This window comes from Tunturiibacter gelidiferens, from assembly GCF_014201335.1.
In the GTDB taxonomy this organism is placed as follows: domain Bacteria; phylum Acidobacteriota; class Terriglobia; order Terriglobales; family Acidobacteriaceae; genus Edaphobacter; species Edaphobacter lichenicola_E.
The window spans coordinates 57150-114820 of sequence record NZ_JACHEB010000014.1 but is presented as its reverse complement, the minus strand read 5'-3'; the positions used below and the strand labels follow the sequence as shown (position 1 = coordinate 114820).

General features: G+C 57.0%; 56 protein-coding genes (2 of these 56 cut by a window edge). 30 read left to right on the top strand and 26 right to left on the bottom strand.

Annotated features, from left to right (window positions below; genetic code table 11):
• The 5 genes from HDF14_RS23490 to cobA all read left to right on the top strand — a co-directional run.
• Positions 1-2024 carry the end of a sodium:solute symporter family transporter gene (locus HDF14_RS23490; protein WP_183981192.1) on the top strand. Its footprint begins 2113 nt before the window's first position, so only the last 2024 of its 4137 coding nucleotides appear in the window; its start codon lies off the left edge, out of view; the stop codon is at positions 2022-2024.
• Between the two features lie 114 nt (positions 2025-2138).
• Complete coding sequence (phoU, locus tag HDF14_RS23485; RefSeq protein ID WP_183981191.1) at positions 2139-2813, top strand: phosphate signaling complex protein PhoU; 675 nt, start codon at positions 2139-2141, stop codon at positions 2811-2813.
• Positions 2814-3107: 294 nt separating this feature from the next.
• On the top strand, positions 3108-4832 hold the full coding sequence (locus HDF14_RS23480) for a nitrite/sulfite reductase (RefSeq protein ID WP_183981190.1): 1725 nt from the start codon (positions 3108-3110) through the stop codon (positions 4830-4832).
• Between the two features lie 9 nt (positions 4833-4841).
• Positions 4842-5483, top strand: coding sequence for a precorrin-2 dehydrogenase/sirohydrochlorin ferrochelatase family protein (locus HDF14_RS23475; RefSeq protein ID WP_183981189.1), 642 nt, complete (start codon positions 4842-4844; stop codon positions 5481-5483).
• Positions 5480-6226: a uroporphyrinogen-III C-methyltransferase gene (cobA, locus tag HDF14_RS23470; RefSeq protein ID WP_183981188.1), complete on the top strand. Its 747-nt coding sequence runs from the start codon at positions 5480-5482 to the stop codon at positions 6224-6226. Before HDF14_RS23475 ends, cobA begins: the two co-directional genes overlap by 4 nt.
• 8 nt (positions 6227-6234) lie before the next feature.
• Here cobA and HDF14_RS26180 read toward each other — a convergent pair whose 3' ends face one another.
• A complete protein-coding gene (locus HDF14_RS26180) occupies positions 6235-7035 on the bottom strand; it encodes a PEP-CTERM sorting domain-containing protein (RefSeq protein WP_260698531.1) in 801 nt (266 codons plus the stop codon).
• 390 nt (positions 7036-7425) lie between these two features.
• Between HDF14_RS26180 and HDF14_RS23460 the strand changes: the two genes are divergently transcribed.
• Positions 7426-7971: a hypothetical protein gene (locus HDF14_RS23460; RefSeq protein WP_183981187.1), complete on the top strand. Its 546-nt coding sequence runs from the start codon at positions 7426-7428 to the stop codon at positions 7969-7971.
• A 96-nt stretch (positions 7972-8067) separates the two neighbouring features.
• Here the strand turns inward: HDF14_RS23460 and HDF14_RS23455 are convergent, their stop codons facing one another.
• From HDF14_RS23455 to HDF14_RS23445, 3 genes are all read right to left on the bottom strand, one after another.
• Entirely contained in the window at positions 8068-8835 is a 768-nt protein-coding gene (locus HDF14_RS23455) for a phenylalanine 4-monooxygenase (RefSeq protein ID WP_183981186.1), read from the bottom strand.
• A gap of 434 nt (positions 8836-9269) precedes the next feature.
• Positions 9270-9803 carry a dihydrofolate reductase family protein gene (locus HDF14_RS23450; protein ID WP_183981185.1) on the bottom strand — a complete coding sequence of 178 codons (534 nt, stop codon included), beginning with the start codon at positions 9801-9803 and terminating at the stop codon, positions 9270-9272.
• Between the two features lie 73 nt (positions 9804-9876).
• Positions 9877-10278 carry a YciI family protein gene (locus tag HDF14_RS23445; RefSeq protein ID WP_183981184.1) on the bottom strand — a complete coding sequence of 134 codons (402 nt, stop codon included), beginning with the start codon at positions 10276-10278 and terminating at the stop codon, positions 9877-9879.
• Between the two features lie 335 nt (positions 10279-10613).
• Here HDF14_RS23445 and HDF14_RS23440 point away from each other — a divergent pair, with 335 nt between their 5' ends.
• A complete protein-coding gene (locus tag HDF14_RS23440) occupies positions 10614-11150 on the top strand; it encodes a DinB family protein (protein WP_221304846.1) in 537 nt (178 codons plus the stop codon).
• A 42-nt stretch (positions 11151-11192) separates the two neighbouring features.
• Here HDF14_RS23440 and HDF14_RS23435 read toward each other — a convergent pair whose 3' ends face one another.
• The 5 genes from HDF14_RS23435 to HDF14_RS23415 all read right to left on the bottom strand — a co-directional run bounded on the left by HDF14_RS23435 (position 11193) and on the right by HDF14_RS23415 (position 15738).
• Positions 11193-11582, bottom strand: a complete 390-nt coding sequence (locus tag HDF14_RS23435; protein ID WP_183981183.1) for a hypothetical protein — start codon at positions 11580-11582, stop codon at positions 11193-11195.
• A gap of 135 nt (positions 11583-11717) precedes the next feature.
• A complete protein-coding gene (locus HDF14_RS23430) occupies positions 11718-12503 on the bottom strand; it encodes a response regulator transcription factor (RefSeq protein WP_183981182.1) in 786 nt (261 codons plus the stop codon).
• A 3-nt stretch (positions 12504-12506) separates the two neighbouring features.
• A complete protein-coding gene (locus HDF14_RS23425; protein WP_313899676.1) occupies positions 12507-12833 on the bottom strand; it encodes a PilZ domain-containing protein in 327 nt (108 codons plus the stop codon).
• 121 nt (positions 12834-12954) lie between these two features.
• Complete coding sequence (locus HDF14_RS23420; protein WP_183981181.1) at positions 12955-14169, bottom strand: hypothetical protein; 1215 nt, start codon at positions 14167-14169, stop codon at positions 12955-12957.
• A 51-nt stretch (positions 14170-14220) separates the two neighbouring features.
• Positions 14221-15738 carry a glycosyltransferase family 39 protein gene (locus HDF14_RS23415; RefSeq protein WP_260698530.1) on the bottom strand — a complete coding sequence of 506 codons (1518 nt, stop codon included), beginning with the start codon at positions 15736-15738 and terminating at the stop codon, positions 14221-14223.
• Between the two features lie 9 nt (positions 15739-15747).
• Here HDF14_RS23415 and HDF14_RS23410 point away from each other — a divergent pair, with 9 nt between their 5' ends.
• The 3 genes from HDF14_RS23410 (at position 15748) to HDF14_RS23400 (ending at position 21713) form a co-directional block, all read left to right on the top strand.
• Entirely contained in the window at positions 15748-19311 is a 3564-nt protein-coding gene (locus tag HDF14_RS23410; RefSeq protein ID WP_183981180.1) for a polysaccharide deacetylase family protein, read from the top strand.
• A gap of 115 nt (positions 19312-19426) precedes the next feature.
• On the top strand, positions 19427-21067 hold the full coding sequence (pruA, locus tag HDF14_RS23405) for an L-glutamate gamma-semialdehyde dehydrogenase (RefSeq protein WP_183981179.1): 1641 nt from the start codon (positions 19427-19429) through the stop codon (positions 21065-21067).
• A gap of 217 nt (positions 21068-21284) precedes the next feature.
• Positions 21285-21713 (top strand): hypothetical protein, encoded by a 429-nt coding sequence (locus HDF14_RS23400; protein WP_183981178.1) that lies wholly within the window; start codon positions 21285-21287, stop codon positions 21711-21713.
• Between the two features lie 57 nt (positions 21714-21770).
• Here the strand turns inward: HDF14_RS23400 and HDF14_RS23395 are convergent, their stop codons facing one another.
• Positions 21771-22427, bottom strand: a complete 657-nt coding sequence (locus tag HDF14_RS23395; protein WP_183981177.1) for a response regulator transcription factor — start codon at positions 22425-22427, stop codon at positions 21771-21773.
• Between the two features lie 238 nt (positions 22428-22665).
• On the opposite strand from HDF14_RS23395, the gene HDF14_RS23390 reads away from it, so the two are divergent.
• From HDF14_RS23390 to bshA, 7 genes are all read left to right on the top strand, one after another.
• Complete coding sequence (locus tag HDF14_RS23390; protein ID WP_183981176.1) at positions 22666-24312, top strand: FAD-dependent oxidoreductase; 1647 nt, start codon at positions 22666-22668, stop codon at positions 24310-24312.
• A 23-nt stretch (positions 24313-24335) separates the two neighbouring features.
• Entirely contained in the window at positions 24336-25799 is a 1464-nt protein-coding gene (locus tag HDF14_RS23385; protein WP_183981175.1) for an ATP-binding protein, read from the top strand.
• 116 nt (positions 25800-25915) lie between these two features.
• Entirely contained in the window at positions 25916-26260 is a 345-nt protein-coding gene (locus HDF14_RS23380; protein ID WP_183981174.1) for a hypothetical protein, read from the top strand.
• A 51-nt stretch (positions 26261-26311) separates the two neighbouring features.
• A complete protein-coding gene (locus HDF14_RS23375; RefSeq protein WP_313899675.1) occupies positions 26312-26734 on the top strand; it encodes a VOC family protein in 423 nt (140 codons plus the stop codon).
• 168 nt (positions 26735-26902) lie between these two features.
• Positions 26903-29131, top strand: a complete 2229-nt coding sequence (locus tag HDF14_RS23370) for a beta-glucosidase family protein (protein ID WP_183981172.1) — start codon at positions 26903-26905, stop codon at positions 29129-29131.
• A 69-nt stretch (positions 29132-29200) separates the two neighbouring features.
• Positions 29201-30070, top strand: a complete 870-nt coding sequence (locus HDF14_RS23365; protein ID WP_183981171.1) for a ChbG/HpnK family deacetylase — start codon at positions 29201-29203, stop codon at positions 30068-30070.
• A 105-nt stretch (positions 30071-30175) separates the two neighbouring features.
• On the top strand, positions 30176-31327 hold the full coding sequence (gene bshA, locus HDF14_RS23360) for an N-acetyl-alpha-D-glucosaminyl L-malate synthase BshA (protein WP_183981170.1): 1152 nt from the start codon (positions 30176-30178) through the stop codon (positions 31325-31327).
• Here the strand turns inward: bshA and HDF14_RS23355 are convergent.
• On the bottom strand, positions 31285-32688 hold the full coding sequence (locus tag HDF14_RS23355) for a sensor histidine kinase (protein WP_183981169.1): 1404 nt from the start codon (positions 32686-32688) through the stop codon (positions 31285-31287). The genes bshA and HDF14_RS23355 overlap by 43 nt on opposite strands.
• A gap of 91 nt (positions 32689-32779) precedes the next feature.
• On the opposite strand from HDF14_RS23355, the gene ribA reads away from it, so the two are divergent.
• On the top strand, positions 32780-33418 hold the full coding sequence (ribA, locus tag HDF14_RS23350; protein ID WP_183981168.1) for a GTP cyclohydrolase II: 639 nt from the start codon (positions 32780-32782) through the stop codon (positions 33416-33418).
• Between the two features lies 1 nt (position 33419).
• On the opposite strand, the gene HDF14_RS23345 is transcribed toward ribA, so the two are convergent.
• The 7 genes from HDF14_RS23345 to HDF14_RS23315 form a co-directional block, all read right to left on the bottom strand.
• On the bottom strand, positions 33420-34646 hold the full coding sequence (locus HDF14_RS23345; RefSeq protein ID WP_183981167.1) for a DUF3179 domain-containing (seleno)protein: 1227 nt from the start codon (positions 34644-34646) through the stop codon (positions 33420-33422).
• A gap of 115 nt (positions 34647-34761) precedes the next feature.
• Positions 34762-35262, bottom strand: coding sequence for a DinB family protein (locus HDF14_RS23340; protein ID WP_183981166.1), 501 nt, complete (start codon positions 35260-35262; stop codon positions 34762-34764).
• On the bottom strand, positions 35262-35738 hold the full coding sequence (locus HDF14_RS23335; RefSeq protein WP_183981165.1) for a DUF1203 domain-containing protein: 477 nt from the start codon (positions 35736-35738) through the stop codon (positions 35262-35264). The genes HDF14_RS23340 and HDF14_RS23335 overlap by 1 nt, the downstream gene beginning before the upstream one ends.
• Before the next feature lie 96 nt (positions 35739-35834).
• Complete coding sequence (locus tag HDF14_RS23330; protein WP_183981164.1) at positions 35835-36755, bottom strand: glycine betaine ABC transporter substrate-binding protein; 921 nt, start codon at positions 36753-36755, stop codon at positions 35835-35837.
• Positions 36755-37387, bottom strand: coding sequence for an ABC transporter permease (locus HDF14_RS23325; protein WP_183981163.1), 633 nt, complete (start codon positions 37385-37387; stop codon positions 36755-36757). Before HDF14_RS23325 ends, HDF14_RS23330 begins: the two co-directional genes overlap by 1 nt.
• Complete coding sequence (locus HDF14_RS23320; protein ID WP_183981162.1) at positions 37384-38133, bottom strand: ATP-binding cassette domain-containing protein; 750 nt, start codon at positions 38131-38133, stop codon at positions 37384-37386. Before HDF14_RS23320 ends, HDF14_RS23325 begins: the two co-directional genes overlap by 4 nt.
• A 37-nt stretch (positions 38134-38170) precedes the next feature.
• Entirely contained in the window at positions 38171-39004 is an 834-nt protein-coding gene (locus HDF14_RS23315; RefSeq protein WP_183981161.1) for an AAA family ATPase, read from the bottom strand.
• Positions 39005-39210: 206 nt separating this feature from the next.
• Here HDF14_RS23315 and HDF14_RS23310 point away from each other — a divergent pair, with 206 nt between their 5' ends.
• The 8 genes from HDF14_RS23310 (at position 39211) to tpiA (ending at position 45133) form a co-directional block, all read left to right on the top strand.
• Positions 39211-39444, top strand: a complete 234-nt coding sequence (locus HDF14_RS23310) for a hypothetical protein (protein ID WP_183981160.1) — start codon at positions 39211-39213, stop codon at positions 39442-39444.
• Between the two features lie 191 nt (positions 39445-39635).
• Positions 39636-40646: a type I glyceraldehyde-3-phosphate dehydrogenase gene (gene gap, locus HDF14_RS23305; RefSeq protein ID WP_183981159.1), complete on the top strand. Its 1011-nt coding sequence runs from the start codon at positions 39636-39638 to the stop codon at positions 40644-40646.
• A gap of 128 nt (positions 40647-40774) precedes the next feature.
• On the top strand, positions 40775-41428 hold the full coding sequence (locus HDF14_RS23300) for a pyridoxamine 5'-phosphate oxidase family protein (protein WP_183981158.1): 654 nt from the start codon (positions 40775-40777) through the stop codon (positions 41426-41428).
• 159 nt (positions 41429-41587) lie between these two features.
• On the top strand, positions 41588-41962 hold the full coding sequence (locus HDF14_RS23295; protein ID WP_183981157.1) for a RidA family protein: 375 nt from the start codon (positions 41588-41590) through the stop codon (positions 41960-41962).
• A 39-nt stretch (positions 41963-42001) separates the two neighbouring features.
• Entirely contained in the window at positions 42002-42490 is a 489-nt protein-coding gene (locus HDF14_RS23290; RefSeq protein ID WP_183981156.1) for a hypothetical protein, read from the top strand.
• A 1-nt stretch (position 42491) separates the two neighbouring features.
• Positions 42492-43712 carry a phosphoglycerate kinase gene (locus tag HDF14_RS23285; RefSeq protein WP_183981155.1) on the top strand — a complete coding sequence of 407 codons (1221 nt, stop codon included), beginning with the start codon at positions 42492-42494 and terminating at the stop codon, positions 43710-43712.
• 7 nt (positions 43713-43719) lie between these two features.
• Positions 43720-44319, top strand: coding sequence for a hypothetical protein (locus HDF14_RS23280; RefSeq protein WP_183981154.1), 600 nt, complete (start codon positions 43720-43722; stop codon positions 44317-44319).
• A gap of 58 nt (positions 44320-44377) precedes the next feature.
• Entirely contained in the window at positions 44378-45133 is a 756-nt protein-coding gene (gene tpiA / locus HDF14_RS23275) for a triose-phosphate isomerase (RefSeq protein ID WP_183981153.1), read from the top strand.
• Positions 45134-45197: 64 nt separating this feature from the next.
• On the opposite strand, the gene lepB is transcribed toward tpiA, so the two are convergent.
• Positions 45198-45698, bottom strand: a complete 501-nt coding sequence (gene lepB / locus HDF14_RS23270; RefSeq protein ID WP_260698537.1) for a signal peptidase I — start codon at positions 45696-45698, stop codon at positions 45198-45200.
• Between the two features lie 420 nt (positions 45699-46118).
• On the opposite strand from lepB, the gene murQ reads away from it, so the two are divergent.
• Entirely contained in the window at positions 46119-47087 is a 969-nt protein-coding gene (gene murQ / locus HDF14_RS23265; RefSeq protein WP_183981151.1) for an N-acetylmuramic acid 6-phosphate etherase, read from the top strand.
• A gap of 68 nt (positions 47088-47155) precedes the next feature.
• Here murQ and HDF14_RS23260 read toward each other — a convergent pair whose 3' ends face one another.
• Genes HDF14_RS23260 through HDF14_RS23250 form a run of 3 tightly spaced genes read right to left on the bottom strand, consistent with a single transcriptional unit; the run spans position 47156 to position 49960 of the window.
• Positions 47156-48610 carry a hypothetical protein gene (locus HDF14_RS23260; RefSeq protein WP_183981150.1) on the bottom strand — a complete coding sequence of 485 codons (1455 nt, stop codon included), beginning with the start codon at positions 48608-48610 and terminating at the stop codon, positions 47156-47158.
• A gap of 21 nt (positions 48611-48631) precedes the next feature.
• Positions 48632-49216 carry a class D sortase gene (locus HDF14_RS23255; protein WP_183981149.1) on the bottom strand — a complete coding sequence of 195 codons (585 nt, stop codon included), beginning with the start codon at positions 49214-49216 and terminating at the stop codon, positions 48632-48634.
• 3 nt (positions 49217-49219) lie between these two features.
• Entirely contained in the window at positions 49220-49960 is a 741-nt protein-coding gene (locus HDF14_RS23250; protein ID WP_183981148.1) for a hypothetical protein, read from the bottom strand.
• Between the two features lie 452 nt (positions 49961-50412).
• Between HDF14_RS23250 and murA the strand changes: the two genes are divergently transcribed.
• Positions 50413-51693 carry a UDP-N-acetylglucosamine 1-carboxyvinyltransferase gene (gene murA, locus HDF14_RS23245; RefSeq protein WP_183981147.1) on the top strand — a complete coding sequence of 427 codons (1281 nt, stop codon included), beginning with the start codon at positions 50413-50415 and terminating at the stop codon, positions 51691-51693.
• A 9-nt stretch (positions 51694-51702) separates the two neighbouring features.
• Here murA and HDF14_RS23240 read toward each other — a convergent pair whose 3' ends face one another.
• On the bottom strand, positions 51703-52173 hold the full coding sequence (locus HDF14_RS23240; RefSeq protein ID WP_183981146.1) for a GNAT family N-acetyltransferase: 471 nt from the start codon (positions 52171-52173) through the stop codon (positions 51703-51705).
• 201 nt (positions 52174-52374) lie between these two features.
• Between HDF14_RS23240 and HDF14_RS23235 the strand changes: the two genes are divergently transcribed.
• Positions 52375-53454, top strand: coding sequence for a LacI family DNA-binding transcriptional regulator (locus HDF14_RS23235; protein WP_183981145.1), 1080 nt, complete (start codon positions 52375-52377; stop codon positions 53452-53454).
• Between the two features lie 10 nt (positions 53455-53464).
• Entirely contained in the window at positions 53465-54676 is a 1212-nt protein-coding gene (locus tag HDF14_RS23230; RefSeq protein WP_183981144.1) for an MFS transporter, read from the top strand.
• 372 nt (positions 54677-55048) lie between these two features.
• Here HDF14_RS23230 and HDF14_RS23225 read toward each other — a convergent pair whose 3' ends face one another.
• From HDF14_RS23225 to HDF14_RS23215, 3 genes are all read right to left on the bottom strand, one after another.
• Positions 55049-55687, bottom strand: coding sequence for a PEP-CTERM sorting domain-containing protein (locus HDF14_RS23225; protein ID WP_183981143.1), 639 nt, complete (start codon positions 55685-55687; stop codon positions 55049-55051).
• Positions 55688-56218: 531 nt separating this feature from the next.
• Positions 56219-57370 (bottom strand): aminofutalosine synthase MqnE, encoded by a 1152-nt coding sequence (mqnE, locus tag HDF14_RS23220; RefSeq protein WP_183981142.1) that lies wholly within the window; start codon positions 57368-57370, stop codon positions 56219-56221.
• A gap of 38 nt (positions 57371-57408) precedes the next feature.
• On the bottom strand, positions 57409-57671 hold the final stretch of the coding sequence (locus HDF14_RS23215) for a WD40/YVTN/BNR-like repeat-containing protein (RefSeq protein ID WP_260698529.1). It continues 1765 nt past the right edge of the window; 263 of the gene's 2028 nt are visible here — the last part of the coding sequence; its start codon lies beyond the right edge, outside the window; its stop codon occupies positions 57409-57411.

Here is a 57671-nt window from a genome sequence, read left to right as displayed (position 1 = left end):
AAAGAATCAGCGGACAAGCTTTGAACGAGTATGCGCAGGAAAAGATATTCAATCCATTGGGGATGACGCACACTCGTTATCTGCCGTTTCTGAGCGCGTGCGGGGTCAAGGAGCTTCACGGATCAGCCGTGTCTGTTCCCTCTCCGTTGCCGGTCGCGACGAATGTTTCTTGCAAGTCTGATGGCTCTCCGGGGAGTCGAGGTGGGTGGGTTCCTGGTGTTTGGATTACCAATATCGCGCCAACCGCGTATGACAATGAAGGATCGGCACTCACGAATCCGGACTACGACAGATTGCTTCGTGGAACAGTGCACGACCCGACTACACGAAGAATGGGTGGAGTTGCCGGACACGCGGGGGTGTTTTCTACAGCGGGAGATATTGCGTTGTTTGCTCAGGCGCTGCTCGATCGATTAGCGGGAAGACAAAGCAGTTTTCCGTTGGATCAGGCGACGCTCAAGTTGATGACGGAGCCGGAACAACCCGCTGGCGCGGTTTCAGGGGCGACGATCTTTACTGCAGATGGCAAGACAACGACCGGAGTGGCAGCACGGGGATTCGGGTGGGATATTAACTCGGCGTTTTCGCGGCCGCGCGGTGAGGTCTTTCCAATTGGGAGCTTCGGGCATACGGGATTTACCGGGACTTCCCTATGGATGGATCCAGGGAGCGACAGCTTCGTGGTTATTTTGTCGAATGCAATTCATCCTCGTGGAGCGCCACCTATTTCGGTGTTGCGAGGGCAAGTAGCAACTGCTGCCGCTCGCGCGCTGCGAGTTGGCGCTGAGCACACGACCGCGGTTGTTGACTCTCAGACACTGACGGGAGTGGATGTGCTGGAGGCCACTCACTTCGAAGCCCTAGCGCAGGCTGCAAAGCGTCATGGCAATCATCTGAGGCTGGGGTTGCTGACGAACCAAACCGGACTCGATCGTGAGGGTCGAAGGACTATCGATATTGTGCAACACAGTCTTCCTGAGGTTGAACTGAAGACGTTGTTCTCGCCTGAGCATGGCCTTCTCGGGACAAAAGACATTGTCAAGATCGGTAACGATGTGGACCCTGCGACGAATCTTCCTATCCTGAGTCTTTATGGCGCAAAACCTGAACAGCGCCATCCGAGCATGGAGTCTCTGAAGGATCTCGATGCCGTGGTGATCGACCTGCAAGATGTCGGCGTTCGGTTCTATACGTATGAGGCACTCGTCGGATATTTTCTGGAGGCCGCGGCGCAGGCGCACATCGAGATTATTCTGCTCGATCGGCCGAATCCCAACGGTGGTATAGCTGTGCAGGGACCCGTGTCTGATGCTGGAGCGGAATCTTACAACAACTACATGCCGATGCCCGTTCGCAATGGAATGACGCTTGGAGAACTTGCCCTCTACTTCAACAGCGAACGACGAATTCCCAGCGCAACTTCGAACAACATCCTGGTACCTATCCATGCCCAGCTGACTGTTGTGCCGATGCAAAATTGGTCAAGAGAACAATATTTTGATGAAACGGGGCTGAAGTGGACAAATCCAAGTCCAAGTCTTCGAACTCCGGCGGCCGCTACTCTGTACCCTGCGGTGGGCCTGACTGAAATGACTAACATCTCAGTCGGTCGTGGAACAGACAAGCCGTACGAGCATATTGGAGCACCGTACATTAATGCGTCGGAGCTTGCTGCATACCTAACCGGGCGCAAAATTCTCGGCGTGAGCTTTGTGCCGACGAGTTTTGCCGTTGCGGAGGATTCCAACCACTACCCCTCGCATGGGAAGACGATCCCTGGAGTCGCGTTCACCATAACAGACCGACGCGCATTCAATTCCCCGGAGATGGGGATTGAACTGCTTAGCGCGCTCCACCATCTTTATCCCGAGTTTCAGTTGACCAAAGCCGCATATTTGGTCACGAATGTGGATACGATGCAGGCGCTGACGAATATGGACGATCCACGTAAGATCGCGGCCGGATGGGAGAAGGACCTGAGCGCTTTTGAGCACCGGCGCGAAGCTTACCTGCTCTACAAGTAGCCTGGGCGTGGCCCAAACTGTGTACGTTCCCTCTATTCGAGGAAGCGATATTTATGGTTTCTTCGCTTTATTTCCGTCACAATAGTGGGACGAAGTGTAAAGAAGGATTCGCCGATGCCCCGCATTAACTTTCAATTGCAACTTGCAGCTCTCAAAGACAAGCTTCTCGCCATGGCGGCGCTCTCGCAGCAGGCTCTTTCGTTGTCGTTGGAGGCCTATCTGACTGGGGATATGAGTCTTTGCGACCACGTGAAGGAGATTGAAGCGGCGATTAATACGGCTGAACGTGACGTAGATGAGATGGCTTACGACCTGCTCGCCAAAGAACAACCGATGGCGATCGATCTCCGCTTCATACTGTCAGTGATCAAGATCAACGGCGATCTGGAGCGGATTGGGGACCAAGCCACCAATATCGCTTCGAGAACTCAATACCTGCATGAGTCGCCGAAGATCTCTCTGCCGATCGATATTCCGGATATGGGCGAGAAGGTTGGGGTCATGATTCGACGCGCAATTCAATCGCTGCTGGAGGCCGACGCCAAGCTGGCAGAGTCTGTACTTGCGATGGACGATGAGATCGACGACATGAATCGCGATGTTCAGAACGAGCTGATTGAGGTAATGCAGCAACACCCGGTGGTTAGCGGACAGGCACTGAATGCGATCATCATCTCGCGTAACCTGGAGCGAGCAGCGGACCACGCCACCAATATTGCCGAGGACGTGATCTTCTGGGTTCGCGGCTCCGATGTGCGGCACAAGCTCTCGCTCGCTGAGGCAGACTGAGTTTTCGGGTCGTGGGATGACGTTACGGCGAGCGACCTAAAAGCGATTTTTAGAGCTGACAGGACTTCTCGGCCTTGACGTGCGCTTCTCGTGCAACTAACCTCAGAGTATGGTGAGTACGTCTCCACGAATGTCACTGGCTTGTCGCGCGTGTTGTCACAACTGCGTGCGTCGTTGCCTTTGCTCATGTCGTGGACTTACCCAATAAGTCTCGATTCTCTCAGCAAAGTCAACAGCGCCCACTGACACACAGTGGGCTTTCTTGTTTCTATCGCAGACCAAAGGATACTCATCATGGGCACCCCCATCGCTTCCCCCGTAAAAGAGACCAAAGCACAGAAGTCCGAGCGTTTGAAGCTGGCAAAAAATCCGTGGGAGGCATGGGAGGAAGTTCGGCAATTTGCCCGGGATGGACGTGAGTCCGTACTTCCGGAGTGGGCTGGGCTCTACTTCAAATGGTGGGGCATTTATACGCAAGGGGATGGCGTCGGAGCCACCGGAGGTGTCGGCGGCGAGGGGAAGGCCACCGAATACTTCATGATGCGTATCGGCCTGCCAAACGGCATCCTCAACAGTTCACAGTTGCGCGTCATAGCTGATCTTACAAAGCAGTACGCTCGAAATCTTGCAGACATCACGACGCGGCAAAATATACAGCTGCACTGGCTGACGATTGATGCGTTGCCCAGGGTGGTCGATGCATTGACCGCCGTGGGACTGAGCCCGAAGGGCGCATGTGGGGATGTAGTTCGCAACGTGACAGGCTGCCCACTGGCAGGAATTGATGGGCATGAGCTCATCGATGCTTCTCCGCTGGCCGTAGAGATCGCACACAAGCTGACGGCGAATCCTGATTTTTATAACCTGCCGAGAAAGTTCAAAATCTCTGTTACCGGTTGCCCTTCGTGGTGCACCTATCCAGAGATTAATGATCTTGCACTGACCGCAATCAAGCGGGTTGTCGATGGCAAGGAGGAGATCGGCTATACGTTGCGCGTGGGCGGAGGTCTTTCGACAGAGCCCCACCTTGCGGTACGTATCCCCGCATTCATCCGGCAGGATCAGGCATATGCGGCTGTGCATGCCGCTGCCGAGGTATTTCGCGAGCAGCAGGAGCTTCGTGAAAACCGCGCCAGGGCTCGCATTAAGTATCTCTTTATGCGTCACGGCTGGACGGCGGAGTCCTTTCTCGAAGCGATCGAAGCTAAGCTTGGGTACAGATTGGATCCAAGTCCTGTCAGCGAAGATGTGGTTCCTGACGATATCTATCGCGATCATATTGGCGTCGCGCCGCAGAAACAGCTTGGATTGTCTTCGGTGGGCGCCAGTGTTCTGCGTGGACGCATCTCAGGTGAGCAGCTTCATCAATTGGCCGAACTGGCTGAACAGTATGGCAGCGGTGAGTTGCGCACGACGATCATGCAGAATATTCTCATCGCGAACGTGCCACACGCGAAGACCGCGGATCTGGTTGTGGCGCTCAATGGGATGGGATTGCAGGTGGATGTTTCAGCTTTCTGGCGCGGGGCGATCGCCTGCACCGGAACTGAGTTTTGCAAGCTGGCGATTGCAGAGACGAAGAGCTTTTCGAAGTGGTTGGTCAGTGAAATGGAAGAGCGACTTCCGGCGTTCGATCAGCAGATCAAATTACACGTAACAGGTTGCACCAATAGCTGCGGACAGCATTGGATCGCTGACATCGGCCTCGAGGGCAAGAAGTTAAAAAAAGACGGGAAGACTGTAGACGCCTTCTATTTTTGCGTGGGGGGGGCGGTGGGTAGGTTTGCACGAACGGCCCGTCCGCTGGGCTATCGAGCCGCCGCAGACGATGTACCGGACGCAATTGAGCGGCTGTTGCGGGGTTATCTCGCAGCGCGTCAACCGGAAGAAGACCTGCGTGCCTACTTCGCTCGCATGGATGACGATAGTCTACGCGCTCAGCTTGCAGGTACAGTTGTCGAGCCAGTCGACCGCGATGCTCCGCCGGTTGGCGCTGGCCGTTTTGCGCCGGGAGAGTAACCTAGTTCGATGGATCTCTTTCCTATTTTTCTTAAAATTGCAGCGCGGCCATGTGTTGTCGTTGGAGCCGGGAATTTGGCCGAAGCGAAGATCGATTCGCTGTTGGCTGCTCACGCTAAAGTAACGGTCATTGCACCGAAAGCGCGTCCTCGCGTTGCGGACATGGCCGCTGCAGGTGAGATCGAATGGCTAAAGAGGGAGTATGCTGCGGGCGACTTGACGGCACAGTTCCTGGTGGTTGCAGCGACCGATAATCCTGTGGTGAACCGAGCCATTTTCAAAGAGGCGACCGAGAAAAACATCCTCTGCAATGCGGTTGACGACCCGCCGTTTTGCGATTTTTACTTCCCTTCTGTAGTGCGGCGCGGAGATCTGCAAATCGCCATTTCGACTGCGGGAGCAAGTCCGGCGCTAGCCCAGAGGTTGCGCAAAGAGATCAACGCGCAACTGCCGCTTGACGTTGGTGATTGGCTGACGGACTTAGGCAACCTGAGGCGTGAGGTAACGCAGATTGAGCCGCTCAATGAAGAGCGTAAGTGGCTACTTCATCAACTGGCGCAACGCGAAGTGTGTGGATACGAGTCCTGCCCGTCTCGCCTGCTTGCCCGCGAACATGCTTTAAAGAATCCGCTCCCCGAGAAGAAATCGTGAACGCTGCTGCCCAGCCTGGAACTGTCTACTTAGCAGGTGCAGGTCCCGGCGATCCTAACCTGCTTACGCTCCGAGTACTTCGGTTGCTTGAGACCGCCGATTTGATCCTACCGGACGATCTGGTATCCGCTGAAATTCTCTCGCTCGCCCACGTCGGTGCAGAGATAATTCCAGTGGGGAAGCGCTGTGGGCAGCCGCGTATTACGCAAGCCGAGATCCACGTTCTTATGCTGGAGGCTGCACAGGCGGGTAGGTCCGTGCTTCGGCTGAAGTCCGGCGATCCCCTGATCTTTGGGCGGGCTGGCGAGGAGATTGGGGCCTTGCGGGAAGCGAAAATCCCATTCGAAATCGTCCCAGGGATTACGACGGCGTTTGCTGCGGCAGCAAGACTAAAAACTCCGTTAACAGATCGCAGCGCAGCTTCGAAATTGATTCTCGCGACGGCTCATCATGCGGCGGAGAAGGTGGATCTGAAGCCGAAGTGGACGGGGGCCCTCCCTGAGGAGGCCACGCTGGTGATCTACATGCCAGGCCGTAAATTTCGTACGCTCGCCCAGGACCTAATTTCTTCCGGGATCTCGGGCGAGACGCCCTGTGTTGCGATTAGCAAGGCGACCGCGGCTGATGAGCACGTTTACATTTCGACTCTAGACGAACTCGACGATGAAGCTGTTGGTCCTGCTCCCGTGATCCTGCTGATCGGACATGCCATTCAAGTGCCAGACCAAGGTTCTGGTAGCTAGAAGGCCGGCTAAACTTTGAATCTGCGGCGAATCGCGCCTGCTGCGCCCACCATTCCAGTCAGCACCAGAACATAGCTGGAAGGTTCCGGAACAACCGAGATTGGCGGCGGAGGTCCGCTAGGAGAACCTGGTCCGCTGGGAGAACCCGGACCACTAGGAGAACCTGGTCCGCTAGGAGAACCCGGACCGCTGGGAGAACCTGGACCGCTGGGAGAACCTGGTCCACTGGGAGAACCGGGACCACTGGGAGAACCGGGGGTGCCAGGAGGTGCGGTCACTCCTTTTCCTGGTCCACCGGGGGCCGCACCACCGCCACCACCGTAGCCCGGGTTGTAGACAGATGGGCCGCCTGGAGTCTCGGGTGAGACGTCCCCATAGGAAGGAGGAGGCGGTACGTCGTTTAAGGCGACCATTTCGCCTAGATCGACCGGCTGGAGATCCAGACCATCCTCAAGAGGGAGCGCGGAGTGGAACGGACCTGGGGTTTCCTCTGCCACGAGAGGCTCATCGCCGCCACCATCGGGCAGAACACCGCAAGCCAAGTTGATGTGGTGGAGCGTTTGCGGGCGGGTCATGCGAGGGCCCCTTGCGACAGCGGGCACCAGCTTCGGCTTAGCCGGGGTCATCTTGTGCTGAGCGTACAGCTTGGCGCGGCGCTTCGCTGCAGCTATGCGCTGGACCTGGCGGGAGTGTGCGAGTTCACGGCGGTACGCGACAAACCATCGCTCGCAATCGGTCGACGCGCTGATGCACGATGCCGATGCGCCTACAAAGATCACCAAGAGCAGAAGATACACAAAGCGACGCATAATTCACCTTAGGAGATTTCGTCCTTCTAATAATCACTGGACGAACGTAAACGTTGATGCAATCAGTGGACCAAATCAGATTGCAACTGAACCTGCCAAACATTGCAGTATTCGGGTAAAAACTTTACGCGATTGGGAATATATTACCCTGCATTGGCGAATTGTTTTCCCTTTTCCTCTCATTCTGTTTACCAATGTGGGAATCTCGGCTGGAATCTGGATGATCTCCACCGCAATTCTTTGCAGGCCGACCACCAAATTAGGACTCAGCACAACATTTTCTTCGGTTTTGCGTTCTTATAATCAGGACGCCGGGCCCTCCCAAGGAACGGGTTCTGTAGAGCCACTGACGCCTGACGGCGTACTGGGCTTTGCTCAGGAGATTTGAAAATGCGCTTTCTACGCTATCTCGCTTTATTCGCCATCCTGATCGTTCCGGCGGCACCTTATTCTCATGCCCAGGTGTCGGTGGGCGTCGGCATTGGTGGCCCCGTCTACGGTGGCTACGGCTATGCTGCTCCCGCCTGCTCTTACGGGTACTATGGCTACTACCCTTATGCCTGCGCACCTTACGGCTACTACGGACCGTCTTGGTTTAGCGGCGGTCTCTTTATTGGTGCCGGCCCCTGGTACCGTGGCGGCTACTATGGTTACCGCGGCGGCTGGGGCTATGGATACCGTGGCGGATACGGCTACCGTGGCGGCGTAGGCTATGGCTATCGTGGTGGCTATGGATACCGGGGCGGCTACGCCGGTGGGTATCACGGCGGCTATGGTGGCGGATACCGGGGAGCGTCTGTTGGCGGCGGATACCACGGCGGCGGTGGCGGTGGCGGATACCACGGCGGTGGTGGTGGTGGCGGATTCCACGGTGGTGGCGGCGGCGGTGGATTCCACGGTGGTGGCGGCGGTCACGGCGGTGGCGGACACCGGTAACTGTTCGTCGGTTGACCTATGAAAATGGCTGCTGGCTTTGTGCCAGCAGCTATTTTTCTTTAATACGACATACCAGAAACTCAGACTCCAGCCTTCCTAGGCCAGTCGGCTTTCGGCCTGCTTGGTGGCTTCGTAGATCTGGTCGAATGACTCGACGGCGTAGAGCACGGGTTGCATCTCGCTGGTCTGGAACTCCTGGTCGAGGACCGAGTCGAGGTTGAAGTCTTTCACTTCGCAGCCGCCGGCGAGAACCCGGGTACATTCGCCATGGGAGGAGATGAGGCCGCTGCCGTAGACCTTGATCTCGCCGTTCTGGCGGATAAGGCCGAACTCGACGGTGAACCAGAAGAGGCGGCCCATGCGCTCAAGCGCTACCGGATCGGTGAGGCGGGCGCAGATCTTTCCGTAACTTTCAAGGAAGTCGGCGAAGACGGGGTGGGCGTGCATGGGGACGTGGCCGAAGACATCGTGGAAGATGTCCGGCTCCGGGGTGTACTCCATCGAGTCGCGCGAGCGGAGCCAGGTGGTGGTGGGAAACATGCGGGCGGCGAGCATCTCGAAGAAGGCATCGGCAGGGAGGAAGCCGCTGACGGGGGTGGATTGCCAGCCAGTGCGCGGTTGGAGGAGGGCGCTGACCTCGGAGAGATTGGGAAGCTGATCTTCGCGGAGGCCGATCTGCTGGAAGCCGTCAAGATACTCCTGGCAGGCGTGCTCACGAAGCTGGGGCATGCGGCGGGTGACGAGTTCGCTCCAGATGGCGTGCTGCTCCGGGGTGTAGTCTGCCCAAGTTTGTTCGATCAGATAGGGCGCGGCCACGTTCAATTTGCCCTGTGCCAGATTCAGCGGTGAGGTTGCGATTCCCATGGGTTGTGTACTCGGCTCCTTGTGGTCCTTGTGCCAGCAGAAGGATACATCTTTATCACGACGATTGTGTCAGTTTGGGTACCCGGGGTCCCCCCCAGGGGGGCGGTATTTTGCGCGCAAATTACTTATTTTCAGGAGCTTACAACGTACACATCACTGCAAATTATTCATTTTAAATGGCTTGCGGCTAAAATACTTGTTTTCAATGCGTTGACGGTATTTCTGTTTCGTACTTGCATGAAAAAACCCGGCCTTCGCCGGGTTTTTCTTTATCTCTTGAGTATAGCTGGCGGCGGTGAACTCGTGCGCCGCGTGTATCTGCTCGTTTGTTATGGAGTTAGGCGGCTTTTGGGCTTGACAGACCAAATTATCCGCCTCCGGGCGGATGTCTGTTGGGGCGGGTGCGAAAGTCAGACGTCGGGTGAGTTGCGCGACTAAGCAGGAACGTAGGTTAACCGAATCACATCCTCGCCAATTCGGTCGCTGGAAACAAGGCGGAGTGGCGGGCGGGGGCCGGTGAAGAATGGCGTGCCGCGACCAAGTACGACGGGGTGGAGGTAGAGTCGATACTCATCAATGAGACCAAGGTTGGTTAGGCTTCCTGCTAAGTCTGGTCCGGCAACTTCAATCTCTCCAACTTGCTGTGCCTTCAGCCCACGAATCACCGCCTCGATATCATCCTCGACAATCGTGGCGTTGGGCCCGACCGACTTCAACGTGCGCGACACAACCCACTTCGGCTGGCTCCGCCACACCCCCGCGAACTCGTGTTCCTCCGTGTCCCAGTCCGCATCTTCTTTGTCCCAATAACGCATGACCTCGTACATGCGGCGACCGTACACACTGCCCGTCAGGTCGCGCGCATGCTCCATGAAGTGACGAGAGACCGCCGGGCTTGGCCTACCAATTGCCAGATGGTCGACGTAGCCATCCAAGGACTGGTTCAATGCGTAAACGAGCTTTGCCATGGTGCAAAACCTCCGCCCAGAGTCTTCAGAAATTTTCGTTTCGTGAGCCGACTTTTATGGTGCAAATCCTTCCTCATCGCGCGGCGACCTTTTGCCGTCGCTGCTCGCTCTTGTTCATCATTTCACTCATATCGAAAGTTGGATGTATCTCGAATAACGACCCATACTTCAGACTGGGATGCCGCGACATGAGTTGAATGGCATGATTCATGTCCCGCGCCTCAAGCACGAGAATTCCGCCAAGCTGTTCCTTGGTTTCCGCATAGGGACCGTCAGTCGTCGCGACTTTCCCATCCTTCCAATGCAAGGTCAATGCAGTTTCTTGAGGCTGAAGAGCTTCTCCACCAACAAAGTGCCCATTGGCGCGCAGATAGTCGTCGTACTCAAAACATTCGTCGAACATGGCGTTTCGCTCGTCCTCGGTCATGCTCGCGTGTTTTGCCGGCTCGTAGTATCCCAGACAGATGTATTTCATTGAACCTCTCCTTTGTTGGTCAGCGGCGCAACCTTGCACGCTGGGTCATTCACCTTATAGTCGTCGGGCCCAGGGAAAATCGACAGCGGAGCCGGTTTTTAATTTCAATTTCGCGCAGCCGCCCCGCGAGGAAACAGCGCCTCCGAGTCCACCCGAGCCAAGGCGAGCGCCTTCTCATACTGCAGGCTATCCGGAATCAGTCACCAGGTCTCCTGATGGATATTCGGGTTGGATGCGGTTATCATTTCAGCCGGTCTGAGTTCGGCAAAACCAGGGATCGGCAAATTTAGGATCTGCAAAATTAGGGAGGTCACATGAATAAGAGACTCTGTTGTGTGCTCGTCGCATCGATGGTCACCTGCGTTGCTGTAGTCGCACAGACGCCAGCGACCGCATCGCCTAATCCGATCACAGCCAGCGAAAAAGGGTTTTACGGAGTGGTCAGCGGTGAAGTCATTGCTGGAGCCGAGAAGATGCCGGAAGAAAACTACTCTTTCAAGCCAACGCCGGATGTTCGCAGTTTTGGCCAATTGGTCGGCCACCTGGCCGATGCGCAGTACCTCTTTTGCTCGACGGCTCTCGGCGAACCGGATCCCGTGAAAGCAATCGAAAAAACCAAGACCTCGAAGGCAGACCTTGTGGCAGCGCTGAAGGAAGGCGTGGCTTACTGCAACAAGGCGTTTGCCGGTATGACTGACGCGCAGGGCAGCCAGATGGTGAAGATGATGAACTTCGATGTGGCCAAGCTTTCTGTCCTTTCCATCAACACCGCACACACCGATGAACACTACGGGAACATGGTCACCTATTTACGTTTGAAAGGCATCGTTCCCCCAAGCAGCGAAAAACAGGCTAATCAGGGACAGAAGTAAGATCGCGTGGGTTCACTTGAAGACTTTTGCGAGGCTCCCTTGTTACTTTGTCAGGAGTCGAGGCAGCATGTCGCCATAGCCCCAGATTGCTGTGCCGGCAATGCCGGTTGCATAGCCAAAGTACAACACCAGTTGATAGAAATGGGGCGGTTCCAGGACTAGCTCGATTTCGCGTTGCACTGTTGCGAGGCCTTGTTTCAGCGCAATCGCGAGCTTTCGCTGCAAGAACCCGCCGAGCCTGAAACAAGCGGCCGTGCCCACCAAACACATGACTGACCCTGACCGACTAAACCAGTCGGTTCCTGTCTTCCTCGATAGATAGTAGGAGAATGCCGCGAAGAGCCAAGAGCATGCCAGGATGACACACATCGCCACGCAGATTCGGTCCAGCTCCTTGAATAGCGACTCCGACGTGATTTGTTTCGCGTTCATTTGGTCTCCTTGCTGACCGAACGCCATATATTCAGGCCAGATCCATGGGACACGCAAGAACTCTGCGCCCCGTTTAGGTGATGCGTTTTTTGGGGTTGGGAGTAGAGAGCTAAAGAGCCGGATCGCGAGAGTCAACTACATTTTTGCGCGGAGAGGCTGCGAAGGCTCCGTGTGAGGCGCCATCCCGTTGTCCCCATCGACGAGGTACTTCTTGAGCAGCTCATGGTGGAGACAGTAGAGAGCCAGTTCGAGACGATCGGAGACGCCGAGCTTGTCGTAGACCTTGCGCAGGTAGTTCTTGATGACCTGCTCGGTGGTGCCGATCTGGTAGGCGATCTCTTTGTTGCGCATGCCGCGGGTGATGCAGCTGATGATGGCCAGCTCCTTTTTGGAGAGCTTGGGCTGGACTTTGGGGTCAGTGAGGCTGGTGGCCTGGGAGCGGTAAGCCTCGATGACCCAGCTGATGGACTGGTTGTCGATCCAGGTCTCGCCCTCGGCGATCTTGCGGACGCATTTGACGAGCAGGTCAGGGGAGATGGAGCGAGGCACGACTCCGCGAACGCCGCGACGGTAGAGCTCGACGGTGTTGGCTTCGTCGGTCTCGGTGACCTGGACGATGAGCTTGGCTTCGGGCGCCTGGCGGACGAGCTCGGGCACGGCATCGATGGTGCCGGAGATGAGCTGGCCCTCGAGGAGAACGACGTCGGTGGGGTAGCGTTGCAGGGCGGCGTAGAGGTTCTGGAGCGTTTCCACCTGGGCGACGACGCGGATGTCGTCTTCGAGCGCAAAGACCTTCTTCATTCCGACGCGATAGATCGCTTGCGAATCTGCGAGGATTACGCGAACGCCGGCAGTATGAGTGGAATCCTCTTCCGGGGCCTCTTCGTTGCTACGGATTGGGTCAAAGTTGACTACTGTCATAGATCAAGCCTTTAAAGAATATTCGTCGATCACTGCAGCGGCTTTTTTCGTTCCATTCTGCAGATAGTGGCGTACGACGCGGCCAATGCAGTGTATGGTGACATCGTTCGTTGTGCCCATGACGGCTGCGGGCATCGCTATCGTGAACTCAATTCTGCTGTCTACCCGCGGCAGGTTGTCACTCACAAAGAGGAGCCCATTGGCAGAGATGTTCTCGGTCATCGCTTCCAATTCACCCTGCTCGGTTTGAATCCGAATAGGGAGCCTCATTGGAAAACGTACCGCCGTGCGAACTGGATTCTCCCCATTTGGCATTTGCCACTGAGCCACTCGTCCTCCTCCGTGCCTGAACTGCGGATATGACATAAAACACCCGAAAAACTGCCAATGACTGACACAGTGGAGTTTACCCCAGCTTTCCCTCTGCGACAGTTTTTTTATGAATGCATTGTTATTCCAATGGGCACAGCGCGGCGGAACTGCCTACCCAGAGCTGGTTGCGATTGTGGTCGACCCCCATCATCAAACCACGGCCGAGGCGGACCAGGGCGATGGCCGGCTGGAGCGTTTCGCCGTCGGGCCAGAGGTACATGATGCGGATTTCGGCCTGGGTGGGGCCATGGGGAGTGTCGATGACGGGCTCAAAGGAGACACGCTGCTGGAGGAGGTAGAGGTGGCGGTCGGCGACGGGGATGGCGTCGAGGTCGTCGTCGGTGGGGGCGAAGTGGATTCCCTTCCCTGCGAAGGAGTAGAGCGGCTTGAGAAGGAGCTTTTCGCGGTGTTCGGGAAGACCGGAGAGACTGCGGTTGGCGTACCAGTCGTCGAGGAAGACGGCTTTGGGGACGGAGGGATGGTCCAGGTAAGGGAGGGAGAACTTGCTGATGCGGAAGTACCAGTTGGGGTGGCCGGCCCATTCGACGTCGAGCTCGTCGCGGTAGCCGAAGGGGAGCTGGATGTTTTTGCGCTCCAGTTCGTCGACGATGGCGCGGTTGTAGATGCGGTGGATTGGGATCTCGCGGCCATCGCGGAGGTAGAAGAGGCGGTTGCCGTGTTTTATGAGCCTGGTGATGTCGACGGTCGCGATGCCTAGCTTGTCCTCGTAGATGTTGAAGTCGGGGAGGGTTTTTTGGTGGGCGGGGTCGATTTCGAGGAGGATTACGTTCTCGGGGGCGTGGTTGTTGAGGATGACTTTGGCGAGGAGCTGCCAGTAGGTTTGCTCGTTGAGGCCGCCGAGGTGCCAGGTCAGCCCGGGATCGAGGTTGTAGGCTTCGATGTACTGGGGGGCGAGGGTGTCCTGATAGCCGAAGATGGAGGGGAAGGCCTGGAGTTCGACGAGCTTTGGGCTAAGGGTGCCGTCGGGATTGCGGACGAGGCCGAAATCTACGGTCATGAAGTTGGGCTGGGGGTTTTCGTTGGGCATGCGGTAGTGCGCGGGGACGCACTGCTCGGAGGCCTGCATGTAGGCGGGGTTGTCGAGGAGCTGGTGGGTGAGTGCGGCGCCGGTTTGGGTGAGTGCGCCGATGAGGGATTTGGGGAAGAAGCAGGGTGTTTCGGCAACGCGAAATTCGATGTCGGTGCGGCAGCGGCGGCTGAGACGGGCAAGGAGGTCTTCGTATTTGGCTGGGGTGAAGTGGGCGTTGAACCGATCGCGATAGGGCTGCAGCATGGGAGCTAGTGTAGTCGCTGTTGTGGTTGGCGGACGCGCTGATTGCGTGGGCTATGCGGCGGATTTCCGCTCTGTCGTCCATGGTTGACTGGAACGGAAGAGGACGCTACCCCAAACGAACAGCAGCGGGAAGAGTTCGAGGGTGTAACGGGGTTCCGAGTTGTCGAGTGTGAGCAGGAGTGCGCAACGCAGAACGACAAAGCCAACCATGGCGGCGGCGAGCGTGGCGTGTGGGCTCCATCCGTGTCTTCGCCAGAGCCAGAGGCCGATGCCGCCAAGGATGAAGTAGGCGAGATTGAGCGCGGCGGAAGCGTAGGCGAGGAGAGTCTTGGCACGGTATTCGTGCCAGTTCCACCAGTCGAGGCCGATCTGCATCATCTCGGGACGCGGGCGGAAGAGCATGTTGGCGAGGCGGGCTACGGGGAGAACAATATAGTAGCGCAGGGAGCTGGCCTGAATGCGCTGCTGGGCGAGGACTTCGAAGCGTTGATCGAAGGCCGGGGTGGCGTTGTCCTTCTGGTTGTAGTCGGAGAGGAGACCGGCAGTCTCGGCGTATTGATCGTCGGAGTCGAAGGCTCGGGTGGGGAGATCGCTGATGCGGAGATCGGTGCTGTCGTAGTTCCAGTAGACCTGCTCGGTGTCGGCGAAGTCGATGGCCCAGGTACGGTACCAGTGTTGAAAGCCTTTGGGGATGGACTCGCCGGGGTCCGTGGCGCTGCGGGGAGCTAGGGGCTGAAGTACGTGGAAGGTGCGATAGTTCCTGATGGTCCAGGGCGCGAGCGGGAGGAGGATGCAGATTGCGGCGACGATGACTGGGCGGAGTTTACTTAGGAAAAGAGTGCGCTCAGACTGTTGCCAAGCGATCCAGATCATCGCAGGGATAACGGTTGCGGGAAGGAGGCCTTGCTCTGGTCTCAGTAGAACGGAGTAGGCCATGGCGGCAGCGATCATCCAGAGCCAGCGGTTGTAGCCGGCGCCTGCGGATCGCCAGCGTTCGAGGCTATAGAACGTGAGGGCGATGGTGAAGAGGGTGGGGGTTTCGGTGAGCGGCGCTGCGGCGTAGATCGCGGTGAAAGGACATATGGCGGATAGCCATAGCGCGGCCAGTGCAGCGCGTCGTCCGAAGAGCCTGCCTGAGAGTGCAGAGAGCAATATGCAGGTGAAGAGGTCGATTGCTGACTGCAGATACAGGATGGGGTGGTAGCGGTCGAAGCCGAAGATACGAAAGCAGGCCGCGAGGAACATCGGGTAGCCCGGGAGGCGAATCAGGGTTGGGCGGGGACCGTTTGGGCCGACGCTGAAGCCGTAAACGTCGAATTTCAACCAGTTTCGGGCGATGCCTCCGTAGATAAGTGTGTCGCCTTCGATGCGGCTCGCATGGGCCACATACCAGAGGCGCAGTGCGAGCCCTGCCGCGAGGGGGAGTGCAACCCACAGAGCTGTCCTCAGCTTTCCCTTGGTCATGTCTTTTGCATCATACTGCTGGAGCGCGCAGATATTGGTTGGTCGCGTTGACTCGGGGGTTTCGCCTGCATACGATGAGACATACCGCATGCGCAGAGTCGCCATTACTCCTCAATGAATAGACAGGTCTTCTACGATCCACAACGCAAGCGCTGGAAGCGGCTGCGCAGAATCTTTGACGTGCTCGCCCTTCTGGGATTAGTGCTAGGGACTGTCTTCGTGATTGGCCTGATGCGGATGAAGCCGTTGCCGGAGCTGTTTCTGCGTGCGCAGAAACGAAACTATCGGGCGCTGGCGAACCAGACTACGCCGCTGTTGAAGCCGGGACAGAAGCTGCATCGGTCTGCTCACCGAAAGACCGATGTGAAACCGGGCGATGTTCCCCTGAACTCGGGCGAAGGTCTGCGGGCGGCTTATTACGTGGAAGACGACCCGGCGAGTTACTCCTCGTTGAAACAACATATTTCCCAGGTCGACCTGCTGTTTCCAGAGTGGCTGCATGTGGTTACGACGAATGGCGAGGTGGTCTCTTATACGCAGGACAATCGCGCATATGACGTTGTAGATAAGGCGGGTGTACACCAGGTCGATCGCGAGGGCAAAGTTGAGCGAACGGTATCTGCCAACCATGTGAACCTGGATATCTTTCCGCTCGTGAACAACTATGACCCGCGGAGACAGATTTGGGCGCCGGAGGTTTCAGGATTTCTAAGCAACGACGCGGCACGCGCATCTTTCGTTCAACAGATTCACAACTTCCTGGCAGGAAATCCGACCTATCGCGGGCTGTCACTCGATTTTGAAGAGATTCCGACGAGCGCGCAGCCTGGGTTCAGGGCCTTGATTGCGGCGTTATATGACGACTTTCGTCCCCGCAATCTAAGGCTCTACGTGAACACGCCGGTGGGGGATGACGACTGGGATTTGAAGTTCATGGCAGACCACTCCGATGGTCTGCTATTGATGAACTATGACGAGCACGAGACTGATAGCGCACCGGGACCGATTGCCTCGCAGGACTGGTTTATCGACAACCTGAAGAACGTGTTGAAGACCGTTCCGAAGGAGAAGATTATCTGCGCGTTGGGCAATTATGGCTACGACTGGATCACGGCGTTGCCTCCAGAGGAGCGGGCGGTTAGGAAGGGCACGAAAAAATCGGTTGCGAAGAAGGCTGTTTCGGAAAAAGTAATCGCTGCCCACGATCTTTCGACACAGGATGCGTGGCAGGCCGCGGAGGACTCCGGATCAGAGATCGATCTCGACGACGACTCGATGAACGTTCATTTCGCCTACGACGACGAAGATGCTCGTGTTCGTCATCAAGTGTGGTTCCTTGATGCTGCAACGATTTTGAACCAGATGCGGGCAGCTCGTTCGCTGGGAATACAGACGTACGCGTTGTGGCGGCTCGGGCAGGAAGACAACTCGATGTGGAAGATCTGGGACCATCCGTTGCAGGTGGACCCGGTGAAGGAGTTGGCGCAGGTTGAGCCTGGATACGACGTCGATACAGAGGGTCAGGGGGACATTCTTCGTGTCACGCGCAAGCCGCAAACTGGCGAGCGCGTGGTGACGCTGGATGATGACGACACGGTGCCGCTGGAGTACCGGATGGTGACGCAAGAGTCGATGTCCTCGTATCCGCTCTCGTATACGGTAGAGCAGTACGGCTATCACGATAAGCAGGTGGCGCTAAGCTTCGACGACGGTCCTGATCCGGAGTGGACGCCGAAGATTCTGGACATCCTGAAGAAGTACAACGTGAAGGGTACGTTCTTCATGATTGGCGAAGTCGCCGAGGACTACGTCGGTGTGATGCAGCGGGTCTTTCGCGAGGGTCATGAGATCGGCAATCACACGTGGTCTCATCCGGACATCAGCGAAATCTCGAACCGGCAGGTGGATCTTGAGTTGAACCTGACCGAACGGCTGTTCGGATCGAAGCTCGGGGTGCAGCCGCTTTATTTTCGGCCGCCGTACTCGATCGACCAGGAGCCGGATACGAACGACCAGGCTGCTCCAGTGGAGAGGATTCAGGGCCTGGGTTATGTGATCGTCGGCAACAAGATCGATACCAACGATTGGGACGAACATCCGCGCAAGTCTCCACAGGAGATTACTGAGAGCGTCTTTCAGCAGATTGAGGACATGAAGACGAAGCCGTGGAATCGCGGCTCGGTGATTCTGCTGCACGATGGTGGTGGGGACCGCTCTGCCACTATTGAGGCGCTGCCGGTGCTAATTGAGGCGCTGAAGGCGCGGGGTTATGAGATCGTTCCTGTGTCGGAGCTGGTGGGCAAGACGCGCGCTGAGGTGATGCCGGAGTTGACGCCGCATCAACGGTGGCAGGCGCGGGCTGATTCGCTGACGTTCTTCTTCTACAGCTTCTTCCACTATTTTGTGGTGGGTGTGTTCTTTGTCGGCGATGTTCTGATGAGTGCGCGGCTGATCATTATCGGCGTCTTTGCAATCATCGATCGATTCCGCAAGAGGAAGAACTTTGCGATGCCGGAGTATCAGCCGCGGGTTGCGGTGCTGATTCCTGCTTACAACGAAGAGAAGGTTATCGTGCGGACGATCCGCTCGGTGATGATGTCGACGTATAAAAACATTCGCATCATCGTGATTGATGACGGCTCGAAGGACAACACGTTTGACGTGGCACGCGAGGCGTATCCGGCGGACATTGCGTCGGGCCGGCTGACAGTGATGAGCAAGCCGAACGGGGGCAAGGCGGATGCTCTGAACTATGCACTGGAGCGGATCGACGAAGAGCTGTACGTCGGCATCGATGCGGATGGCGTGATTGCGCATGATGCGATTGCGAGGCTGGTGCCGCACTTTGCTAACCCGAGTATCGGGGCAGTGGCGGGCAATGCGAAGGTCGGCAACCGGGTGAATCTGTGGACTCGGTGGCAGGCGCTTGAGTACATCACTAGCCAGAACTTCGAACGGCGCGCGCTGGATTTATTCGATGTTGTCATGGTGGTTCCTGGCGCGATTGGCGCGTGGCGGACCGCGCCGGTGAAGGCTGGCGGAGGGTATCACTCGAATACCGTTGCCGAGGATGCCGACCTGACCATGAACCTGCTGGAGCAGGGATACTGTGTGATCTACGAGGACCAGGCGCTCGCCTTTACCGAGGCTCCTGTGAATGCGGATGGGTTGATTCGGCAGAGGTTCCGGTGGTCTTTCGGGATTCTGCAGGCGATCTATAAGCACAAGGGCGCGATCAGCAAACACCGAGCGATGGGGTTGTTTGCGCTGCCGAATATTTTGATCTTCCAGATCATTCTGCCGCTGGTGTCGCCGTTGATCGACCTGATGTTCGTGCTTGGGATCTTTCACTACATCATCGATAAACACTTTCATCCGGAGACAGCATCGGCGGATAGTCTTTACAAGTTGCTCGCCTTCTTCGCTGCGTTTTTGATCGTTGATTTTGCGGCATCGGCGCTTGCTTTTGCGCTGGAACGGAAGCATCCGGCGAGCAAAGGCGACGGGTGGCTGCTGTTCCACATCTGGATTCAGCGGTTTACCTATCGGCAGCTGTTTTCGGTTGTGTTGTTCAAGACGGTGAAACGTGCGATCGACGGCAAACCGTTCAACTGGGACAAGCTGGAGCGGACCGCGCAGATGTCGAAGGCGACCGAGAAGCTTACTGAGGGCGCTTAGCTGATTGGTGGGCTCGATCAAACGCAGCGTGCGGTGCATCCAATAGAAGACGCACTGTAATTTCTCTACTTCACGAGCGACGAGGGAGTATGACTCGCGCTAGAATCGACGCGTTATGGCTACTATGAACCTTACCCACTCCGCCCCGGCAACCTTGCCGAAGATACCATTTTCCAATGAGCCGTTTGTTGACTTTTCGACGGCTGAAAACAAGCGAAAGATGCAGGAGGCGCTGGCGCGGGTTGAGAGCGAACTCGGCCGCGAGTACGAAATTGTCATCGGTGGCACGCGGTTTAAGACCGAGGGTAAGATCGTCTCGAAGAACCCGGCACGCCCGGCACAGGTGATTGGGATTCATCAGCGGGCAGCTGCTGCGCATGTTCCAAGCGCGATGAAGGCCGCGCAGACGGCGTTTCTGACGTGGAGCAAGGTGCCTGTGGAAGAGCGTGCCGCGCTGCTGTTTCGTGCAGCGGCGTTGATTCGCGAACGCAGCTTTGAGTTTTGCGCGTGGCTAACGCTCGAGGTGGGCAAAAACTGGGGCGAGGCGGATGCCGATGTGGGCGAGACCATCGACTTCTTGGAGTTTTACGGGCGCGAGGCGCTACGGTTGGCAGAGGCGAAGACGCCGATTCAGTTTCCCGGTGAGCGGAACCAGTTGCGCTACATTCCGCTGGGTGTGGGTGCGGTGATTCCGCCGTGGAACTTCCCTTTTGCGATTATGGCGGGAATGACGGCAGCGTCGATTGTGACCGGAAATACGGTGATTTTGAAGCCGTCTGTCGATGCACCTACGATTGCGGCTAAGTTTTTTGAACTGCTCGAAGAAGTGGGGCTACCGGATGGCGTTGTGAACCTTTGTCCGGGCGAGGGACCAGAGTTTGGGAGCGAGGTTGTCGCGCATCCGCAGACTCGGTTTATTGCGTTTACCGGGTCGAAGGCAGTGGGGCTGGAGATTCATGAGCGTGCCGCAAAGACAATGCCAGGGCAGGTATTTATCAAGCGGACGATCCTTGAGATGGGCGGGAAGGACTCGATCATCGTTGAGGCAGACAGCGATCTGGATGCTGCAGTGGATGGAGTTGTTGCGAGCGCGTTTGGATTCAATGGGCAGAAGTGCTCGGCTTGTTCGCGGGCGATTGTTGCGGCGGATATCTATGATGTCTTCTGCGACCGGCTGCAGGAGCGCGTGGCGAAGATCAAGACGGGTGACCCGGCAGAGAATGTTTATACCGGGCCAGTGATCAGCGAGAAGGCCTACCGGAAGACGCTCGATTACATCGAGATCGGCAGGAAAGAAGGCACCGTGCTGAACGGCGGGCATGCGATTGAGACGCCTGAGGGTGGATACTACATTGCCCCGACCGTGATTGCGGATGTGGCTCCTACGGCTCGGATCGCGCTCGAAGAGATCTTTGGACCGGTGCTGGCAGTGATCAAGTCGAAGAGCTTCGACGATGCGCTGACGATTGCGAATAATACGGAGTATGGGCTTACGGGGGCAATCTACACAGGCTCAAGGGAGAAGCTGGATCGGGCGCGTGAGGAGTTCAATGTGGGCAATTTGTACTTCAACCGGAAGTGCACAGGCGCGATGGTGGGGGCTCATCCGTTCGGTGGTTTCAATATGAGCGGAACCGATTCGAAGGCGGGTGGTCCTGATTATCTGCTCCTGTTCACGCAGGCCAAGAGCATCGCGGAGAAGATTGGACATGCGAGCCCGGCGCAGGAAAAGCAGTCTGAGCAGATGGGTATGTAGAGACGGGGGCCTTCGACCTGTGAGAAGGAAATCCACCCGTGAGACCACATCCGGTTAGACCGCGACTACTCCCGCTGTCCGCACTGTGGCGCGGTGTACGGAACCGAGTTTGGTCTGTGCCTTGGTCATGGCGGGTCCCGATGATATCGCCCGCCATGTGGTTGCAGTGAGTGTGCCGCACAAACCTGTGGATTATAGTTCTCTATGGAGAGATCGCATGAAAGCAGCAAGCATAGTAGCACTGGCCCTCGTTCTCGTCGTGTCCCCGATTCATGCGAAGGACAAACTTGCTCCGCTCCCGGCCAGCGTGATGGCTGCAAAAACCGTGTACATTGACAATCAAACGGGGCACGCAGAGATTGCAGACCGAGCCTACGATGCATTAAGTAAGTGGGGGCGATTCAAAATCTTGAAGGACGCAAAGGACGCCGATTTGGTCCTTCGGTTCACAGCAAACACCAATGGCAGGCCCACCCCACCAGGCAATGATATAGACGTATCACCTACCCCCGTAGTTTTTTCTGTACGCGACCAAGCTAATAATGAACTCTGGTCTGTATCTAAGAACAAGCCTCTTCATAGTCAAACGCGCCTAGATATTGATGAGTTCAAAAGGCGAATTGAAGAACAAGAAAAAGGCAACTAGGCTCTGCAAAGCCTACTGCTACAACTTGACGCTGTTCTGCTGATTATCCTGCGGCTGTCAGGCTGATTTCATTTGGATCAGGTGTCCGGCCTTGGCGGCGGCCTCGGCCAACACGCGGTGGTGGATGGTGAAAAGGGCGAGTTCGAGCCGGTCGGACACCCCTGATTTGTCGTAGATGCTCCGGAGGTAGTTCTTGATGACCTGCTCCTTGGTACCGAGTTGCTGCGCGATGTCCTTGTTTTTGCAGCCCTGAACGATCAGCGCGACGATCTGCATCTCCTTGGGGGTCAAGCGGTCGCGGACGCGGGTGCCGACGCTGTCCGAGGTTTGCATGGTAGTGACGTTCGCGCGCTGCACAAAGCGCTGGCCACGGGCGACGCGGCGAATGCAATCGATCAAGACACTTCCGCCGACGTTGCGATGAAGGATTCCGTCGAAGAGCGCGGCTACCTCCTCGGGCACAAGTTCGGAGTTTTCGGCCACCAGAACGGTGCGGCTGCCTGCGGCCTGGGTGCGGGCGAAGAGATCCTTCAGTTCGAGACGCAGACTGGAGGAGAGCAGCACGACCGAGCCGCGCAGGCCATCGACTGCGACGAAGAGCTTCGGCACGTCTTCACAGTGGGCAACGATCCGCATGTCTTCCTCGAGCGACAGCGTTCTGGCCGCGCCTGCGCGGAAGATCGCCTGGTTATCAGCGAGAATAATTCGGTTCATAAGTGTCGTGGTCTCCTGCCGGCAGCAAACGTCGCAATCGCCCTGGCTATTCCCTTATCGGTGGACTGCAACGGAGACGAGGTAATGTCTACAATTCGGACAGCTTTTGGCTGTCGATGCCACTTTTGCGGCAGAAATCGAGCTTGGCCGGCCATAACTTTCTGAACCTTGCGGGCATTTGAGCTAATCGAATTGTACGTGGGGTGTCTCGAACCTCGTCTTCGAAGTATAAAGGGATATGCCTAAGCCAATTTTGCTAGCTATCGACGACGACACCAGCGTACTGGAAGCGGTTGTCCAGGACCTGCGTCGGCACTACGGCCAGGACTACCGCATCGTCCGTGCCGCGTCCGGCGGTGCTGCCCTGGATATCTGCCGCCAACTCAAGGAGCGGAAGGATATCGTCGCGCTCTTTCTCTCGGACCAGCGTATGCCGGGAATGACCGGGGTCGACTTTCTTCAGCAAGCCTTGTGCATCTATCCCAACGCCAAGCGTGTTTTGCTGACCGCGTATGCGGATACCGAAGCGGCCATTCGCGCCATCAATTCGGCCAAGATCCATTACTACCTGAATAAGCCCTGGGACCCGCCGGAAGAGAAGCTTTACCCGGTGCTGGACGACCTTCTGGAGAGCTGGAAGGAAGGGTACAGACCTCCGTTTGAAGGAATCCGGGTGGTGGGCGTCCGGTGGTCGGCGATGGACCACGCCGTTCGAGACTTCCTCTCGCGCAACCGCATTCCCTACCAGTGGTTGAACCCGGAGACAAATCCGGATGCGCTGGCGTTGCTGAAGGACAAAGGCATCGACGATACCAAGCTGCCGGTCATTCTGTTTGGAGACGGCACCGCGCTGGTGCAGCCTACTTCAACCGAGATGGCCAACAAGGTGGGTCTGCGCACGCAGGCGCAGCAGGAGTTCTATGACGTGGTCGTAGTAGGCGCGGGGCCTGCTGGGCTCGCGGCGGGCGTGTATGGGGCCTCTGAGGGGCTTCGGACGCTGGTGATCGAGGCTGCAGCGCCTGGTGGGCAGGCCGGTTCGAGCTCGAAGATTGAGAACTATCTTGGCTTTCCCGAGGGACTGAGCGGGTCTGAGCTGGCAAAACGGGCTTATCTCCAGGCCAATCGGCTGGGAGCGGAGTTTCTTACCCAGACGGTGTCCTGCATTCGGTCGGAGAACCAGTACCGCGTTGTGACGATGGCGGATGGGCAGGAGGTTACGTGCCATGTCTGCCTGCTGGCTACCGGGGTCGACTACTGCAAACTGGATGTGCCGGGAGCCGATAAGCTGAGCGGGGCCGGCGTTTACTACGGCGCGGCGTTGACCGAGGCGATGTCGTGCAAGGAAGAGATTGTGTACATCGTCGGCGGGGCGAACTCAGCAGGACAAGCGGCTATGCATTTCTCAAGGTATGCCGATCATGTTCACATGCTGGTGCGCGGGAAGTCGCTCGAAAGCAGTATGTCGAAATATCTGATCGACCAGATTGAGGCGACACCGAACATCACCGTCGAAACCGGCACGGAGGTTATCGGGATGGGCGGAGATACTCACCTTGAGTGTCTGACGCTGAGGACGCCGCGTGGGGAAGAGGCCCGGCAGGCCAGTTCCCTGTTCATCTTTATCGGCGCGGCTCCGAAGACCGATTGGATGCCGGCGGAGCTTTGCCGCGACAGCAAGGGATTTATCCTCGCCGGTCCGGACCTGAAGACGCAATCGCCCAAGTCGTGGAAGCTGGAGCGCGATCCGTACCTGCTCGAGACGAGCGTTCCCGGCATCTTTGTCGCCGGCGATGTACGATTCAACTCGGTCAAACGATGCGCCTCCGCCGTCGGCGAGGGTTCCATCGCAATTCAGTTTGTGCACCAATATCTGGCAACACTTTGAAAGGCAACTTAACCAATAACCCGATGAGCGAACAAACCCAAATCGTCCAAAGTCGTGTCGTGGAAAACCTAAATGATGAACTGCTTGCGCTGCTGCGCAAGGTTCCCATTCTGTCGTCGTTGCGAGATGACGAACTGCATTGTCTGGATGGAGTACGGGACTTCCATGTCGACAGGGGCGAGGTTGTTACGCGACAGGGCGAACTGGCGCACTCTTTTTGGATATTGCTTGACGGCGAGCTTCGGGTCCATCAAAAGACTGCCGAACAGAACGAATTCACACTTGCCAAGATTGAAAAGGGCAGCGCTTTTGGCGAGATGGCGCTCTTGAGCAACGTTCCAAACTCCGGGAGCGTTGAGGCGATGGAGCCGAGCCATTTGCTCGAGCTGAACGAAGACCAGTTCTGGAATTTGATGACCAGCTGCCCCCAGGTCCGTAAAGCGATTCTTGGCAACATGGCATATCGTTTCCAAAAGCTGCAGAGCACCCAGGTGCAACAGGAGAAGATGGCTTCGCTGGGCACGCTCGCCGCGGGCCTGATGCATGAACTCAATAATCCCGGTGCGGCGGCCCGCCGTGCGGCTTCGCAGCTGCGGGAAAACCTTATGCGGTTGCATGAGATCTCTCTCAAGTTCAAAGAGCGTGACTTCACCAAAGATCAGAAGGAATGCATGTTCGACATGCAGAAACAGGCGCTGGCGCCGAAGCAGCCCATGATGATGAACTCTCTCGACCAGAGCGATGCCGAGGAGGCGCTGGCCGAGTGGATGGAGTCGGCAAACATCGAGAACGCATGGAAGATGGCTCCGACACTGGTTTCAATCGGGATGACTGCAGCGGAGCTTGAACGCGTGAAGAATGACTTCGAGGGTGCGTCGCTGGGCGAGGCGTTGAATTGGCTGGAGGCAATGGCTTCGAGTATGCAGCTGGTCGGCACCATCGAGGAGAGCATCGGGCGGGTGACGGATCTGGTGTATGCGGTCAAGTCGTACGCCTACGAAGGCAAAGGGCAGAAGCAGACGATCGACATCAACAACAGCATTCATGCGACGCTGGTCATTCTCGGGCACAAACTGCGCGAGAAAGAGATTGTGCTTGAAAAGAATTTTGCGCCGGATCTTCCTCCGCTGCATAGCGAGTGCACTGGGCTGAACCAGATCTGGACGAATCTGCTGGATAACGCGATTGATGCTGTGCCGCAGCACGGCCGTATCAGCGTGCATACCTGGGCGGAAAACTCGAAGGCCGATGCAAAGAATCCGCATATGGATCTCTGCATTAGCGTGAGCGATAACGGTTCGGGCATCCCGCTTGAGAGTCAGGAGCACATCTTCGATCCGTTCTATACGACCAAGCCTGTTGGAGTCGGTACCGGGATAGGTCTCGGCATCGTGCAGCGCATTGTTGATCAGTACAACGGCGTCATCCGGTTCACTTCCGAACCCGGGAGTACGGAGTTTGTCGTGCGCCTGCCCAGCGATAGCTAATAAAAAAGATCGAGCGGCGCAAGACTATCGATGATGACAACATTTTTCGTCGATTAGCGTTTACTCCTTCAATCGCATCCCGATTTTGAGGGCGCGAATGAAATAGCGAGGACGCTATGAAGCTCTCTTATCTTGCATTGCCTGTTGCTGCCGCGGCTTGTCTTTTCACGGCCGGATGTGCGTCACACACCGCCTACTATGCTTCGCCACCGCCCCCACCACCGCCTGGTTACAACAGTGTTCCTCCATTGATCGCAAAGGCTGATCATGAAGGATTTCGCGCCGGGACAGAAGACGGCGCACGCGACTTGTATAACGGCTTCGGATACCATCCACAGCACGATCGTAAGTTTCATGGCACACGGGGCTACGACGCCGCTCTAGGGCCTTATGGGCCGTACCGCGATGCGTTCAGGAGAGCGTATGTGCGCGGCTACGATCAGGGATTCCGGCGCGGCTAGACGCGTTTGGCGGTGGTCCTCTGCATCGTATGATCGATGCAGGAGACCACCGTGACGCTGACGCCTTTTCACATTGCCTTTCCAGTCGACGATCTAGACGCCGCTCGCACGTTTTATGGAACGACCCTCGGTTGCCCGGAGGGGCGCAGTTCGGCGCAGTGGATCGACTTCGATCTCTTCGGCCACCAGATCGTCGCGCATCTGAAACCTGGCTCCTCGAACGGTAAGGCTCACCATAATGCTGTCGATGGACACGATGTTCCGGTCCCTCACTTCGGCGTGGTACTCCCAATGGAGACTTGGCAGACGCTGGCTGAGCGGCTTCGAAGTGCTCGCGTTGAGTTTGTGATCGAGCCATACATCCGCTTTAAAGGCGAGGTGGGCGAGCAGGCGACGATGTTCTTTCTCGATCCTGCGGGGAATGCGCTTGAGTTCAAGGCGTTCGCCGATATCGGCCAGCTCTTTGCGAAGTGATCGCCCCCATGGCATCGTGAGATATGAGAGCGAGGACATGCTGGATCTCCTCGAAAATGCTCAAAACCCCTTACCTATATCGTTTTAGTTCGTATAGACTTCCAGTGACTCGTAAGCAGGCGATTTATTGTTTCGGGAGCAAGTCGAAGTCAGCTTGAAGGAGCATGGATGTCATTTTGGCAACAGTTCAAAAGATTTAGTGCCTTGTCGATTGTGGTTGGATTTGCTGTGGTGTCCTTTGGTTCTTTGCCAGCACACGCCCAGGCCAAACCGGATACCTCGAAGATGCCGTGGATGAATAAGGCACTCTCGCCGGATGAGCGCGCCGATCTTGTAGTCCACGAGATGACCCTTGATGAAAAGATCCAGATGGTTCACGGAACAGGTTGGGGTGTTCTGCGTCCGCCAGATCCCGTTCCTGCTAAATCGAACTTCGCCGCGGGATACATGGAAGGCATCGAGCGGCTCGGCATTCCCGGAATCGATCTTGCGGATTCGGCTGTGGGTGCTCGCATGGCGGCTTATCAGTCACGCTATGCGACGCTGCTGCCGTCGACGCTTGGCGCAGCCTCGAGCTGGGATCCGGACTCAGCCTTTCTCTATGGCTCTGTAATTGGCCGCGAACTGCGCGCGTGGGGCACGAATATGTCGATTGGCGGCGGCGTGAATATTACGCGAGAGCCGCGCAACGGCCGCAACTTCGAGTACGCCGGAGAAGACCCGATCCTTGCCGGGACGTTGACGGGCAATCTCGAGAAGGGCGTCTTCTCGCAGCATGTGATGAGCGATATCAAGCACTATGCGTTGAACGATCAGGAGACAGGGCGCACCGTCGTCAATGCTTTGCTCGACAAGAAGGCGTTGCGCGAGTCGGACATGCTCGCCTTCGAGGTTTCCATTGCGATTGCGGAACCTTCGGCTGTGATGTGCTCCTACAATCTATACGAGGGCGACCATGCTTGCGAGAACGATTATCTGCTCAACGAAGTATTGAAGAAGGACTTCAAGTTCAAGGGCTGGGTGGTGTCGGATTGGGGTGCGACCCACAGTACCGTGAAGTCCGCGCTGAATGGGCTCGATCAGGAGATGCCTGGCGATGAGAACTACTTCAACGCACCGCTGAAGAAGGCAGTCGAAGGCGGACAGGTTCCGACGGCGCGCCTCGACGACATGGTTCATCGTATTTTGCGGAGCATGTTTGCGGCGGGAGTAGTCGATGATCCTCCGGTTCGAACTGTGGTTGATCCGTTCCGTGGACGCGACAACGCCCAACATATTGCTGAAGAGAGCATTGTGCTGCTGAAAAACTCGGACCATATCCTTCCACTGAAGGCCTCTGCTTCGAACTCGATTGCGATCATTGGCTCGCATGCGGATGTTGGCGTTCTCTCGGGCGGCGGATCGGCGCAGGTGGATGCACCGGGCGGTAACGCTGCGGATCCGAAGGCCGGTGGCTCAGGTTGGACCGAGCACATCTACTTCCCTTCTTCCCCGCTCAAAAATTTTCAAGCCCATTCGCCGCACGCGTCCGTTCGCTATGCAAACGGTGCTGATGTGGCTGCGGCCGCACAGCTCGCGAAGTCTTCTGCTGTGGCTATCGTCTTTGTGAACCAGCCGATGCAGGAGGGGATGGATGCTGTGACCTTGTCGCTGCCGGATAATCAAGACGCGCTTGTCGAAGCAGTTTCCAAAGCAAACCCGAACACCATTGTCGTGATTGAAAACGGCGGCCCGGTCAGTATGCCTTGGATTCAGCAGGTAAAGGGCGTTGTCGAGATGTGGTATCCGGGCATCGGCGGGGCGCAGGCACTGGCAAACATTCTCTTTGGCGACGTGAATCCTTCGGGCAAGCTTCCAGTCACGTTCGCGAAGGATGAAAGCCAGCTACCGCACCCGGTGGTACCGGGACTTGAGGGAGTGCCGCCGGGTCCGAACCAAGAGCACAAGGTCGCTCCGTTCGATGTGAATTACAACAGCGAAGGCGCAAGGGTTGGGTACAAGTGGTTCGAGTCGACGAACAAGCAGCCGCTGTTTCCTTTTGGCTTCGGCTTGTCTTACACCACCTACGTGTACTCCGGCCTTACTGTGGATGACGCCAAACGAACGGTTCACTTTACCGTTCGCAACACCGGCAAGCAGGAAGGCACCGAGATCGCTCAGGTCTACGTCGCTCTGCCTGCAGCCGCAAAAGAAAACTATAAGCGGCTGGCGGCATGGCAGCGTGTGAAACTGGCCCCCGGCGAATCGAAGGAAGTTACACTGCCGCTGCATCCGCTCTCGCTTACGGTCTTCAACACAGATCAAAATGGGTGGCAGCTGCTTTCCGGCGAGTACAACGTGACAGCGGGGCCGTCGTCCAGCGATACTCCGCTCAAGGCGACGCTGCACGTTCAGTAGGCATCGGCCCCTGAGTCTGTTGATCGCAGCTCAGGGGCTCATAGATCCGAGTAAACTTTACTGAGATCTATGCCTGCTCGACTCATCATCAATGCGGACGACTTCGGCCTCACCCAGGGAGTCAACCGCGCCATCGCAGAGCTTCACCGGGCCAAAGCCCTCACTTCTGCCACGCTGATGGCGACCGGCGCGGCGTTCGACGACGCTGTCGCGCATGCTCACGCTAACCCTGCTCTTGGCGTCGGCTGCCACGTTACTCTCACCGACGGCACTCCTGTTTCGCCACCGCAGAGTATTCCTACACTGATGAGCGCCGATCGCAAAACCTTTCGCCCTTCGCTGGGCGGCTTTGTGCAGATGCTCGTCCGTGGCAAGATCAGCGAAGATGAGATTGAACGAGAGGCGCTTGCGCAAGTCGAGAAGTTGCGGAGCGCTGGCATCCATATCACTCACCTGGATACACACAAACACACGCATCTCTTCCCTGCTGTGTCGCGACCACTCCTGCGTGTCGCCGAGCGCTGTTCGATCGGTGCGATTCGCAATCCGTTCGAGCGACCATGGAGTCTCGCTCTAGGGCACGGCAACCGGCTTCGCCGCCTTCAGGTGAAGCTGCTCGGCAATTTTCAGCATAGGTTCGAGAGCCAGGTACAGATCCGCGATGCACGAGTGCTCACCACGGACGGAACGATTGGCATTTCCGCGACCGGCCATCTTGACGCTCCCACTCTGCGCCAACTTCTCCATGCGCTGCCTGCGGAAGGGACCTTCGAGCTTTGCTGTCACCCTGGCTACAACGATGGTGATCTGGATCGCGTCACCACTCGACTCCGGACTCATCGCGATGTCGAACGGAAGGCGCTGCTCACCGAACTTCCTGCATGGTCTTTGCAACCAAACGCGCCGCAGCTCATCAACTATGGGGACCTTGGCGCTTAGCAGTATCTTTGTGTGGTAACTGTGAAGAGGCGAGGGAGTCTTACAGGAACTCTGTTTCGTCCAATACCCGAAGCAACGCACGCAACTCCAAAGTATGGGAAGACTATGAAGATTGGCATCACATGTTATCCCACATACGGCGGCAGCGGCGTCGTCGCTACCGAGCTTGGCATTGAGCTCGCTGCCCGAGGCCACGAGATTCACTTCATTACGTACTCTCAGCCCTTTCGCCTGAGTGGACGCGAATCGAACATTCACTTTCACGAGGTCGCGGTTTCAAACTATCCGTTGTTTGAACACCCGCCATACGACCTTGCGCTGGCAACTCGCATGGCGGAGGTGGCTGAGTTCTATTCGCTGAATCTTTTGCATGTTCACTATGCAATTCCTCATTCTGTCAGCGCTCTGCTAGCCCGCCAGATGCTCGCCACGCGTGGAATTCATCTTCCCTTCATCACTACGCTTCATGGCACCGACATCACACTGGTTGGTCTTGACCGGTCGTATCTGCCTATTACGAAGTTCGGCATTGAGGAGTCTGACGGCGTCACGAGCATCTCGAGCTACCTCCGCGATCGCACTCGCGATGCCTTCGCTATCACTTCCGAGATTGAGGTTATCCGGAACTTCGTCAACTGCGATGTTTACTTCCGCGATCCAGAACTGGTGGCCAAGATGCGTCCACGCTTCGCAGAGTCGAATGAACGGCTCCTGGTTCATCTGTCAAATTTTCGGCCGGTCAAGCGCATTCAGGACGTAGTGAAGGTCTTTGCACGCGTCGCCAAGGCGATGCCGGCGCGCCTGATGCTAATTGGCGATGGCCCTGACCGTAGTGTCGCCGAGTATCTGGCGAGGGAGTATGACGTGCAGGATCGCATTCATTTCATCGGCAAGCAGGATAACGTCAACGAGCTGCTGCCGTTGGCCGATCTGATGCTGATGCCGAGCGAGATGGAGTCGTTCGGGCTGGCCGCACTCGAAGCTATGGCTTGCAGTGTTCCAACTATTGGCACACTCGTTGGCGGCGTGCCCGAACTCATCGAGGATGGCCACAATGGCCTTCTCTTCAAGGTGGGCGACGTTGATTCCATGTCCACCGCTGCGATTGCGTTGCTGGGAGATCAACAACGCCTTGAAGCAATGGCGCGAGCGGGCCGAAAAACTGCGCAGGATCACTTCTGCGCCTCACGAGTCATTCCACTCTATGAGGATTATTACGACCGCGTCATTGCACGAACTGCATCATCGACCATGTGACTGATTGCCTGACCGGCTGCGGCGCCGAGGGGTCCCCAGGTCTCTGCTCCGGCGTCGAGAATCGGCATCAGTAGCGTGACTTTCGTTCCCCGGCCCGGACGGCTGTTAATCTCCACCGTCGCGAGATTGCCGTACAGCACCTGCATGCGCTCCCGGACGTTCCGTACCCCGATTCCATTCCCTGAACGCACCAGCCCGCTCACCGAAGAAACGTCGATCCGTTCAGGTGCTATTCCGACGCCGTCGTCTTCTACCTCCACCAGCAGGCGCCCTTGATCGGTGATGCGGCTGCGCAGGGTGACCGTACCGCCGCTGATTCGCGGCTCGAGACCGTGCTTGATGCTGTTTTCAATCAGCGGCTGCAGGAGCATCCCCGGCACCACAATGTCGAGAGTGTTGTCGGCGATCTCTTTGATGACCTTAAGTTTTTCGCCAAACCGCACCACCTCGATATCCAGGTAGTCGTCGGTGAAACGGAGCTCCTCACGAAGCGGAAGGAAGGCCTCCCGGTCTTTTAGCAGCACACGCAGGATGTTGGCGAGTTTGACGATCATCTCTCGCGCAAGCTCAGGCTGGGAACGAACCAGCGAGGTGATCGAGTTGAGCGTGTTGAACAGGAAGTGCGGATTGATCTGACGCTGGAGGGCGTCGAGTCGTGCCTCGAGCAACAGCCTCCCCTGCTCTTCCAGTTTTCTTTCGACTCGAACTGCGTTCCAGATCTTGAGCGGAATTCCGACGACAATCGGCGCAGTGGCGCAGATCAGCAGTTGCACCCACCACTCTCTCGAGTTGAGTTCGAAGAAGTATCTGGGGAAGTAGTGCGACAGCGCGCTGGTTGCGAGTTGCATGCCAGCCACCAGGAGCAACAAGAGAATCTGGCGATCGAGCTGCGGCCGGCGCAGATTTCGCGTCACCCATCGGTAGATGCTCAGGTCGATCATGGGCGAGAACGACCACACGTCTTCCGGGTCGGCGAAGCGGCCGAAGGCTCCAAAGATCGCGGCAATCGAAAGGTTGACCGGAAGAGCCCAATATTCATGGTGGAGCACCGCCGGGATCGCCAGCGTTGCCCCGCCAGCCATCGCGGCCAGGGGTCCGACCAGAATTCCCAGAAGAATCGTGGTCTCGAAGGATAAGTCGGCCGCCAGAAAGTTCGGCACCATGGTCCGAACCAAAACCCCCAGGGTCAGTGGAGCGCAGATGATGATGACCAGCCACACTGTCTGCCGAGGAGTTCGGCGCTCCAAAAGGAGAAGATTCTTGAAGCTTCTGGACCGCGCCAACGAACTCGAAACCGCCGCGGCGACGCCGAGTTCTATCAGCAACGTAATCAGAATCAGCTTGGGATCGGGCTGGGTCACATCATTACTTTACGCCGGTCCAGCAACTTCGCATCCAATAGGCTGGTTATGCAATCTAATCGGCATGAAGCAGGAAACGTATAATCAAGAGATGCCGTTCGCCAGTGTGACCAAAATAGCCGACGCCGAATTTCCCACCCGTTGGGGACAGTTCCGTATTCTTGGCTTTGAAGGCGTCATCGAAAACCCCGCTGCATGCAACGACAACATTCCGCCACCAGCCGTACGGGTGGAGGGAGCTGTTGCTTTGGTAATGGGGGACATTCACTCGGCACCTCCGCTTGTACGGATTCACTCGCAGTGCCTCACCGGAGACGTCTTCCACTCCTTACGCTGCGATTGCCGGCAACAGCTCGAACTTGCCATGGCCCTGATCACCGACGAAGGCAACGGCATTCTGCTCTACGAACAGCAGGAGGGACGCGGCATTGGTCTGATGGCCAAATTGCGCGCATATGAGCTCCAGGATAAGGGTCTGGACACCATCGAAGCGAATCTCGAACTTGGTTACGAAGCCGACTGCCGGCACTTCGAGCTGCCTGCACAAATCCTCAAGCAACTGGGTGTCAACGAGGTGCGGCTCATCACGAACAACCCTGAGAAAGTAGAAGCATTGGAAGTTGCCGGAATCAAGGTGGTTGAGCGCATCTCCGCCGAGGTGCCAAGCGAACCGACCAATGAGCGTTACCTGCAGACCAAGCGCGAGAAGATGGGCCACCTCGTCAACTAGCTCAACCTCGAAACACGGCTGATTGAGGGTGGTGATTCATCCAATCGAACCAGTAGTCTTTGTGCGAGTCGATTTTCACTAAGCAACGTCCTGCGAGCTTTCCCTCTACCGCGCATCCCTGAAAGTTCCAGATGCTGCCGGTCTCGACGTCGCTCATTCCCTGATCGGCTGCGCCTCTGGCAAAGGTCAGGGGCTCATTCTCAAGCTTTCCTTCGAAGACCCTAATCGATGCTTGATCAGGCCCGACCACTACTAGGAGTGGCAGATCTCCGACCCGGTCCTGAATCAATTTTGTCCGGAGGATTGCTTCAATCGGATAGGCTTTGCTCTGGTCCGCGACAATGATCCCAAGCATCAGCTCATGCGGGCCTATTCCGGATTTTGTCGTGTCCACCACCGTTGGTGTCCTCGCGACATGTTTCTCCCAGTCTTTTGGGTCGTACTCCGCCGCATACAGAGCATCCGATTTCAGTACCTGGCCGTTTCGCTGCTCGCTCTTCCATAAAGCGAAGCTTAGCTCGTCGCTATGAACCAGCTTCAGTTGCTGACCCTTCAACGGGCCGAAGATTGCCTCGCCCGTGCTTTGCTGCCAGATGCTATTTGTCTGTTCGTCTCTCAACAGAGCGTTTCCGTTGTTGATTCCCGCCAGGCGAAAGTGCAGCAGCTTCCCTTCGACGATGCGACTCCACACCAGCCCTGTGTGGCATAAGGTGCAATACGTCACGGCGATCGGGGTCCCGCCCACTGTGTCGTTCACAATATGGTGATAGCCCATGGTTCGTATCGGATAAGCCCGCGCCTCGGTTCCCACCCTGACCGCCAGCACCTTGTCATCCGAATCGATCGGCGCTTCAGCCGCACTCTCGAAAGAGGGTGAGTCGTACGGATGGAACATCTTTTCGAAGATGTTGACGTGCGTGAGAATCGCACCGGCGAAGGCCACCATAAACAGGCTAGCAATCGCAACTCGAGCTCCCAGCTTCGCCGTCTTCCACACTCTCAACATCACCAGCAGAACTGCCCCGGCGCAGAAGCCCGCCAGCCATGGGCCAGCGTGACGAACGGTCAGAGCGATCTCGAGTTCCCGCGCACCCTGCGGGCGAAACGGGCGAATCACAAACATCGGAATCATCACACACGCGGCTGAAATGGCGGCAAACACTGACGCCAATGCGAGAAAATATCCGGTCTTGCTCCTTACAACTTGAATCTCCTGCGTCTCTGGCATGTTCTTCCTCGCAGCGATTCAACGCGACCAGGTGGGGCGAGTCAACCATGCAAATGGGCGAGCTTTCGTTCCACCTATGGGATGATCTCGATCGTTATTTTAGAGAGCCTGCGGATCATTCCGCCCGCAAACCCATTACGACCTTCGCCGTAGTGACAGCCTGCCCGACGTGTCGCTGCGTATGCTCTGCGCAGTGAACGAGCAGGCCGCCGACTGTACTCGGCAACATCGCACGGCCGACACCGCACGGCTCTTCGTAACTCTGCCGCGAAATCATCAATACTCGCCGTCGCGATTCGCCCAATCCGGCTTGCACCTCGGCCAAGACTACCTCTGCAAAAGCGCCGTTCTCCATCTCACTGGCGAGCGCGTCCATCTGGTCCCCGCTCAAGGTCCTTCCCTCTGCGTAGGTCAGCAGGCGGTCGAGGCTTCGCGCTATATGCCGGAGATGAAACGCTACGGGCGCGATTCCGAATGGTCGTGCATTCATTCCCACATCGCTCAATCCGGCGCACCATCGCTCGATGTCCTCGGCCGCGAGTTCAAAGGCGTGCAGCACCTGTCGTCGCAGCGCGTCCACCTCGGTCAGCGTCCCTCGCAGCCATGGCTCAACCATCAACTCCCCTCCTGTCGCTCTACGCGAAAGCCGTAGCAGCCGGCACTCCCATCGCGAACCATCACATAACGCACCAGCGGATCCTGCATCATCTTTTCGATGGTTGTCTCCTGCGATCCATCGGTCACCATCTCGCGTCGCCGCACGAGCTGGTCTCGATCATATCCGTCGAGTACCGCGCCGAACCGCAACAACTCGGAGGGATACCCTTTCTCTTCGACGTAACGCTCACACGCCTCTTCGTGAATGAATACCGGCCCTGGCTGCCGTATCGGTGCAACTTCATCGAAGGGATTCAATGTGAACAGAAGCCTTACATCCTGTCCGACCACAAACGGCCGCAGGCAGTGGCGGCAGGGACCATGTCCTGTAGCCACCTTCGCGGTGACCGGATGCCCGTATCCTGGCGACACTCTCGACGTTCTTACCTTCTCCGCCAGCTCGCTCGTAATCGCAATCATCTTCAATTGGCTCATCTCAGCTCCAGTCGTTGTATTTATCGCTGGAGCTATCTTCTGCGGTTGACGCAGCAAAAACACTCCGGATCGGTTCATCAAACTCGACATCCAAACTTAGAGCCCCTTCGATCGGCGAAACTCCCTCACCACGTCGGCTACATCTTTATGCTCGGAGTCGACCGCGTAGTTCATCGCGCGCACCTCGTCTGCACTCACCTTGCCTGCCAGCTTGTCCATCGCGACCTGTATTCCGGGATGCCGCTGCAACGAATCTTCGCGGACCAGCGGAACGGCCTCGTACGGCGGAAAGTAGTGCTTGTCATCCTCGAGAACCACAAATCCCAGCGCGCGAATTGGTCCGTCGGTCGAGTTGCCCGCTACCATATCTACCTGATTGCTCGACAGTGCGCGGTAGAGCAGCCCTAGGTCCATTGTTCTCGGTTCGCCCGCGAACTTCAGTCCGTAGGTTGCTTCGAGTCCTCGTAACCCGTCGGGGCGTGATTGAAATTCATACCCCACACCTAATCTCCATCCGTCCGGTGTTGGTGCGGTCTTTACAGCATCCGAGATGGTCGTCACGTCTAAACGCTTCGCATCGTCGCCGCGCACCACCATGGCGAAGGTGTCCTCGAATCCGAGCCCGCGGCCCAGTTTTATTTTGTACTTCGAGGCGTATAGAGCGCTCACCTCACGAAATACGGTCGCTTCATTGCGTTGACCAATGGGGGGAAGCGGTTGTTTCAGGATCGCAGTCAGAGCGGTTCCGGTGTACTCCACGTATCCGTCGATGCGCCCGCTCACCATCGCCTGCTGACAGAGATAGCTCCCAGCCAGATAGAAGCGCCGATCCACCGGCTCCCCGGTCACGGCCTCGATCTCCTGCGCAAACATCTCTCCTAGCACCACTTGCTCGGTGAAGTTCTTCGCGCCGATGGTGATTCGCGAAGACCGCGGCGGAGCGCATGCTGTCAGCCACACAAAAAGCGCCAACGATACCATCCAGCTCAACCCACGTAGACTGCGCGCAACCCGCATCAGACTCGCCTCACGGCGAACCGTTTCTCCAGCAATCCCAGTCCCGCATCGGCCACAAGGGCCAGCAACGCGGCTGGAATCGCACCTGCCAGCACCAGCCCGTTGTCCACGCTTGCCACCCCGCGAAAGATCAGCTCACCCAATCCGCCAGCGCCGATCGCAGCTGCGATGGTCGCGACACCCACGCAGGTCACAGTGGCGGTTCGCAGGCCAGCCAGAATCACGCTCGCGGCCATAGGAAGCTCAACCTTTACCAGCCGCTGCCAGGAGGTCATCCCCATCGCATTGGCGACGTCTACCAGCGCGGGGTCGACGCTGCCGATTCCAGCGTAGGTATTGCGCAAAATTGGCAGCAGAGCGTAGCCCGTTAAAGCCAGTATCGCTAGGCGCGCAGCGTTTTCTCCCAGCCATGGCACCGGCAACAAAAGACCGAAGAGCGCGAGGCTCGGGACCGTTTGCAGCACATTGGCAACGCCGATGACGGGCTTCGCGAGCGCCTGCCTTCGGGTCAGCAAAATCCCCAATGGCAACCCGATCGCCGCAGCCAACAGCATGGCCGAGAGCGTCAGCCATAGATGCTCGAATGTCAGTCGACCAATGTCGTACCCGTTTTGCCGCAGGAATCCTATCATGCGGGCACCGAACGATGTACAGAGTGAACATAATCTTTTACATGAGGGTTTTCCGAGCGTAAGACTTCGCCGGCGGGAAGGTTCGCTACTACCGCACCCTCGGCAAGAAAGATCACCCGCTTGGCCAGATACAGCGCCTCATCCAGATCATGTGTGACCAGCAAAACGGTCTTCCCGACCCTCTCCAGCAGATCTCTCAACATAGTCTGCATCTCGGCCCGTGTGAGAGGATCGAGGGCGCCGAATGGCTCGTCCATCAGTAGGACGGTGGGGTCGGCCGCGAGGGCGCGTGCAAGCCCTACCCGCTGGCGCTGGCCGCCTGAGAGCTGCCACGGATAGCGTAGATGAAACTCTTCGTAGTCGAGTCCCACTAGCGACATCACCTCGCGAACTCGTTCGGCGATCTCATGTTTGGGTCGTCCAGCCAGTTCCAACGCCATCCCCGCATTACGTTCCACGGTCATGTGAGGAAAGAGTCCAGTCTCCTGAATGACGTAACCAATACTTCGCCGCAGCGCAATGAGGTCACCGCCTTTTGTTTGGTTTCCTGGGACTAACACTTCGCCCACACTAGGCGTCAGGAGACGATTCACCATGCGCAGTAACGTGGTCTTGCCGGAGCCGCTCCGTCCCAGCAGAGCCGTCGTCGTTCCCGCCTCAAGCTCTAAAGAGACGTCGCGCAACAAGGCACGCCCATCCGCCAGCGTGTAGCTCACCTTCGCGAACTCAACGCCAACCGTGGGCATGTCTCTTACTCTAAACTGCTGCGACGGACTTGCGACGTTACTCTGCGGTGCCCGGAACCGTATCCCCAGGGGCCGGCTCGCCTGTTGTGCCGGGCTGGCCCTTCACGCGCACGACAGTGATCTTTTCGAAACCTTCTTTGAAGGTAGGAGGCTTCAGGCGCTCGGCCATCTTCTGCATCACCTCGTCGGTCACCTGGCGGTCGCGCTTTGAGTTGCGTTCCATGCATACAGCCAGCGGCACGTCGAAGAATACGGCTTGTACCTCGTAACCGAAGCTCTTGGCCATCTTGATCCACTGCCTGCGCTCATGGGGAGACAAGTTCGTCGCATCGACGTAGTTCCACGGCATCTTGGCGATCAACCGAGCGCGAAGCAAGCTGCGCAGCGTCGAAAACACCAGCCCCTGGTAGCGCTGCTCAGTGATGTCGTCGAAGAGCAGTGTCCGCAGCAGATCGCTCGACAGCGGAGTCACACCGCGACGCTTGTACCAGGTCGTCTTGCCCGATCCCGGAAGACCAATCGCGAGCACCACGTAGCCTTTTGGCGACTTAGTCGCCGTCAGCTCGGCGGGTGGCGTTCCAAGCGACTCGGGCTGGGTCTCCACCACAATCCTTGGTTCTGTCTTTAGTTCTGTCGGCGCTGCATTCTCAGCTACCGGCGCAGTTGTGCCGCCAAACGTCTCGGCAGAGGCAGCTTCGGCAGCTGGCTCTGCAACATGGTTGACCTTGACTGGCGTTGGCTCTGCGGCACGTACCGGTGCAGCCTCCGGGTAGCTTGGTCTCAGGGGAGCTGGTTGGTTCGAGGGCAACTCCTGCCCACTTTTCCCCGTGGACTCCGAATCATTCGGTCCACGTCTAGGGCGTCGTCTCATCTTTTCGCTTATCCATTCGCGCAAATCGCGCATACGACGCTTGTAACACAGCGCGGAAGCCTCCCGCAAATCGCTCGCACCTTCTGCGACACCCCGGTCGCTTCTCCGATTCCCAAAGTTCGCGCGCCTTCATCTCGTCTTTTCTCAGCGGTTTACATCGTCCTTTCACATTTCTGCAGTACTGTCGCGGGTAAAAGAGGTGAGCGATGGCTGTCGAAGTCTCCGATCTGAACCAGATGCAGGCTGCTTATAAAGAAGCTGTTGAACAGTGGATCAAGGCCATTCGCGAAGAAGAGGCGCTCGCTTCGGGCGACCACTCCGAGGCAGAGATTGACGCCTGGGAGGCAGCAGATTTCCGCGAAGAAGATTCTCGCGAGAAGGCCAAAGCGGCGAAGAAGAACTACGAAGGCGCCCTCCGCGAGAAGTTCTTCAACTTCTAACAACGCGGCGCAGCAACCTGGTTGCCACGTAACCGTCGCGATTCCGTGACGGAAGAAGTTCTGTGGATTTTGCACCGTCCTTGCGCCAGTGATAGCATCCGCTCTGATGGCGTGCGGAGCGGTTCGCCGCGCTCTACAATGGATGAACTGATCAACGAACGCAGCAAACACGATAGGAGTAACTGAAAATCATGGCAGCTGTAAAGGTAGGCATTAACGGCTTCGGCCGCATTGGACGCAACGTCTTCCGCTCCGCTCTAGGGAACCCCGACATTGAATTCGTAGCCGTAAACGACCTCACCACCCCCGCCACGCTGGCCCACCTCCTGAAGTACGACTCCATTCTCGGCAACCTGAAGCAGGAGATCACCCACGGAGCCGACTACATCGCAGTCGATGGTAAGCAGATCAAGGTCTTCGCAGAGCGCGATCCCGCCAAGCTCGACTGGGCTTCCGTTGGCGCTCAGATCGTCGTTGAGTCCACCGGCTTCTTTACTGACGCGGAGAAGGCCAAGGCTCACCTCGGCAGCACCGTCAAGAAGGTCATCATCTCTGCCCCCGCCACCAACGAGGACATCACGCTCGTGCTCGGCGTCAACGACGGTAAGTACGAGGCCGCGAAACACAACATCATCTCGAACGCGAGCTGCACGACCAACTGTCTCGCGCCCGTGGTCAAGGTGCTTCACGACACCTTCGGCATTGCCTCCGGCATCATGACCACGATTCACAGCTACACCAACGATCAGGTGATTCTCGATACGCCGCACAAAGACCTGCGTCGCGCCCGCGCCGCCGCCCTCTCGATGATTCCGTCGAGCACCGGCGCCGCCAAAGCCCTGAGGCTCGTCGTTCCTGCAATGGACGGGAAGCTCGACGGCTTCTCGATGCGCGTGCCGACCCCGAACGTCTCTGTGGTTGACCTCACGTTCGTCTCTGAGAAGCCCATCACCGACAAGTCCATCAACGAGGCTCTGAAGAAGGCCGCCGACGGCGAACTTAAGGGGATTCTAGGCTTCACCGACGAAGAGCTCGTCTCATCCGACTTCAAGGGCAATCCTCTCAGCAGCATCGTCGACAGCAAGCTGACCAAGGTCGTCGGCCAGAACACGGGCAAGGTCATCAGCTGGTACGACAACGAGTGGGGTTACTCCAACCGCGTGAAGGATCTCATCCTATTCCTCGTTAAAAAGGGCCTGTAAACAACCCTGTGCCTGAGGAGCGACCTTGTCTCGTCGCTCCTTGGGCAACAATTCTGCTGCATCCTCTCTAAGCAACGGTGAATCTACTATTTTAGGCAGCGAGTCCACCTGCCCGGAATGAGCGCGCTATGGGTCGTCGCTTCCAGGAACTGGCTTTCACCCCCCTCGTCAAACAACATCAACAGGAACACGGCAGCAGGGCTCAATATGAGCGCCTGGCTGAACGCTCCGGGCCGGGAAACACACTTGGCCCCGACGAACAAACTTTCATCAGCTTGCGTGACAGCTTCTACATGGCTTCGGTAGGCGAGACCGGCTGGCCTTACGTGCAACATCGCGGCGGCCCGAAAGGCTTCGTCCGGATCATCAATCCCAGCCTGATCGGCTTCGCGGATCTGCGAGGAAACAAGCAGTACATCAGCCTAGGCAACTTCGATCACGACGCCCGGGTCGCTCTTTTCTTCATGGACTATCCCAATCAGACACGCTTGAAGATTCTCGGCCGCGTCAAGGTTCACGAGCACGACTCCGAGGCCCCGGCGCTGATCGAATCCTTCCGGTCAGCGGATAAATCTTCGGTCGTCGAGAGGGTCATCCTCGTTCACGTCGAAGGCTTCGACTGGAACTGTCCGCAGCACATCACTCCTCGCTACACTGTGGAAGAACTTCAGGAAGTACTCACGCCGCTTACTCAGAAGCTTGCAAAGCTCGATGAAGAGAACGCAAAACTTCGCGAGAAACTTCGCCGCCTATCGCAGATTGAATCCACCAGCACGACATAGCAACATTGACGCGAAGCTCTCCTTGATCCTTAATCGCTACTTGTGGCTTGATCTTCTTTATTACAAAGAGACGATGCGCGATGTGGTTCGCAATTTACTCGTTCGCAAAAACGCTGGAGCAGGGTTAGCCTAGCTTCGAAAGGTCATTCCAGGAAAGATATGATCCGCAAAAACATTCCCGGCACCTCGCCCTTCGAGCCGATCATCGGCTTCTCCCGCGCTGTTCGCATTGGCAACCACATTCATGTCTCGGGTACAGGCCCTGTCGGCGCAGATGCGGCGGACGTATCGGAGCAGACCCACCGATGCCTGGACCTCATAGCAACGGCCCTCAATAATGCAGGCAGTTCCGTGGAGCACGTGTACCGGACTCGCATGTACCTTACTCGCGCCGAAGACTGGGAGGCTGTGGGCCATGTTCACGGCAAGTTTTTCGGACAGATTCGTCCTGCCGCCACCATGGTGGTCGCCGCCGCATTGCTTAACCCAACCTGGCGCATCGAGATCGAAGCCGATGCATGGATCCCTGAATAAATACGAATTGACTTCGCTTGGCATGCTCTAAAATTTCCCATGCCCAGCGACCCCAGCCGCTCTGTCCCCAAGGCGATCCTGATCGGTGCGATCGTCGCCGCTCTCCTCGACCTTCTCGATCCGATCATCTTCTACGGGTTGCGGGGTGTCGCTCCCATCAAGATCCCGCAGTCCATCGCGAGCGGCATTCTGGGCCGCGCGGCCTATTCCGACGGCGTCCCAAGCGTTCTGCTCGGCCTTGCGGCTCATCTCTTCATTGCGCTGGCTTGGGCAACGATCTTCGTCCTCGCGGCACGTGCCGTGCCGTTTCTTGAACGCCACGCGGTCGCCTCCGGTCTCGTTTACGGGGCGTTCATCTACGTCGTCATGTATAATCTGGTGCTTCCGTACACGAACCTTTACCCCAGAGTCGACCCTTCTGCCGTGGTGCGGCTCAATAGCATCGCCGCCATGGTTTTTCTGGTCGGTCTGCCCATATCTTTGGCCAATCGCCGCTTCGCGCCGTCTTCTCGGGTATCCTCTAACTGACATGGCCAAGCTATCGATCCGCGACCTCGACCTCACCGACAAGCGCGTCCTCATCCGCGTCGACTTCAACGTCCCGCTCAAAGACGGCATCATCACCGACGACACTCGCATCCGCGAGACCCTTCCGACCATCGAGTACGCCTTGCGCCACAAGGCCAAGGTCATCCTCTGCTCGCATCTGGGGCGTCCCAAGGGAAAGCCCGTCGCGTCGATGAGTCTTCGTCCCCTTGTCGATCATCTCCGTACGCGGCTCGACCACATCCTCGGCGATGACGAAAACGTGGCCTTCTCCCCCGACTGTATCGGCGTGGTCGCCAGCGAGATGGCCCTCAACCTCGAATCCGGCCAGCCGCTTCTGCTTGAAAACCTCCGCTTCCATTCCGAGGAAGAAGCCAACGATCCCGTCTTCGCAAAGAAACTCGCCTCGCTCTGCGACATCTACGTCAACGACGCGTTTGGCAGCGCTCACCGCGCTCACGCCTCCACAGAGGGAATCACCCATTTCGTAAAACAATCCGCCGCGGGCCTGCTCATGGAAAAGGAGCTGACCTACCTCGGCAAGGCGCTCACTGAGCCCGACAAACCCTTCGTCGCAATCATCGGCGGAGCCAAGGTCTCGGACAAAATCGAGGTCATCGACAACCTATTGGAAAAGGCAGACGCCATCATCATCGGCGGCGGCATGGCTTACACCTTCCTCAACGCGCGGGGACAGAGAACGGGCAAGTCTCTCGTCGAAATCGACAAGATCGACGTCGCCAAAGCCGCCCTCCAAAAGGCAAAAGCCATGGGCGTTCGCTTCCTCCTGCCGGTCGACCACATCCTCGCGGACAAGTTCGCCCCCAACGCCAAAACGCAGGTCTTTTCCGGCGATGGCCCCTTCCCTGAAGAGCTGATGGCCCTCGACATCGGCCCCAAATCGATTGCGCTCTTTGAAGAGGAGATCGGCGAGGCCCGCACCATCATATGGAACGGCCCCATGGGCGTCTTCGAGATGCCTGCCTTCGCCCGCGGCACCAACGAGATCGCCGCAGCCGTCGCGCGCAACCACGACGCGACGACCATCGTCGGCGGCGGAGATTCGGTCGCAGCCATCCAGCAGTCCGGCTTCGCCAACCGCATCACCCACATCTCCACCGGAGGCGGCGCCAGCCTCGAATTCCTAGAAGGCAAAACCCTTCCCGGAGTCGCCGCATTGACGGAGAACCAGAGATTTCGCTAATCATCCAATGATTTTCGAGATAGCAATTCCATTTCTCGCACTGGGTTCCGCCGCCTTTCTTATCTGCGCTGCTATCCCGAAACTGCGTCGTTTCGCGTTGAGCACCTCATTGTGGTGCCTCGCCTTTGCATTTTGTTGTATTGCCGTCGTCATAGCTCTGCTATTGGTAACCACCGGTTTCGCTGCACTTCATGAGCTTTTCCACCGCCATTCGGTCATCGATTTATCCAACTCAGGCCAGACCCCGTGGGCAGGGTGGATTTTCATAATATTTTCCGTGGCTGCAGCCACAACCGGCGCTACAGCCATCACGGCTGTACATGGAATCATCACGCGGCGTTTGACCCTTGCGCTCTTTCGACTCTATCTCGCAGTGGTCAGCTTTGGAGTCGGCGTTGTCTCCTTTGCTTTCGTCCTGCTGGTATTCATCAACCTTTTATTTGATTTGTATTTTGTTGTGCCAGTAACGATTGTTGGGCTCTCATTAATGTTGTTGCTCTCCTACACGTGTTTTAAAAACGCATCGCAATTCCGCGGCTCATACCCAGAGCGCTTCCCGGTCGTCACGCACGAAGAGTTCGGTTTTGACAGACAACGTCCTGCGTAAAATCAGTCGTCGAAAAGTTTTGCCCATCACGTCATGAAAATGGAATACTGATTCGCACATGAGAAAGCCACTGATCGCCGCCAACTGGAAGATGTATAAGACGCCCAAAGAGTCTTTAGCCTTCCTTAGCGAGTTCCTTCCTCTGGTCAAGGACCACACCTCCAGCGAGATCGCAATCTTTCCCACCATGTCTTCGCTTGGTTATGTCATCGAGGCGACCAAAGACTCCAATGTGACCTCCGGCGCACAAACGATGCACTGGCTCAACGAAGGCCCCTACACCGGCCAGACTTCGCCAACCATGCTCGAAAGCATTGGTTGTACCCGCGTGTTACTCGGCCACTCAGAGCGCCGCATCTACGCCCACGAGACGGACGACATGGTCAACCTCAAGCTAAAGGCCGCACTCGAACACGACCTCATTCCCATAGTCTGCGTCGGCGAAACCCTCGACAAGCGTCAATCCGGGCTGACTGAAGCAGTTCTGTGTTGGCAGATTGCGGTCGCGCTCAACGGCGTCAAGGGGGCTTCCTGCGGCCAACTGGTCATCGCCTACGAACCAGTCTGGGCCATAGGCACCGGCAGCGTCGCAACACCGGAGCAGGCCAACGAAGCCCACGCCATCATCCGCCGCGAGGTAGCCCGGCATCTCGGCGCCCCCTGCGCCAGCTGCATGCGCATTCTCTATGGTGGCTCTGTCAAACCGGACAACGTCGCCAGCCTGATGAGTCAGCCTGAGATTGACGGCGCGCTGGTCGGAGGAGCCAGCCTGCACGCAAAATCCTTCCACGAGATCATCTCTAACGCAACATGAGCGTGAAGATCCAGCACACCAAAGCTGCAAAGTTGACGTCACACGCAGGTTGTTCTACCTGTGACTAGCGAACCACCCCAGCCTGGTCCATTGGCCAATACACAAAGGCGGCCTTACCGTAGATCAGATCCCGGTCGACCGGCCCAAAGTCGCGGCTGTCGCTCGAGATCGACCGGTGATCCCCCATCACGAAATATTCATGCCCCGGTACCGTCATCTCGGGCTGCGATCTGTCATCGGCAAACCGCTTCGGTACGTAGCTCTCCTTCACGCGTTCGCCGTTTACGATCACCTCTCCATGGTCGATACGCAAAGTATCGCCAGGCAGCGCGATCACCCGCTTGATGTAACTCTTCTCATGATCATGCGGATACAGAAATACGACCACGTCCCCACGGTGTATCTCCCCAACCCGGTAGGCCACTTTGTTGATGAATAGTCGGTCCTGGTCTTCCAGCATCGGCAGCATGCTGGTTCCCTCCACCCGAACCGGTTGGTACAAAAATATGATGATGAACGCCGACACCACAACCGAGATCACCAGATCGCGCAGCCAGGAGTGCATCGCTCCCCTGCGCTGTTCTGTCGGCTCGATCACATCTCGATCTTCTGACTCAGGCGGAATGTTTCCGTTTATCTCCACGCGATCTTCCGAATCCTCTATCATTTAGACGTACCACCCACGGAGTTGCAATCTTTGGTCTAACCACTGACTGGGCGAGCATGTAACCGCTCAACGTGGGTAACCAATTGAGCGGAGATGCATCTCATATAACCAGCAGAGGCTTCAGCCTCGTAGCACATATGAGAACTCTCCGGTCGAATCAGAATTCTCTGATTACCACAGGTCGAATAAGTTCGCCATCCCAATCATTACTCGGCGTAAACCCTGACCCTTTATGATAACTCGCGAGGGCAAACCTTTCTTGACGCATTCAAGAAGGTTAGGACTAGAATTGCCCCAGCAGAACAGTAGGATGTGTTTATGGCAACCCTTACCATGCTTGAGCAGGCCCCCACACCAAAACCCGTCAACCGTGGCGCAGCAGACTTCAACGATCTCACCACGGAGACCGCTAACGCAGCCTCGGAGGGACTGGACACCAAGTCCGCTCTCGAGATCGCCCGTATTATCAACCACGAAGACGCCAAGATTGCAGCCGCAGTCAAGAAAGCGCTGCCTGAAATTGCCATCGTCATCGATACCGTCGCCCGCTCCCTGCGCGATGGTGGCCGACTCATCTACGTCGGCGCTGGCTCCAGCGGTCGCATCGCCTCCCTCGACGCCTCAGAGTGCCCACCAACCTACTCCACTGCGCCCTCGCAAGTCCAGTACATCATGGCAGGCGGCCCAAAGGCGCTTGCTTCTGCTTCCGACGTCAACGAAGATTCACCAGAGATCGGCCAGCGCGATATCGCCCGCCGACGCCCGACCCGCAAGGACATCGTCATTGGAGTCTCCGCCAGCGGTCGCACGCCTTACGTGGTCGGAGCTGTGGAGTACGCTCGCGCTCGCGGAGCAAAGACCGCCGCGATCACCTGTAACCTCAACACCCCGCTTGCCGACGTTGCAGACACCACCGTCATCACGGAGGTCGGCCCCGAAGTCATCTCGGGTTCCACGCGCATGAAGTCCGCGTCGGCCCAGAAGATGGTCCTCAACATGATTACGACCGGCGCGATGACCCGGCTTGGCTACGTCTACGACAACCTCATGGTCAACGTGCACATGAAGAACGCGAAGCTGGTTGAGCGCGGCATTCGCGTGCTGATGAAGGTCTGCGATATCGACCGCGACACCGCGATCCGCACCATCAAGTCCGCAGGTAAATCGATTCCCATCGCGGTCGTCATGCTCAAGGCCAACGTAGACAAGATGGAGGCTGTACGCCGCCTCACGAAATCAGACGGCAACGTCCGCCTCGCCATCGATGACTCCCGCTTGGAACTCTGATCGCTAGTTAGGGTTGCCTTCGGATGGGCCACACTGTACTCCCGTCCGAAGGCAACCTTCGCAGTAAATCACCCTTTGTTCTTCCAAGGTGTTACCTGAAGAGAAGGCTGATCCTGCTCCGAGGTGATCTTCCACTCTCCGTTCAGGCGCCTCAGCGTCAGCCGCGTCGGTACGAACGACTCCAGTATCTCGGACGTCTCCTGCTCATCCATAAAGTGTTTCACCAGGCGTACGTCAGCCTCCGAGTCTGTCTGCCGCTCGATGACGATGTCCTCCATCTTTACAGTCCAGAGTCCCTTTCGCATCCGGTTGGTCGCCTCGCGATCCCGCAAAACCGCTTCTCTGCTCACGTTGCGTTGATTAAGATATCGGTCCAGCGTATCCGCATAAAAGGCAGCTTGAGCATTCGCATCCCTGGTCCGCATTGAGGACGCCCAGTTCTGCAGCCACAGCTTCAGCTCCGCGCTACTTGTCGCAGACGCAGGGGTCGACTCCGGCAAAGGAGCTGGCTTTGCCGGGACAGTCTCAGTAGCCCTCCGCGTATCAAGTTTAGGTACTGGATTCGGCGCAACTCCGACAGCTGGTGCGGCAACCGGAGCCGGAGACTTAGCGATATCGAGATGCGGCCAATCGAACTCGCGTGGCCGATAGAACTCGCCATGCGACCAATAAAAATAGCCTTCTCCAGCCGCCGCCACGAGAGCAAGCAGCATCGTCGTCCACAGCGCAAATCGCTTCCATCCGGACGTTAGATCATCCTCTATGCGCAGCCGGTAGGGAGCATCCCGCGCCTGCCATGTCGGTTCTTCTTCCGCAAGATCTGGTTCCGGGAGATCTGGCTCACCGTAAAACCTCGGTTGAGCTCTTTGTTCCGGAGCAATAGCCTGTTCAGCATCTGCAGTTTGCTCCGATTCAAAAGTTTTCTTGGCAGCTATGACTCTCTCTGGCTCGTCCTGCGAATTTGACGGAATATTCTCGACCTGCGGCTCAGACGCCAGCGCGGCAGCGCTCCATACCAAATCCGGCGCCGCAGTCATGGTCTCAACCACCGTCTCCGGAACTACAGACGAAGTCATCTTCTCTTCTGAACGCCTCGATGCTCTTAATGGGTCTACATCTGGTTCGTCGGATCTATCGACAACGGCCGTTCCTGCCGCGGACTTTCTTGCCGCGGCATAAGTCGTTACACGCAGAGCATCCAGGTCAATCTGAGCCCTGATCTGTTCAAACAGTTCATCGAGTTTCGATCGGACAACATCCTCTTGCGACGTGTCTCCCAGCAGGGCCGAGGCCTGGAAGGTCACCTCTCCCAAAATGACGGTCTCACCATTCTCCAAATTTGCATGGAACACAGTGTTGTCATTTTTGTTCTTCGATCGCGGCGACGGCCCCAATCCTCGCACGGTAATCCGATCGTCATACCGCGTCACGTCATCCGAGATCTCTCGCGAACACATCTCCAAAGCACGTAAGACCACTTCCGGATCCGGGTTTTTTACTGTTTCGCGGATCTCAAATTTCATGGCACCCCTTTCTGACTTCTTCTAATGGATGGCAGAAACCCCATCGGGGGAAGCGGACAATAAGTGCGCGTGAACTATAAAGCGTTCCGGCGCCGCGCCCACATAGTCGAACGGAAAACAGGTGATCAATGTCAGCTCTGGTCTTGCAGCAATATTGAGCACCTCTACTTTGTCTGGACTCACAATCTCGGTGGAGTCCACCACATAGTGATAGATGCCACTTTTATCGATCAGGAGAACCTCCATCTTCGCGGTAATCCTGCGCAGCGGCCGGAAAAACGAATCGCGATGCCCTGCCAGCCCCACCGTACCAAGACCACCCGGCACAGCAGTCCCTGGGATATGGCCCACTCCCCTACGTAGGCTACTCCCATCATAATCCGCGGTGATAGGCGCCGACAATGCGAGAGCGGGAATCTCAATCCTGCCAATCACATCCTCCGTCATGCGCCCGGCCGACGAGACATTTTCCGATGGCGGAGGCTCGCCAATCCGCTCAGCGAGCCTCTGCGTGCCCCTGGCCTGAACACCCAGCACCAGGCAGTATCCAACGCAAAAGAGACCACACGTCCAAAGGAGACGTTCAGCGTATGCGAGCATTCGCATTCACTACTCCCGCATCAACAGTCTTCGATTGAGAGCTGCGAAACGTCTCTGCGACGCGATCCAACGCAACATAGCAGCAGCGATAAGAGAGCAGAAGCCCACCAACCACACGAGAGGAACCATGCTGGCGGTATGGGGCAGCGCTTTTATAACCGGCTTCTGAACGCTTGCCACCTGAGTATATCGCTCTGCCTTGATACCTGGCTTGGCCTCAGCCGAGTCGCTTGGTCCTACCTGCTGCAGCGAAAGAAGCCAGAGCGTCAGCAGTTGCATGTCGTCCTGAGACAACGTGTTGTCCGAAACCTTGCCTTCAGAGGCAGGATCAACCGCGGGCACCTTCGCTGGATTCGCCGTCGCAATCGCAACCGCCTCAGCCTTCGGATAGACAAACTCTACGACCGTCGCGCCTCCCGGAAAGTACCATCCCTTGAGGTATTGAGAACCTTCAGCGGAATTGGCCCACTTCACAGGGCCGCTGCTGGCGGGTTTTTGAATCTCGCTGTTCGGAATGCCGAGAAAAGTTGAGTGAAGATCACCCTTCGTCGAATCCACCTTCAAGATGACCCGGTCCGAAAGACGATTGACAACGTGAATCGTATAGGAGCCTGGTTTCAGCGTGGCCCCCGGAATGTGTGACGGCTGGGAGATCGTGAAGTCTGCGGCGGGATTTGCCGGACCGGCAGCCCATAAGGCCGCATTAAAAGCGCACAAAGAAGCACATAATATAAGAACTTTGAGTCGCATGGTTTCTCCTTGCAGGATCAACGTACGTCCCGTGATATGCAAGATTTACGCGATAAGTTAGCCGTTGGGTTGAAAGAAAGATGCGGTAACTCAACTTTTTCCTTGCGAGTAATCGTGATCCCCGCCGACGGCACGATCGGTAATCGAATGCCTATTACCAGATTGATCAAACGTGAAATCTTATTCACTTATCGCGGATTTTGAGGAGACATGTGCAGCGTTTTGCAAAGTCGTCCGACCACTGATCAATCGCTACTCTCCTGATAGTGACAGCTCTTGTCATCTAATCGTCAGCTATACCTTTTAGATTTATAAAGTTAGATCAGGTGATTGGGCGACAAACTGCAACTCATGCTCTAATCCGCAGCAGTATCGAGAGATGCGTTCGGCTTTGGAGCAGCAGAACCACCGCCGTTACTCATTTCCACGCGAAATCTCCGTAAACTGGCAAGATGGACAAGTTCGTAGTACGCGGCGGAAACCCCCTTCTCGGTACCATCAAAGTCTCCGGAGCGAAAAACTCCGCGCTCCCCTGCATGGCCGCCGCCATCCTTACCGAAGACGAGGTCATCCTCGAAAACATCCCTCAGGTCAACGACATTGAGACCGAGCGCAAACTGCTGACCAGCATGGGCGCCGAGGTTGAGCTCGGATATGGTCGAGCCCAGCACCGCACTCGCATCAAGTGCGCCATCCTCTCCGATCCGGTCGCCAAATACGAGATCGTGAAGACGATGCGCGCAAGCTCACTAGTCCTCGGCCCTCTCATTGCACGCACCGGCATCGCGCGTGTCGCCATGCCCGGAGGCTGCGCCATCGGTGGCCGCCCCATCGACCTTCACATCAACGGCCTCGAAGCCATGGGCGCCACTATAACCCAAGATCACGGCTATCTCGAAGCTCGCGCAGACCGGCTGAAGGGCGCTCACATCGTCTTCGACAAAATCACCGTCACCGGAACCGAAGACCTCCTGATGGCCGCCACGCTTGCCGAGGGTGAATCCGTCTTCGAGAACTGCGCTCGCGAGCCCGAAGTCACCGATCTCGCTGCCCTGCTCATCGCCATGGGAGCAAAGATCGAAGGCGCAGGCACCGGAACCATCCGCATTCAGGGTGTCTCCAAACTCCACGGTGCACGTCATCGTATCAACCCCGACCGCATCGAAGCCGGAACCTTTCTCATCGCGGGAGCCATTACCGGCGGAGACCTCAACGTCGATTGCTGCGAACCCAAGCACCTCGGCGCACTCATCACAAAACTCGAGCAGTGCGGCGTCAAGATCGACGTCGGCGCCGACCACGTTCGCGTCCGCTCCGGCGGCGAACTCAAGGCCGCAGACATCACCACAGAAGAGTACCCCGGCTTCCCCACCGACATGCAGGCTCAGTACATGGCTCTCGCCACTCAGGCCGAAGGTACCAGCACCGTCATCGAAAATATCTTCGAAAACCGCTTCATGCACGTGCAGGAGCTGATCCGCATGGGCGCGAACATCTCCATCTCCGGCCGTACCGCAACCGTCCGCGGCAAGACACCCCTGCAATCGGCCGCGGTCATGTGCTCCGACCTCCGTGCCTCTGCCTCTCTCGTTCTCGCTGCTCTTGTAGCCGACGGCGAAACCATCCTCGACCGCGTCTACCATCTCGACCGTGGCTATGAGCACTTCGAGGAGAAGCTTCGCGGCGTAGGCGCCCAGATCCGCCGCATGGGAGATGTCTTCGGGAAAAAGTAACTTCCGCTGTTACGAAACTCCCATTTCCTTGCGATACACAAAAGCGTCCAATCCAGCTCCGCCATAGAACCGGCGTTTCAGCTCGGTTCGCGCATAGCCCGAGCGCTCATAGAAGCGGATCGCTCCCTCGTTTCCCGTGAACACATGCAGCTCCATCCATAACGCGCCAGCAGCGGCTGCCCGCCTCTCTGCCTCCTGTAAAAGCATTTGAGCCAAACCTCTTCTTCTGCACTTCTCCGCTACATCCAACGTCACAACGTACCCACGAACGCTGTCCCCACGTAGTTCTACCTGGACAATGACAAATCCGGCGATCTCGCCTCCTGTCGTCTCCGCGATCAATGTGACGGCATCATCCGCCTCTGCGAACGCGCGCATCGACTGCCGGCCAAACCGGAATTCATTCGAAAAACACAGCTGATCCAGCCTGTAAATCGCGTCCAAATCCTCTTTGAGATATCCCCGAAGTTCAGCTTCCACGCTCACCACGCCACCCCAAAACTTTCAACCCCATTTAAAGATAACTGCACATTGCCGACCAGATCGATTTCGAACCCGGAATACTACTTCGATTCGACTCGCTAAGTACAGCCGACAAATCTGTAAGATCTTGTTCCCCGTCTTCAGACCAAAGGTGTACAACTGTTGCGATACTAGAAGAGCTAAGTCTGGCGGAGAGCAATGAAAGAGCTAAATAAAGACAGCAAGCCAGATACCGGCAAAGCCGTAACACTGAAAACTCTGGCGGAATATCTCGACCTCTCCCCGGCGACGATCTCAATCGTTCTTAATAACTCGCCCGTTGCGAAGTCCATCTCCCCTGCAACCAGGGAACGAGTTCTCGACGCCGCCAAGAAGTTCGAGTATCGGCCAAACCTGCACGCCCGCATGCTACGCACCAAGCTAACCAACACCATCGGTGTGATCGTTCCAGAACTCAGCGAGGGCTACTTTACCGGCGTCATGCTTGGGGTCGAGCAGTACCTCCTCCAGGAAGGCTTCCTCTATTTCACGGTCAGCCATCTGGGCCGCGCCGACCTCCGGGAAGAGTATCAGGAGCTCCTCATGAGCCGCCGTGTCGATGGCTTCCTGCTCGTCAACACGGAGCTGTCCGTAAATGTCTCGCCGCCGGTCGTAGGCGTCTCCTCCCACAGCAAGGAGCCCGGCATCTCCAACATCCTGCTCGATCACAACGTTGCTGCGAAAAAGGCTCTTCACCACCTCCATGAGCTGGGGCACCGCAAGATCGCTTTCATGAAGGGCCAGCGCTACTCTCTCGACTCCGAAGCCCGCTGGGAGTCCATTCTCAACATAGCGAAAGAGCTCGGGATCACGGTTCGCCCTGAACTCTGCATCTACCTGGAGAAGAATCTCTGGTCGCCCGAGCTCGGCTACCAGCCCGTGCGAGAGCTGCTCGCGCGTACACGCGACTTCACTGCGATGTTTTGCTTCAACGATACGGCCGCCATTGGCGCCATTCGCGCTATTCAAGACGCTGGTCTTAGTTGCCCCCGCGACATCTCCGTCATCGGCTTCGACGACATCATGGTGGGAGAGTACTTCAATCCGCGCCTCACCACCGTACGCCAACCTCTCCACAAGATGGGCTGGACCGCCGCACAAATGCTGATCAAACGTATCCAGTGCCCCGAGCTCACCTATCCGCATGAAGTCTGGTTCGAGCCGGAACTCGTCGTGAGAGAATCGACCGCAAGCATCCAGAACATGTCGCAGCCCAGCTCACGGCGAGCCAAAGGTTGATAGGAGAGCTTTGCAAACAATCCAGCCAAAGGCTCCGCAACTGAGCCCGGATCGCGCAACCATCATCCGCACCCTCGCTCCCGTCTACTTCTATTTTCTTGTGGCCGGCACCGCTACAGTCATGCTCGGCCCTTTGCTGCCGCAGCTCATGGAGCATTGGCACATCCAGGATGCCCAGGCAGGAACCCTCTTCACCGCCGACTTCGTGGGACAACTCTGTGGGGCCTGGATCGCCGCGCGCAATCTCCGCGCCAGCCTGGTCTATGGATCAATCCTCGCCGCCGCCGGATGCCTCGCTCTGCTCCCGCTTGGCTTCGGGGCGGCGCACATCGCCCTCTTTTGCATTGGAGTCGGCCTCGGTACGGGCCTCACCGCCGGGAACATTCTCGCAGGAACTACACTTCCGTCTGCTCGAGCGCGACTTCTAGTCATACTCAACGTTGCCTGGGGTGTCGGCGCTATCGCCTGTCCTCTGTTAATCTCTCTGACTGTCGCCGGCGGGATGCGTCGTTTCTTCATTGTCATGACGGCACTCCTCCTCACAGCGTCCCTGCTTTCTTTCGCGATACCGCGTGCAATCCCCTCCAACGACGCCCCCGGACCATCAGAGTTGGCTGGACGAAGACAAGCACTCACAAAATCACCGTGGCCTCTGCCGCTGTTGCCTCTGCTCGTCTTCTGTACCGCAATGTTTCTCTATGTCGGGGTCGAGAACTCGCTCGGTGGCTGGCTACCGAGCTACGCTCTTCGTTCCAGCGCATCGCTCCACGCATCTACCATCGCTCTCTACTTCTGGGCAGCAGAACTGTTCGGACGCCTGCTCGTGGCCGCACTCATGACCGTCCTGAGCGAGAGAGTTCTATACCGGTTCTCTCTGGCGTTGCTTCTTATCACCGAAGGGCTGCTCTGCTCCATCGCGCATCCGTCAGCAGTCGGTGTCATCACGCTCACCATCCTCGGCGGATTCACTCTCGCTCCCGTCTTTCCGCTTCTGGTTTCTTTCATGCTCGCCCGCACCGGAACTCATAAAAGACTCGGCCCGCTCTTCGCCAGCGCCTCCCTAGGGGGAGCTGTGCTGCCCTGGTTAACCGGCCTGTGCTCCACTTACCTTCACGGCCTTCGCGATGGGCTGCTTGTTCCGGCCGCAGGGGCCGCTCTTCTTCTACTACTTTCCGGCACCACCACCGCCAAAAATCTCCTGCCGCCTCCGACAGGCTCGTGAACTAACCAGCTCTCAAGAATTGCAGAGCGGCCACTCCATCGGAGTCCGCTAGAGCTGAACGCATCTATTCGCGTACAACCCACAGGAAAAAGAGGCCAGGCTTAGCCTGACCTCTTGGGAAAAGTGGACGACCCACAGCAACCTTATTTGACAGGAGCTGCAAAGTGATCGCGAAGCTGAATAACACCGATGACGACGACTGCTGCCATAGCTGGTCCGAACAAGAGATACATAGTGCCTCCTTCCCAGAGTGTTTATGTAACCAAGACTGATCTAATAAGCTGCACATCAACCGATCGAACAATTACTGTCTACCGATGAAGCTGACAACTGTATGAAAGCAATTGCACGGCCAAAGACTTCAGCTCAAACTTATGAACGAACTAATCTCCGACGAAGCATCCCCGCCATTCCGATCAATCCCGAGCCGAACAACATCAGGCTCGAAGGCTCTGGAGTCGTCGCTGTTCCGATAAACTCCTGCGGCCCTGAAGACGTGTCGTTCGAAGGAATGTACAGAGTGAATTGGTTGAAGTAGCCGGAGTTGATCAACTGCTGGTTGCTTGCCTCAAACAGCGCATCAGTCGCCAGAATTCGCGCCGTAAAGTCAAACAGCGAATTTCCTACCAGATTAGCCGGATCGAAGATGCTCCATTCGGCATACTGAATCTCGCTGGCGCTCACTCCGGCTGGTGGGTGGAGAATCTCGGAGTAGAGAATCGCATCAGCGCGATAATCCCGATCTATCACGGTGTTGCCCGTGGGGATGCTCTCTTCTGTGACGCTCCAGCTCTCGCCGGAAGTGATCTCACGGTTGTAGTTGAGGCACATCAGATTCACTGTCGATGTGCCAGCAGAGGTGTTGAGCTGAAATGAATACGGATAAATTTGGACACTGCCGCCAAGCGGATCGTTCGTTCCATTGTTGAGTGTGAGCGTATCCGCCTTCATCACGATCGAAGCAACACCAAGACAAACGATTGAAACAAGCGATACAAATTTAATCTTCAAGAAGTCTTCTCCCCGGAAAAATCATTGTCAGAGCCTCGCGGCACTCTGTTTCCCACGATTGGTTGAGCCGGCATCCATTCCCGTTTTGGTCTGCGAATCCGGCAATTCATTGCGATTTGCTTACCTCACCCTGGGTTATTGCAAGTCGCGAACCAATTACGAAAAACAGGGATAATTCTTCGTTTTCTGGGCTTTCTGAGGTCGGAAATGCACAAGACCCACCCAGATCAACGCCCAAAAGATTGCCCAAAATGAAAATCTTTTCCACTTTGAGTCTGCAATCTTTCGCAATAGACCTAATGTTCTGTTGGGATAGAAAATTCGTTGGGGGACGACAGGCTGGCCTCACCAAGAAACAGAGGGCAATTTGAGTGCCAGAAGTTACAAGACCAAGCGCACACTCGCTTTCATCAAGCTTTGCGCAACTCGACTCTCTCGCACGACGCAGAGTCCAGTACAAGCGGCAAGCAATCTCGCAAAGAAAAGCCTCTTCCCACAGGAAGAGGCGAGAGTTCTACTTACGTTTTAATCTCACACGGCCACGGTAAAGCTGTCTTCGCTGCGGGTCACGGCTCGGTACATGGTGTCGCGCTCAAACGGCGTGCGCCCCGCTTCAGTGATCAGCCGAACAAGATCCGCCCGCCGCATCCCTTGCGGAGTCGTCGCTCCAGCATCGTGATAAATCTTCTCCTCAATCACAGTTCCATCGATATCGTCCGCGCCAAACCGCAGCGAGATTTGCGCCATCTTCGGCGAAACCATCTGCCAATAGCTTTTGATATGCGAAAAATTATCCAGCATCAGTCGGCCAACGGCGATCTGACGAAGATCCAGCATCCCCGTCGTCTTCGGGATATGGGCCAGTGCTGTGTTATCCGGATGGAACGATAGCGGAATGAATGTCTGAAATCCCCCCGTCTCATCCTGCACCGCCCTCAGCTTTAACAGGTGGTCCACGCGGTCTTCTTCGTTCTCCACATGCCCATACAACATGGTCGCATTCGATCGCAACCCGATCTGGTGCGCCATGCGAGCCGTATCCAGCCACTCACTGCCGTCGATCTTGTGGTCGCAAATGATATGACGAACTCGATCCGCAAAAATCTCAGCACCACCGCCGGGCATCGAATCCACGCCCGCGGCCTTCATCCGCTCCAGCGCCTCAGGAATCGTCATCTTGCCGCGCTTTGCCAGAAACGCCACCTCGACCATGGTGAACGCCTTTATATGCACCTTCGGAAACCGAACCTTTAGCCCACGCACCAGATCCATGAAGTACTCAAATGGAAGATCCGGATGTAGTCCCCCGACGATGTGAAACTCCGTCACCGCCTCCGTGAGCCCTGTAGCTGCAGTCTCCCAGGCTTCTTCCAGAGCCATAGTATAGGTGCCTGCCTCGCCCTTCTTGCGTCCAAACGCGCACAGACGGCACGACGCCATACAAACATTCGTTGGATTGATATGCCGGTTCACATTAAAGTAAGCAATGTCCCCATGCATCCGCTCCCGCACCAGGTTCGCCAACCAGCCCACGGCGAGAATGTCGCCACTTCGATAAAGTGTCACCCCATCGTCAAAACTGAGGCGCTCTCCCTGCTGCACCTTTGCCGCTATCGGCAAAAGTGCAGCATCGTCTGTCTGAAAGGAGTGTCGCGTCTGCCAAGCGGATAAGGAAGAACTCATTCTTCGATTCTATTCTTTATCGGCCGTTGCGGCACACCTCAGTGGCTCGCCATTTCCTTCGAATCAACCATGCGCGGCTGTATCACCACACCATCAAACCAGGTCGTTCCAACCAGGTGATCGCCAATCGAACGAACCATTCTGAGATTCCAGCCGGTATTCCAATACTGAATCTTCCGATCGGGCAGGTGAACCGCGAATGCGATCGTATTCTTGCTTCCCGCGGCAATCAGGACACGCTGCGACGCAACATCATAAAAGATGCTGTTCACATCGCGGAGAAACAGGTCCTTGACCGTTT

Excerpts from the sequence above, each read along its gene's own strand:
- phoU (WP_183981191.1), top strand. The coding sequence starts at position 2,139 with ATGCCCCGCATTAACTTTCAATTGCAACTTGCAGCTCTCAAAGACAAG.
- HDF14_RS23480 (WP_183981190.1), top strand. The coding sequence starts at position 3,108 with ATGGGCACCCCCATCGCTTCCCCCGTAAAAGAGACCAAAGCACAGAAG.
- HDF14_RS23475 (WP_183981189.1), top strand. The coding sequence starts at position 4,842 with ATGGATCTCTTTCCTATTTTTCTTAAAATTGCAGCGCGGCCATGTGTT.
- HDF14_RS26180 (WP_260698531.1), bottom strand. The coding sequence starts at position 7,035 with ATGCGTCGCTTTGTGTATCTTCTGCTCTTGGTGATCTTTGTAGGCGCA.
- HDF14_RS23460 (WP_183981187.1), top strand. The coding sequence starts at position 7,426 with ATGCGCTTTCTACGCTATCTCGCTTTATTCGCCATCCTGATCGTTCCG.
- HDF14_RS23455 (WP_183981186.1), bottom strand. The coding sequence starts at position 8,835 with ATGGGAATCGCAACCTCACCGCTGAATCTGGCACAGGGCAAATTGAAC.
- HDF14_RS23450 (WP_183981185.1), bottom strand. The coding sequence starts at position 9,803 with ATGGCAAAGCTCGTTTACGCATTGAACCAGTCCTTGGATGGCTACGTC.
- HDF14_RS23445 (WP_183981184.1), bottom strand. The coding sequence starts at position 10,278 with ATGAAATACATCTGTCTGGGATACTACGAGCCGGCAAAACACGCGAGC.
- HDF14_RS23435 (WP_183981183.1), bottom strand. The coding sequence starts at position 11,582 with ATGAACGCGAAACAAATCACGTCGGAGTCGCTATTCAAGGAGCTGGAC.
- HDF14_RS23430 (WP_183981182.1), bottom strand. The coding sequence starts at position 12,503 with ATGACAGTAGTCAACTTTGACCCAATCCGTAGCAACGAAGAGGCCCCG.
- HDF14_RS23420 (WP_183981181.1), bottom strand. The coding sequence starts at position 14,169 with ATGCTGCAGCCCTATCGCGATCGGTTCAACGCCCACTTCACCCCAGCC.
- HDF14_RS23415 (WP_260698530.1), bottom strand. The coding sequence starts at position 15,738 with ATGGCGACTCTGCGCATGCGGTATGTCTCATCGTATGCAGGCGAAACC.
- HDF14_RS23410 (WP_183981180.1), top strand. The coding sequence starts at position 15,748 with ATGAATAGACAGGTCTTCTACGATCCACAACGCAAGCGCTGGAAGCGG.
- pruA (WP_183981179.1), top strand. The coding sequence starts at position 19,427 with ATGGCTACTATGAACCTTACCCACTCCGCCCCGGCAACCTTGCCGAAG.
- HDF14_RS23400 (WP_183981178.1), top strand. The coding sequence starts at position 21,285 with ATGAAAGCAGCAAGCATAGTAGCACTGGCCCTCGTTCTCGTCGTGTCC.
- HDF14_RS23395 (WP_183981177.1), bottom strand. The coding sequence starts at position 22,427 with ATGAACCGAATTATTCTCGCTGATAACCAGGCGATCTTCCGCGCAGGC.
- HDF14_RS23390 (WP_183981176.1), top strand. The coding sequence starts at position 22,666 with ATGCCTAAGCCAATTTTGCTAGCTATCGACGACGACACCAGCGTACTG.
- HDF14_RS23385 (WP_183981175.1), top strand. The coding sequence starts at position 24,336 with ATGAGCGAACAAACCCAAATCGTCCAAAGTCGTGTCGTGGAAAACCTA.
- HDF14_RS23380 (WP_183981174.1), top strand. The coding sequence starts at position 25,916 with ATGAAGCTCTCTTATCTTGCATTGCCTGTTGCTGCCGCGGCTTGTCTT.
- HDF14_RS23370 (WP_183981172.1), top strand. The coding sequence starts at position 26,903 with ATGTCATTTTGGCAACAGTTCAAAAGATTTAGTGCCTTGTCGATTGTG.
- HDF14_RS23365 (WP_183981171.1), top strand. The coding sequence starts at position 29,201 with ATGCCTGCTCGACTCATCATCAATGCGGACGACTTCGGCCTCACCCAG.
- bshA (WP_183981170.1), top strand. The coding sequence starts at position 30,176 with ATGAAGATTGGCATCACATGTTATCCCACATACGGCGGCAGCGGCGTC.
- ribA (WP_183981168.1), top strand. The coding sequence starts at position 32,780 with ATGCCGTTCGCCAGTGTGACCAAAATAGCCGACGCCGAATTTCCCACC.
- HDF14_RS23345 (WP_183981167.1), bottom strand. The coding sequence starts at position 34,646 with ATGCCAGAGACGCAGGAGATTCAAGTTGTAAGGAGCAAGACCGGATAT.
- HDF14_RS23340 (WP_183981166.1), bottom strand. The coding sequence starts at position 35,262 with ATGGTTGAGCCATGGCTGCGAGGGACGCTGACCGAGGTGGACGCGCTG.
- HDF14_RS23335 (WP_183981165.1), bottom strand. The coding sequence starts at position 35,738 with ATGAGCCAATTGAAGATGATTGCGATTACGAGCGAGCTGGCGGAGAAG.
- HDF14_RS23330 (WP_183981164.1), bottom strand. The coding sequence starts at position 36,755 with ATGCGGGTTGCGCGCAGTCTACGTGGGTTGAGCTGGATGGTATCGTTG.
- HDF14_RS23325 (WP_183981163.1), bottom strand. The coding sequence starts at position 37,387 with ATGATAGGATTCCTGCGGCAAAACGGGTACGACATTGGTCGACTGACA.
- HDF14_RS23320 (WP_183981162.1), bottom strand. The coding sequence starts at position 38,133 with ATGCCCACGGTTGGCGTTGAGTTCGCGAAGGTGAGCTACACGCTGGCG.
- HDF14_RS23315 (WP_183981161.1), bottom strand. The coding sequence starts at position 39,004 with ATGAGACGACGCCCTAGACGTGGACCGAATGATTCGGAGTCCACGGGG.
- HDF14_RS23310 (WP_183981160.1), top strand. The coding sequence starts at position 39,211 with ATGGCTGTCGAAGTCTCCGATCTGAACCAGATGCAGGCTGCTTATAAA.
- gap (WP_183981159.1), top strand. The coding sequence starts at position 39,636 with ATGGCAGCTGTAAAGGTAGGCATTAACGGCTTCGGCCGCATTGGACGC.
- HDF14_RS23300 (WP_183981158.1), top strand. The coding sequence starts at position 40,775 with ATGGGTCGTCGCTTCCAGGAACTGGCTTTCACCCCCCTCGTCAAACAA.
- HDF14_RS23295 (WP_183981157.1), top strand. The coding sequence starts at position 41,588 with ATGATCCGCAAAAACATTCCCGGCACCTCGCCCTTCGAGCCGATCATC.
- HDF14_RS23290 (WP_183981156.1), top strand. The coding sequence starts at position 42,002 with ATGCCCAGCGACCCCAGCCGCTCTGTCCCCAAGGCGATCCTGATCGGT.
- HDF14_RS23285 (WP_183981155.1), top strand. The coding sequence starts at position 42,492 with ATGGCCAAGCTATCGATCCGCGACCTCGACCTCACCGACAAGCGCGTC.
- HDF14_RS23280 (WP_183981154.1), top strand. The coding sequence starts at position 43,720 with ATGATTTTCGAGATAGCAATTCCATTTCTCGCACTGGGTTCCGCCGCC.
- tpiA (WP_183981153.1), top strand. The coding sequence starts at position 44,378 with ATGAGAAAGCCACTGATCGCCGCCAACTGGAAGATGTATAAGACGCCC.
- lepB (WP_260698537.1), bottom strand. The coding sequence starts at position 45,698 with ATGCACTCCTGGCTGCGCGATCTGGTGATCTCGGTTGTGGTGTCGGCG.
- murQ (WP_183981151.1), top strand. The coding sequence starts at position 46,119 with ATGGCAACCCTTACCATGCTTGAGCAGGCCCCCACACCAAAACCCGTC.
- HDF14_RS23260 (WP_183981150.1), bottom strand. The coding sequence starts at position 48,610 with ATGAAATTTGAGATCCGCGAAACAGTAAAAAACCCGGATCCGGAAGTG.
- HDF14_RS23255 (WP_183981149.1), bottom strand. The coding sequence starts at position 49,216 with ATGCGAATGCTCGCATACGCTGAACGTCTCCTTTGGACGTGTGGTCTC.
- HDF14_RS23250 (WP_183981148.1), bottom strand. The coding sequence starts at position 49,960 with ATGCGACTCAAAGTTCTTATATTATGTGCTTCTTTGTGCGCTTTTAAT.
- murA (WP_183981147.1), top strand. The coding sequence starts at position 50,413 with ATGGACAAGTTCGTAGTACGCGGCGGAAACCCCCTTCTCGGTACCATC.
- HDF14_RS23235 (WP_183981145.1), top strand. The coding sequence starts at position 52,375 with ATGAAAGAGCTAAATAAAGACAGCAAGCCAGATACCGGCAAAGCCGTA.
- mqnE (WP_183981142.1), bottom strand. The coding sequence starts at position 57,370 with ATGAGTTCTTCCTTATCCGCTTGGCAGACGCGACACTCCTTTCAGACA.